The following is a 54,168-nucleotide window of genomic DNA, read 5'->3' on the forward strand; positions in this document are numbered from 1 at the left end:
CGGTGTCGTTCCGTTACCAGCGATACCAACGGCCACTGCCACCCTTCGGACGGGCGACGAAACCGATCAGCCACAGCACCAGAACGACGATGGCGACCCACCAGAGGATCTTCACCGCGAAACCGGCACCGAACAGGATCAGGGCGAGCAGAAGAACAAGAAGCAGGGGAACCATAGTTATCAACCTCCGAACCGCCTACTGCCCGACTACCCTCCGACCATGCGTTCGATCTTTAAGTGTTTCTTATCCGCGAGGGTGGGCAAGAGAAGCCGTCGCGTTCAGGGGTCGACGTACTGACGTACTCGATTTCGTCCTCATCCCGGCGGCACTTACGTAATCAAGCCGATCACGGCGGTGACGAGGTTTGCGATCGGGGCTCCGACGTCGCCGACGAAGTCGACCGCCTTCTGAAGCGAGTCGCCGAAGACCTGGAGCACATTCCTGCGCGGTGTGCCGGACAGTGCTTCGTCCTGGAAGGCGGTGAGGTCCCTGCTCACCTGTTCGGCCTCCTCGGAGGGCAGCTTGCTCGCTGTCAGTGCTACGGCTTCCGTGAGCTGCTTCAGCAAGGCTTTGGCTTCGTCGGGCAGGTTCGAGCCGTCGATCCGGTTGAAACTGTTCGTCACCACGTTTCCGCTGCCGATGACGCCGTGGATGTTTCCGCCTGCTCGTGTGTGGAACTCGTTCACGGTCCCGCCTTTCCCCGCCACCACGATCCGGTCCGCGATGTAGACCGGCTGCGACCCGCCGTCTGGGGTGGTGTTGCTGTCCAAAAGGGCCTGTCCGCGGGTGACGTTGTCGATTTGGGCCACGTCCCGCGCCCTGTTCGTGGTCAGCATGTGTGTCATGGTCCGCCATTCGTCCGCGGCCACGAGTTGCTCCGCCTCGTATGCGGCAGCCAGGATCGGATCCTGGTCGAATCCGTACTTCCGCGGGCTCGTCAGCAGGTCAAGTCCCCGATTGAGGAAACGCGACACCGCCTCGGTGTTCCTGCCGTCCTTCGCTTGTCTCATGAGAAAGCGGAGTACGAGTCGCACACACTCGTACTCGGTGTGGAGGCGGAGCAGATGGACCCGGAGCCGCCGCAGGGCGTCCCTGTCCGGATTCGGGCCCGTCCGTTCGATCAGCCAGACCCCGACCAGTGTTCCGCGGTAGCTCGCACGGCAGTGCGCCAGGCATACCCCGATGTCCTGCCGTAGGTCCACGACCTTGGCGTCCGGCGGCCGCTGCGCCTCCTTGGACGTGTAGTCGGCCAGTAGCAGCGGCCGGCCGGGGTGGAGCCAGGAACGGTCGGCGGAGGGCGTGGAGGTCGGGAGTCTGGTGGTCGCCCGCAGGATGTGCGCCGTGAGCGGCGCTCCAGCCTGTCCGAGATGGCAGTTGTTGCGACGGTCGCCATCGCCGCTGGACGTAACGGCGATGGGCAGGTCGAGCCAGTTGATCAGGAGTGCGACGAGGTCCTGGCCGGGAAATCTCGCCCGCCCCCGCCTGCCTGACCTGCCGCCCGCGACGGCCAGCTCGAACCGGATACCGACAAACCCGTCCGTGATCAGCCTCCTGTAGGCGCACGCGAAACCGGATGTGCGCTCGTCCCCGGACAGGAGGGGGAACTCCGAGAAACTCGGCGGGAAGCGGAACACGCTCGTGGCGTCGCAGAAGACACCCTCACCAAGCCAGGGGACCAATCCACCCTGCTTCCGGTGGCGCACCGGCCCGGTCGATCTGACGAATTCGCCCGACTGCGCCAGTGGCCAGCACGGAACATCGAGTCGGCGAGTCTCCCGGGCGAGGAGAGGACGCAGGTCGGCGATCGGGAATTGTGTTACCAGGAACACCCGCGATCACCTCGTGAAGGCCGCTGGGCTTCCCTCGTTGCCGAACGCGGAAGGAAGCCCGCCGACGGCGTCCTATCGGATTTGAACCGATAACCTCCGCGTCCACAGCACGGGGCTCTGTCTTTTGAGCTAAGGATACTTTCGGCCGGAGAGCGTAACCCTGCCGAGGTTGACAACCAGGGGAAGGGTTCCGATTTCTCCCATGAAACAACCGTAGCTCCCCGGCGGAGCCCCCGGCGACCTCACGGCCTTGTCAGTGCTTCCGGTCCCTCGCCCGTGCTCCCGCGCGAGCGAGGACCTCGAACGGTTCCCTGTCGCCTGGATGGCGGCGGTCGATCGGCGCAGGATGGGAGAGGGGCTCCCGCCTGCAGCTTTGCCCCGGAGGTGGCGCGATGAACCGCGCGGAGGTTGTGGTACGGCGCGTCGACGGGTTCCAGCAGCGCCACGCGATCGCGGGATTGCCGTTCGCCGTCATGCAGAAGTTCGGCAATGACCAGGCGGGAGGCAAGGCCACGTTGATCGCCTGGTACGGGATGTTCGCGCTCTTCCCGCTGCTGCTGCTGTTCTCGACGATCCTCGGTTTCGTGGCCGGCGGGCATCCAGCCCTGGAGCATCGGCTGGTGAACTCGGCGCTGGCCAACTTCCCTGTTCTCGGCAGCCAGTTGCGCAGTTCCGCGCACCCGCTGCGAGGCAGCGGCATGGCGCTGGCACTCGGTGTGCTCGGCGCGATCTACGGCACCCTGGGGCTCGGTCAGGCATCCCTGAACGCGATGAACACCATATGGAACGTTCCCTTCAAGCATTGGCCGGGGTACGTCAGCCGGCAGCTGCGGGGGTTCACGGTCCTGGCACTGCTGGGGTTGGCGATCTTGATGTCCACAACCCTGGCCGGCCTCGGCTCGGGGCTCGGGGTGCTGGCCGGCCCATGGACCTTGGCGGTGGCGGCGGTGGTCAACTTCGGGGTCTTCCTCGCCGCTTTCACCATGCTGACCGCGGCCACGGTGCGCGTACGCGACGTCCTGGTGGGCGCGGCGCTTGCCACCGCCTTCTGGCAGGCGCTACAGGCCGCCGGCACCTTCTACGTCCGTCATGCCATCGCCCATGCCACCGACGTGTACGGCTTCTTCGCGATCGTGATCGGGCTGCTGTCCTGGTTGTACATCGGGGCCAGGCTGACGTTGCTCGCGGCGGAGATCAACGTGGTCCTGCGCTACCGATTGTGGCCGCGCTCGATGACCCAGCCCCCGTTCACGGCCCAGGACAAAGCCGCGTTCGTGCTGCTGGCGAAGATGGAGGAACGCCGACCGGAGATGACGGTGGGCGTGTGGTTCAGCGCCGAGGCGGACCGGCAGCCGCTGACCGATCCGCCGCCATCGGACTCGGCGTACGCTCACGGCCCGACTCCCGTCGCTTCCGGCTCCGACGGGCCGCATGAGCACCGGTCCGCCGCCGACCTGGCACTGGCCCGCGAACTCTTGCGGAACGCGACGCGACGCCTGGCAGCCGACGCGTGCAGGTTGGCCACGGCTCCGGCGGCGGCACGTGAGAAAGGGATGGCGAGCCGGATCGCCGACCTGCGCAAGGCCGCACAAGCCGCCGCCCGCGCCGGCGTCCCCGCCGCGTTGATCACCGCGGACAGCGGGTTGGACGCCGCGACCATCCTGGAGTGGACCGCCGTACACCGACGGGGCGGCCACCCCCGGCCTTCGCCGGAAGCACCTCACTCCAAGACCCGATGACCCCCTCCCGGCGCGGCCGATCAGGCGTCTAAGGTCGCGCCCATGCCGAGGACCACGCCCCGCGCCCTGTCGATGTCGAGGCGCTCTTCCCGGATCTGGCCGCCTTCCGGGGCACGACGACCCGGCTCCACCCCCGGCCGGGCAGACCAGACCTGCCGGCAAGCTCGGTGGGCGGGCCCACGCTGTGGCCGGCGGACGAGCCCTGGCCGGTATGCGGGGAGGCTCATGCCCGTGGGCGGGGTCGGGGCCCGGCCGGCCTCCGCCGCTACCGGCAGGTTCTGGCCTCCGCATGGTCCCGCGAGCAGGCTCCCGGCCCTACGGACGAGGAACGGGACCTCTTGGTCGAGCTGCATCGGGAGCACCCTATCCCCGGGGCGTCCGAGACCGACCCGCTACCGCTGATCGGCCTCGCGCAGCCGTACCGGCGGGACCTGCCCGACCTGCCGGCGGGGCCGGGCGACCGCGACCTGCTCCAAATTTTCTGGTGTCCCTTCGACGCGCACGGCCCCGGCGGGTCCGACGGCTTCGTGCCCGAGCCCTGTGTGCTGCATCCGGAGCAGGTCGTCACTGCGCCACTCCCACGGCGGTCACCGTGGGCCGCTGGGGTGAGCTCAACGTATTCGCCTGTCCCGAGCTCGGCCATCCGCACCGTTGGAGCATCCAGTGGCTTGTCGCGCCGTTGGAAGACGAGGCGCGCGCCCAACGGCGCTGTCCACGAGCCCTTGCGGTGGCCGCTACGGCCGTTCGTACGGGGAGGGCACGGGAAAGTAGGCCTCCAGGAAGGCGGTCACCGCGCGGTGTTGGTCGCTGGGTGAGAGTTCGGAGCCGGCGTCGTCCGCCAGGCAGATGGCGTCGGCCGAGCGCGAGTGGAGCAGGTCCGGCAACTGCCGGATCTGCTCGGACCTGTCGGTGGCGATGAAGGCGTGCGACAGGTCGCCCTCGACGGCCCGGCCCTCGGCGAGGGCCAAGTGGGCCGCGAGGGTGACCGGGGCGACGTCGGCGGCGCTGCGGAACACCGAGCGGGCGACGGATTCGAGGAGGTCGGGCAGACGCGCCTCGACGGCGGCGTACAGACTTCGACTGAGCGGGTAGGGGGCGTGCGCCAGGATGTAGGGGTAGGTACGGCCCGCGGCGCGCTCGACGGCCTGTCGGGTGGCCTTCTGCGAGGCGGTGAAGACGTCGTCCTGGTCGTCGGTGTCCGGGTGCGCCGGGGGTACGGCCCGCTGGTCGTGGAAGACCTTCGGCAGTCCGGACGCGAGGAAGTAGTCCTGGGGCTGTTGCTCGCGCCCCAGGAAGATGTCGTCGTTGAAGTAGAGGAAGTGTTCGGCGAGTCCGGGAACGCGGTGGAGCCGGCTCTCGATGGCGTGGGAGTTGAACACCGGCAGCCCGGCCGGGTCGGCGAAGAGGTCCTGATGGTCCACAACGGTGATCTGTGGGTGCTCGGTGGCCAGCCAGTGCGGGACCTGGGCGTCGGTGACGATGAAGATGCGTCGGATCCAGGGGGCGTGGGCGGCGATGGAGCGGAGGCAGTGGCGGAGCTCGCCGCGATCACGGTACCGGTGCTCGGCCCGGTCGGTCGTGGCCGCGGCCGAGTCGGCGGCGGCCTCGTCGCGGCGGCGACGCCACTGCGGGTCGGAGGAGTCCACCCAAGTGATCACGGCGTCGATGGGGAAGGTGATGTCGTGGGGGAAGCAGCCCGCCAGCGCGTCGAGGACGGGGTAGCCGCGGTCCCCGATGCGGCGCGTGACGGAAGCCGTCATGGAGGGCACCCACCAGCCGTACGGTGTCGGGCGAAGTGAGGCGACCCCGCCCGCCCCGGACCCGGAGGGCTCCCAGAACTCGACGTCACAGCCGTGATCGGCCCCGTATCGGAGGGTTCTGCCGGAGGTGACCACCGGCTGGTGGACGCGCAGACCGGTGACTCTCGGGTGCTGCCCGTCGTCCGGCGTCGAGGTCGGTGGCCCCTGATCGACCTCGGCGTCCGCAACGGCGCCGAGCAGCGTCTCGGCAAGCACGTCTGCCGGCTCGCCCGCGAGCCCGAGCAACCGGACGTAGACGAGCTGTCCGGCGAACGCCCCGGCGAGTGCCCGCAGGGCGCGCGGGCGGTCCCCCGGAGAGATCGCCACACGATGGACCAGCCCGCCGTCCGGGACCAGACCGTAGGGGACGCGGGCTGCCTCCAGTGCCTCCGCGACCATCCGGAGGTTCGCCTCACGGGCGGCGGAGGGCAGGAGGTCATCGCGTACACGGGCGAGGCGTCCCCGGTCGCGGACCACTCCCGGCAGGCTCTCCAGCAGTTCCTCCTCACGGGTCCGGTGCCCCGCGGCTCCCTCTGCCGCGGGAATCCCCTCTGCCAGGGCCGGGGCCGGCTGGGTGGGAATCTTCAGCAGACGCAACGTCGGGGTGACCACTCTGCGGAGTCCGCCGGGGAGCGGGATGCGAACAGGGCGGTTCATGGGGACTTCCACCTCACGTGAAGGCTGTACAGCGGCCCGCCGAGTAGAGGGTGGCCGTCTGGCCGGGCATGGAGCGGGGTGACAGATGTGGTCCAACCTTCCACTACCGTTCACGTTCGGCACAAGGGTCTCGGGTGGCCGTGACGTCACACCGCGGAGCGCCGGCGACGACCGGCGGGCTAGGCCCCCGTACCGTCCCCCGCACCCGATCGCTGCCCCGGCAAAGGCCGGCGGGGGCAGGGGCCACCGGCCTTGGGACACTGCTCTGAAAATGGGTAAATCCCTGATGAAAGGATTCATCACCATTCGGGGGCTTCGGTCGGCGCCCGGGAGTCAGGAGGGGCTCCATTGGACCCGTGGTTGATCTGGTTGATCGCCGCTGCGGTACTGGCTGTGGCGGAGGTCTTCAGTTTGACCGCGGCACTGGGGCTGTTGGCGGGAGCCGCGGCCCTCACCGCCGCCTGCGCCGCGCTCGGGCTTGCCGTGCCCCTGCAGTTCGTCGTCTTCACGCTGGTCGCGACGCTGAGCCTGTGGTTCGTGCGTCCTCTCGCCGTGCGCCACCTCCAACCGCCCGGGGAGCGGTTCGGCGTGGAGGCACTGGTGGGCAGGGCGGCCTACGTCGTCTCGGAGGTGTCCGCACAGGGCGGCCGGGTCCGTATCGGCGGTGAGGAATGGACCGCCCGCGCGTACGACGAAACGCTGGTGATCGCGCCGGGAACGACCGTCGACGTCATGGAGATCAGCGGCAGCACCGCGCTCGTCTATCCCCGGGAGTGACCATGGAAACATCGGCGGCCCTCATCCTCGGCCTGCTCGCCGCGCTCCTCGCCGTCTTCACCGTCCTGCGGGCGGTGCGCATCGTGCCTCAGGCCCGTGCCCGCAACGTCGAACGGCTGGGCCGCTACCACCGCACGTTGACACCGGGCCTCAATGTCGTCATCCCGTACATCGATCGCGTCTATCCCGTGATCGACCTCCGGGAGCAGGTGGTTTCCTTCAGACCCCAGCCGGTCATCACCGAGGACAACCTGGTCGTCGAGATCGACACCGTCTTGTACTTCCAGGTCACCGACCCGCGAGCGGCCTCGTACGAGATCGCCAACTTCCTCCAGGCCGTCGAACAGCTCACGGTCACCACTTTGCGCAACGTCGTCGGTTCCATGGACCTGGAGAAGACGCTCACCTCGCGGGACACGATCAACAACCAGTTGCGCGGCGTCCTGGACGAGGCGACGGGCAAGTGGGGGCTGCGGGTCAACCGGGTGGAGATCAAAGCCATCGACCCACCGCAATCGATCAAGGACGCGATGCAGAAGCAGATGCGTGCGGAGCGGGACAAGCGGGCCGCGGTCCTGGCCGCCGAAGGACAGCGCCAGTCCCAGATACTCACGGCCGAAGGGGACAAGCAGTCCGCGGTGCTGCGGGCGGAAGGCGCGCGCACCGCCGAGATCCTGAGAGCGGAGGGCCAGTCCCGCGCCATCGACGAGGTCTTCCAGGCCGTCCACCGCAATGATCCCGACCCGAAGCTCCTGGCCTACCAGTACCTTCAGGTCCTCCCCCAACTCGCCCAGGGGCCGGGCAGCACCTTCTGGGTGATCCCCGGCGAGCTCACCTCCGCACTGGAGAACGTCTCCCGCGCCTTCAACCAGGTACTGCCGAAGTCGCCTGCCACCCGGGACGTCCCCGCGGCCGAGGACAGGACCACCCAAGCCGCCAGCGACGCGGCGCAGGCGGCGGCAGCCGCGGCCAAGGCGCTCGCCGACGCCGCCGAAGCCGACACCGCGCCGCAGCAGCCCTTGCAGTAGCAGGGGCTGCGGGGCCGGCCGCCGGAGGGTGGTGCGGCGCGTGGTTCAGTGGCGCGGCTCCGATGGCTCGCGCGTCCGATCCGGCTCGCGCCTCAGGACTCCCGTAGGCGGACGGCGAGGGCGGCGATGTCGTCGTCCAGGCGTCCCCTGCTGTAGTGCAACAGGTCGCGGTGAAGTGCCGTGAGCAGTTCCCGGGGCAGTGTCGCGGGCTGGCGACGCATCCAAGCCGTCAGCGGGAAGAACTCGCCGTCGCGGGCTCGGGCCTCGGCGATCCCGTCGGTATAGAGAAGCAGCAGGTCACCCGGGGCGAAGTCGAAGGTGTCGAGGTAGTAGCGATCACCGATCAGCTCGGCGAGGCTGAGCAGTGGCGACGGGGTACCGGGATCGAGGACGCGCAGGTTCCTGCGGTGCAGCAGCAGCGGCGGGGGGTGTCCGCAGTTGAGGATGTCGATACGTCCGCCCTCGTGCGGGATCTCGACGAGAAGGGCGGTGGCGAAGCGCTCCATCGGTCCCTCGGGGGGAAAGGCCGCGTTGTACCGGGTACTGCTGGCGTCCAGCCGGCGTGCGACGTCGATCAAGTCGGGCTCGCCGTAGGCCGCCTCCCGGAAGGCGTTCACGATCGCCGCGGCCGCCCCCACCGCGGGCAGACCTTTGCCGCGTACGTCACCGATGAGCAGCCTGACCCCGTACGGCGTGTCCACCACCTCGTAGAAGTCTCCGCCGATGCGGGCCTCCGCCGCGGCCGCCAGGTACAGCGACTCGATCTCGACGTTCCCGAGGCGGCGCGGCATGGGGCTCAGCACCACCTGCTGCGCCGCGTCGGCGACGAGCCTGACCTGGAAGAGGGTGCGCTCCCGCTGGAGCCGGACATGGCTTCCGTACGCGGCGGCCACCGTGACGGCGATGATCCCGGCGGCCGTCCACCAGGTTCCCAGGTCGGGGAAGACGAGGCTGAGGCCGATCATCAGGAAGAGGCAGACCGTCCCGAGCAGGACCGTGGGGAGCACGGGCCACATGGCGGCGGCGAGGGCGGGCGCTGCGGGCAGGAGGCGACTGAAGGCCAGTTCCGGCGGCGTGGAATATGCCAGGCTCGCGATGACGACGGTCAGGATGACCGGCGACAGCCGCACAAGTCTCCCCTGGCCGCGGCGCCGGCGGAGCAGGGGCCGCCCGGATTCGATCACACTTCAGAATATCGGCTTAATCAGGGCATAGCGCCCTGAAGGATCAAAGCCGCCCACCCACCCCGGAGCCACTTGCCGGGCGCCGGCCCAGCCTGCCGGGGCTGGCCCCTGTGCGGCAGCGTTACGACGGGGACCGCCGACCGGCCGACTCCGCGCCACGGCCGCGTTGTCGTTCCCGTAGGCGCCGTCCACCCGCGCCCCGGGCACGTTCGAGGGCGCCCAGCCGGCGCCGGCCGAGTCCGCGAACCCGAAGTGCACGCCGCGGCAGCCGACCGGCCGTCCAGCGGTGGCTGGGCGATGGCCCGCGCCTTCGCCGATCCCGGCCGCCCCGTCGAGGAGGGACGTACGCACCTGCCCGGGCCGTGGCGGGCGTCGGCGCCGGAGGGTGGACGCGGCCCGCACCGCCCGGGAGGCGGCCCTGACGGTTGACTCTCCACCCGCTGGAGACCGGAGAGTGGGTGTCATGAACGGCACGACGTCCCCGCACTCCATCGGCAGTCTGTCGACCCGTACCGGCGTGCCGGTACGAACGATCCGCTTCTACTCGGACAGCGGACTGCTGCCCCCGACACATCGCACTTCGGCCGGCTACCGCCGCTACGACGACGCGGCGCTGCTACGGCTCCGGACGATCTGTGTCCTGCGCGAGCTGGACGTCGATCTCGCCACCATCCGCCATGTCCTGGGCGGCGGCCTCTCCGTCGCCGAAGTGGCCGCCGCGCACGCCGACGCCACTGAAGTCCAGATCCGTGTACTGCGCCTGCGGCGAAGCGTCCTGCGCCACCTCGCCCGGCGCGGCTCCAGCCCAGAGGAGATCTCATTCATGCACCGCCTCACCAGCCTCACCACCGGCGAACGACACCGCCTGATCTCAGACTTCATCGAGGACCTCACCGCCCGGACGAGCTCCCCCGGCCCCGCGGCCGCCGCTTTGCGCACGGCCGTCCCCGAGCTGCCCGACGACCCGTCGGACGAGCAGCTCGCCGCATGGGTGGAGCTCGCCGAATTGATGGGCGACGACGGCTTCCGCGCGCGCATGGCGGAGGTGGCCCCCGCGCCCGCGGACGAAGACGTCTTGCCGGGCGTTCCCGCCGAGACGGCGGCCGAGCTCATCGCCTTCGCCGGGCAGGCGGCCGGTGCCGCGATGGAAGCGGGCGCCGACCCCGAGGGCGAGGACGCCTCGGTGGTCGCGGACGGCGTGGTGGCGCACTTCGCCACGGTGCTGGGCCGCCCGGCCGGCCCCGAACTAGGTGAGTGGATGGCAAGTCGCTTCGAAGCGGGGCACGACCCGCTGACCGAGCGGTACTTCCGGCTGGTCTGGACGGTCAACGACTGGCACGTCGTCCCCGGCCACCTGCCCTTCCAGCCGTGGTTGGTCAAAGCCCTGCGCCACCCCCGGCCGAACGACCAGGCTCGGCCGCCGCGAAATGACCGTTGAACCGGTCCGGGCCGGCGGCGGCCGGCGTCTTCCGGTACTTCACCGGTCGGCCGAGTACCCGATCCGCGCGGCAGGGCAGGTCGTCGTCCGGTCAGCGAGCGAACCTCGCGATGGCGGCCGGGGTGACGGGGGTGAAGAAGTTGACGAGGTTGCCGTCGGGGTCGCGGAACAGGAGTGCGCGGTTGCCCCAGGGCATCGTGGTGGGCTCATTGACGAAGTCCTCCACGAAGCCGGTCAGCTTCCGGTGCACCGCGTCCACGTCGTCGACGAGGAACTCGATGATGACGCTGCGGTTGTCGGCCGGGCGGGCAGAGCCGGGCGCGAACAGCGGAACGGTACGGGTGCCGGCGATCGCGAGGGTGGCCGAGGCGGTCCTCAGCTCGGCGAAATCCTCGGTGGGTCGGCTCGCCGGCACTCCGGTGGCGCGCTCATAGAAGTCGACGAGGCGGGCGACATCGCCCGTGATGATGCGGATCGAGACGAAGTCCATGGGTTCTCCCCTGGTAGATCGGTGCTTACGACCGCACGCTACGACCGATACCGGACACAATCCGCCCGGTATCCGCGCGAGACTTGCGACCATGCCCCGACCCATCGCCCGCGTGCTCACCCTGCTCGAACTCCTGCAATCCGGAGGCACCCGGACGGTCGGCGAGCTCGCCGACCGGCTCGATGTCGACGAGCGCACGGTGCGGCGGTACGCCGACCACCTCATCGATCTCGACGTGCCCGTCGAGTCCGTACGAGGCCGCTACGGCGGATACCGCCTCGCCCCCGGATACCGGATGCCTCCGCTCATGCTGAGCGACGACGAAGCGCTCGCCGTGCTGCTCGGCCTGATCGCGGGTCGGCGGGCCGGATTGACGACGGCCACCGGCACGGCGAGCGAGACGGCGGCGGCCAAGGTCAGGCGGGTGCTGCCCGAACGGCTCGGCCGCAGGCTCGACGCGGTGCTCGACTCGCTCGCCTTCACGGCCCCGCCCGGTGAGTCGATCGCCCCCGAAGCCGAGGTCCTGCTCGCGATCGCCGACGCGGTGCGCCACCACCGGCCGGTCTCGATCCGGTACACCGCCGCCGACGGCCGGCGCAGCGAACGCGCCCTGCACCCGTACGGGCTCGTCGCCCACTCGGGCAGGTGGTACGTGACGGGCGAGGATCCGGCGATCGGCGGGGAACGGACGTTCCGCCTGGATCGCATCACCGGTGCGAGGACCCTGACCGGCGTGTTCGAACCTGTTGCGGGACTCGACCCGGCGGAGCGGCTTTTGGCAAGCCTCGCCGGCGCCCCGTACCGCCACGAAGTGTCCCTGCGGGTCCAGGCGACGGCCGAGCAGATCCGGACCCGGCTTCCCGCAGGCATCGCGATCGTGTCGGAATCACCACCCGCAAGCGGCGCGGGCTCGGACGCGAAGCAGTGGTCCCGTGTCGAGTTGCGGGTGGAGCGGCTCGACTGGCTGCCTGCCGTGCTCGCCTCGCTGGACCGGCCGTTCGTGATCGAACGGCCGGATGAGCTCCGCGACCTCGTCGAGGCGCTCGCCGGCCGCCTCGCGGACTCTGCCCGACGCGAACCGCCGCACGCGTGACGAACCAGTACGCCGCCCGTCCCGGTCGGCCCCGAACAGCCGGATAGGGGCCGTCGGACTGTCGGCTCGATCCACAGGTCGTGGTGCTGGAGCCCGTGACGGGTTCCAGCACCACCTGCCGCCGTGGCTCGGCGTCAGGTGGTGCTGGAACGGTGCCTCTGGGACGGGCTTCGAGTCGGCGCGGCGTACGGGTCGTGCCGGCGCACGTACACTCGGGCCATGAACCGCACGCGACGCGTCACGGGAGAGTGCCTGCCGCAGGCTGCCCCTGTCACGCGTGCGGCCGGCGCGGGCCGGTCGGGCGTCAGCCGCCGGACCGCTGCCGACGGACAGGCCCCGACGGTCGGCCGCGGCGTCCTGCACGGCCACGGCTAGCGCACTCCCGCGCGGCCGCTCCTTCCCGCCACACCGCTTGCCGCGAGGTCTCGACGACCGACCCCGACCGGCCCCGGTCGCCGCGCGGGCGACACATCGCCTCCCACCCCACCACGCGGTTCCGACGTCCCGTCGGCGCTGCCGCCAGGCGAAGGCCGCACGCCGGGCCGTAGCCGTCTTCGAAGGGACCACTGTGAAGTTGAGCGGGTTGTTGACCGGCCACGAGCACCACGTCATCCAGGGCGACACGGAGTCTACGAGGATCACCGCGGGCACCACCTTCGACGTCGAGCGAGTGGTGCCGGGCTCGCTTTTCATCGCCGTACCCGGCCACCGGGGCGGCGGACCCGCCTCCATCGCCGCGGCGCTCGCGCGCGGGGCGGTGGGTGTGCTCGTCGACGCGGCGGGAAACGCCGCCGCGTCCGCCGCACGGGAGCTGCTGCCGGCGGTGTGCATCGTGCAGGTGCCCGACACCCGGAAGACGGCCGCCGTCGTATCCTCCCGCTACTTCGGCGAGCCGGGTCGGCACATGGACGTGGTGGCGGTGACCGGGACCAATGGGAAGACTTCCATCTCCTACATGGTCGAGTCGCTGCTGAGGATCTCCGAGGGCGCCTCGGTGGGCGTGATCGGTACGTCGGGCAGCCGCATCGGTGACGCGGTGATCCCCATGCCGCCCTCGGTGCTGACCACGCCGGAAGCGCCCGACCTCCAGTACCTCCTGGGCCACATGCGGGACCAGGGCACCGGCAGCGTGGTGCTGGAGGCCACCTCGATGGCCCTCCAGACTTACCGGATGGACGAAACGTTCGTCGACGTCGGCGTGTTCACCAACCTCACCCAGGACCACCTGGACGACCACGGCACGATGGCCCACTACACGGAGGCCAAACTGCGGCTGTTCCAAGGGCTCTGCCGGCACGCGGTGGTCAACGCGGACGACGCCGTGGGCGCCGACATCCGCACGATGATGCCAGACGCGGTGACGACGTACGGCCTCGACGAGGAGGCGGACTTCCGGGCCACGGACCTGATCGCCGACGCGTCGGGCACTCGGTTCACCCTCCGCCACGACGGTCGGGCGTACACGGCGGCGATCCCGGTCCCCGGCCGCTTCTCCGTGTCCAACGCGTTGGCGGCCGTCGCGGCGTGCCACGTATTGGGGCACGACCTGGAAGGACTGGTGGCCGCGCTCACCCACATGCCGCCGGTACCAGGGAGGTTCGAGCGGTTCGTGACACCCGCCGGCACCTCGGTGATCGTGGACTACGCGCACTCGACCGACTCCCTCGACAAGATCCTCACGGCCATCCGCGGCTTCGCCCGGGGCCGGGTCATCACCGTCTTCGGCTGCGGTGGGGACCGCGACACCACCAAGCGCGCCGAAATGGGGCGTATCGCCGGGACCCACTCCGACCTGTGCGTCCTGACCTCGGACAACCCCCGTACCGAGGACCCCGAGGCGATCCTCGACCAGATCGCTCCCGGCATCCAGGCCACCGGCACGCCGTACGAGCGTTGTGCCGACCGCCGCCGGGCCATCGCTCACGCGCTGTCCGCGGCTCAGCCCGAAGACATCGTCCTCATCGCCGGAAAGGGCAGCGAGCCGTACCAGATCGTGGGCGAGGACCTGCTGCCCTTCAGCGACATGGCGACCGTCCGCGACCTGGCGTCCCGCCTGCTCCCTTGACCACGCGAGGCCGCAACGGCCGGGGTGTGCGGCGTCTCGCGCGGGTCACGTCGCGATGGTGGCCAGGCCCGCGATGCCGATGAGGTAGATGAGCACCGCGGCGACGCTGTCGATACCCATGCGGGCGTACTGGCGGCGCGGGCGGAAGATCAGCCCTGCCATGTAGACCACGGTCAGGATGATCCCGAGCGCCGTGAGGTAGATGTCGGTGTGGTGCGCGGCCGGCAGGACCGGTTTGTCGGAGATGACGCCGGCGAGGAGGAACAGGACGGGCAGGAAGGCGTTGCCGCCGAAGATGTCGCTGATGGCGAGCTGGTAGTCGCCCAGTTTCGTCGAGGTCAGACCGGTGCTGATCTCGGGCAGGGAGGTGGCCGCCGCGAGCACGGTCGCGCCGAACAGTACGCCGCTCAGGCCTTGGCGGGCGAAGAACTCCTCACCGCTGCGTTCGATCACGACACCGGCCACCAGGGTGGCCAGCGCGGAGACGCCGAAGACCAGTGCGGCGCGGGCGGTGCTCACACCCTTGTCGCTGGCGGCCTTCTCCTTCTTGCCTTTGGAGTGGCCCCGCGGTTCGGGCTGGCTCTCGGGGGCGTCGCCGCCCTCGCGCCACGGCAATCCCCGGCCCGCCCGGTCGAGGAGGAACAGTCCGCCCACCCACAGGCCGGCGATGGCGACCGAGGCGGGGGCCAGCCGGGCGGCGTGCAGCTCCGCGGGGAGCTGGGTGCCCATCACCACGACGGCCAGGATGACCACCACCAGCGCCCCCTCGAGAACCAGCAACAGACTGGCCGCCAGCCGGGTCAGCGGCGCACGCGGGCGGACGCCGGCGGCGTCCAGGACGGCCAGGACCACGGTCTGGATGGCGATACCTCCCAGGATGTTGCCCACCGCCACATCGAGTTGGCCGGCCAACGCCGCACTCACGGTGATCGCGATCTCCGGGAGGTTCGTGGCGATCGCCAGGAGGATCAGACCCCCCAACGCGCTTCCCAGACCCAACCGTTCGGCAAGCACGTCGGTGGTGTCCGACAGCTTGATTCCCGCGAACCAGATGACGGCCGCGCTGGCCACGAACAACACCGACAACACCGGCGAACCCAAAGATCCCATACCGCCTGGACTACCCGCGCGTCCATGCCCTAACCAGCGGCCACGCCGGACGACAACGCCTCACACCAAAGGCCGGTGCCGTCGGCATGCCTGCACAGCGCCTACGGGGCATCGGGAGCGGCGGCTTCCAGGTCGGCGATCGTGCCCGACATGATCGTCCGCACGTGCTCGGTGATGTGTTCCGCGGGCCAGTCCCACCAGGCGACCGCCAGCAGTCGGGCGATGTCGCGGTCGTCGTAGCGGGTGCGGATCAGACGGGCCGGGTTGCCGCCGACGATGCCGTAGTCGGGGACGTCGGCGGTGACCACGGCCCCGGTGCCGATGATCGCGCCGTGACCGATCCGCACCCCGGGCATGACCGTCGCGCCGTGGCCGAACCAGACGTCATTGCCGACGACGGTGTCCCCGCGGTTCGGCAATCCCGTGAGCAGGGCGAAGTGTTCGGACCATGAGCCGCCCATGGTCGGGAAGGGGAAGGTCGAGGGGCCGTCCATGCGGTGGTTGGCGCCGTTCATGATGAACCGCACTCCGGTACCCAACGCGCAGAACCTGCCGATGACCAGCCGCTCGGGCCCGTAGTGGTAGAGGACGTTGCGCGTCTCGAACGCGGTCGGGTCGTCCGGGTCGTCGTAGTAGGAGTACTCCCCCACCTCGATCAGCGGGGACTTCACGAGCGGTTTGAGCAGCACCACCCGCGGTTGCCCGGGCATCGGGTGGAGCACCGTCGGATCCGCGGGTACGGGCATGGCTCGGGCTCCTCGTCGGTCGGGGTCGTTTCCGAACCATGATCGCCAAGCGGGGCCGTTCCGGGGAAGCCACACGGCGGGCGGGCGCCCCTCGGGCCGGTGTGACGCCGCGGCCCGTGCCCCCGGGCAGGCCGCGGCGTCCCGCCTGAGCTCGGCGGTCTCAGCTCACGCCGCCGGGAACCAGACCGTCCCGTTGCCGCCGTGCCGGGTGAGGGTGCTCTCGATGATGCTGCCGGGCTGGAAGTAGCGCGGGGGCTGCTGTAGGAAGCCCGAGAAGGAGTCCAGGGACGTGGCCTCACAGACGCCGTCGGTCTGGATGCAGAAGCGCTCGACGGGGACGCCGGGGAACTCCTGCGGTCCGGTACCGGGAGAATAGGCCACGAAGGGAATCACGGTCCCCTGGGGCACCAGGTGCCAGAATCCGGTGCCGGGCTGCATCGGGTCGGAGTAGAGCATGCCGTCGACCTGTGAGCGGGGCACAGCGGTGCCGTTGTCGGCGATCTTCCGGAGCAGCAGATCACCGACCCAGGCGCCCTGCGGGGAGCCCGCGATGGTCAAGTGCGCCGCGGGGTCGGCGCGGTAGGTGCTCTCCAGCGCGGCCAGGGCGTTCCGGTAACCCTGGTTCACGCCCTCGCCGAAACCGGGGGTGCCCCAGGGGGCCGGCTGGTCTACGGCTCGTGTGCGTCCTTCGGATCAGAGTGTTCGAGCCATCCCGGGTGAGGATGCGCCTACCCGGCCGCGCCCGCAGGTTCGTCATGCTGTTCTCGGCCGGACCGTCGGGCGGCTCCGTCATGGGCTTCGGCTGCGGTCTCGAGTTCACCGCGGAGGCCTTCCTGACCCGCGGGCACCTGACGGTGAACACCACGGTGAGCGGCGACGGTCGTCAACTCGCTGGTGTACGCGGTCACGTTCGGGTTGGCGGGCGGCCGGGTCGGGTCGGGTCGGTCGCGTTCGTAGCAGGCCCTGTCAGGCCGAGGCGTCCCAGGCCATCCGCAGGCCGTCCAGCCAGGCCGGCGGCAGTTCCGCGGCGTCCCACTCCTCCCGCAGGCCCTGCGGGGCGGCGACGAGCCGCTCCAGCACGGCGATGCCGGTGGCGGAGTGGACGAGCGAATAGCGGCCGTGGAGCGTGATGGCGCTGCCGGGCCCGTATTCCTCGAAGAGCCGCTCCAGGCGGGGCCGGTGCACCGAGGCGAACTCCGTCAGTCGCCCGGCGTATCCGGCCCGCTGCCGGGGACTCATCGTGCCGAGGACCGCGACGAGCACCTCGTCGGTCACCTCCGGATCAAGCTCCGAGTCCGCGGTGAACGACCGGTACAGCGGTGTCAGCGCCACTCGGGCCCGTTCCACCTCCATGCGTCCGGCGCGCGGGTGCTCCTCGGCCGGACCCTGCCGACCGTCCGCGCCCACGACCCGCACCAGGCTCCGCTCGGCCACATCGCCGAGTTCTTCCAGGAGGCTCTCGGCCCCGTCGAGCCAGCCCGACTCGTACGCCGCGCCCTTGTCTCCCGGTGCGCTCCGATCGCCGCCGCTCAGCTCCTTGTGGGCGAGGGCCAGCGCTCCCGCCTCCAGTAGCCCGATCAGTTGCCGCGCGTCGTCGGAAGGGACTCCCGCCCGCGCGAGGAGCCGCAGCAGCGTCGTCCTCGCATTGTCGACGCTCGCCTCGTCCGGCCACTGCCGTCCCTCGTCGGCCGTGCTCATCAGGTCCTCCCTCATCGCTCGGATGGTAGCGCGGTGGGTGCGACGGATCGTGCCCCGTACGGTCCAACGTCCAACGTCCGACGGCCGGCCCGCGCTCCCCGCCCTCCCCGAGCACGTCCGCCGTCCCGACGCGCGGCGCACCGAGCCCTCGCGGCCCCGGCCGGGGGCGTCAGGGCCGCCCGTGGCGGGTGGCGGCTGCCCCCGGCCGGGGGACCGCACGCCCGGCACCCGCGCGTCGTCCCGTGCGGTTGCGCGAGGCGATGGACGTGTTGAGGGCGGTGGCGAAGGCGCACCAGGCGGCGTAGGGCAAGAGCGCGGCGGCCGCGCGGGCGTCCGTGCGGGCGGTGCGGCGGAGCAACTCCGCGTTGCTGAGATCCAGCAGCAGGGTCCCGGCCAGGCCGGCCCGCGGGCTGCGGAGGCCGAAGAACATCCAGGTCCAGGCCGCGTTCACCGTGAGGTTCACCCCGAGGCTGACGGCCAGGCGGCGCCGCGCCGGCCCCCGGGCCCGGGTCAGGGCCCGGCCGCCGGCCCAGGCGATCGACGCGTACAGCGGCGTCCACACCGCGCCGAACGCCCGGGGCGGTGGCTGCCAGGACGGCTTGCGCAGCCCGCGGTACCAACGGCTCTCGGCGTCCACCGCCCGCGCTCCCAGGACGGCGGCCGCGGTGACCGCGGCCGCCGTGAACGCGTACGTCCTCTTCGGCGTACGCCGTGCGTCTTCCTCGTCGTCCATCAGCGGCTTCATGGTCATGCGTCTTCCCTCGGTCGGTGCGTGGAAGCGCCACGGGATTCGCTGCGGGCGGCGGCACGTGGCCGTGGACCTCCGAGAAGCGAACCCGCGGCGTGCCGGTGCCCACGGCAGGGGCCCTCGCCCGGCGGCCGACGCCGGGCGGGGCCAGGTCCGGACGGGGCACCTTGCCGGACGGGGTCCGGTGCTAGTCCGTCGCGCTCGGTACGGCCAGCGGGTCGCGTGGAGCCTTCTTCTTCTCGGCTTCGAGCCGTTCTCCGAGCTCGGTGAGCCGGTTGCGTCCCATCGCCTTGCGGACGTCGGGGAACCAGTCCTGCTCCTCCTCCTCGACGTGGTGACGGACGTTCTCCATCAGGACGGTCATCTTGGCTTTGAAGCGCTCGTCCGAGGCGTCCATGCCCTTGAGCTCGGAGAGCATCCACACGACGGCATGGTGCTCCTCGATGCTTTCGAGAATGTGATCGGTGGTGTCGGGGGCGGCTTCGCGGGCGGCCGGATAGAAGATCCGCTCTTCGATCCAGGCGTGCACGGTCAGTTCCTCGATCACCTCGTCGACGATCCGGCGCCGCTCGGTCAGATCGTCGTCGCCCGTCTTCTCGAACCGCTTGAACAGCTTCTCGACCGTCTTGTGGTCGTCGCGCAAAAGCACGATCGCGTCCATGTCCGTCTCCTCCCGCTGTGGTCCGCGTGCACCGTCGGCGTTCCGGGCACGGGCACCACCATCACCCGGCGCGTGACCTGGGCCGCGCCGTTGCGTGCGGAACGCACGGGAGACCGCCCGCCCGGACCAGCCGCACCCGGACGGGGCGCACCGGCGCAGGCGCCGGTTCCGCGCGGACGGCGTTCACCACCCGATCGGCATGACGCGCGGCCCGCGCACCAGCATCTCGGTCTTCCACGTGAGGTCGCCGACGACCTTGAGCCCGGGGAAGCGCAGGAGGAGCGCGCCCAGGGCCTCCTGGAGTTCCATGCGGGCCAGCTGGGCCCCGAGGCAGTGGTGGACGCCGTGCCCGAACCCGAGGTGCTGGTTGGAGGGGCGTCGGATGTCGAGGACCCCTGGGGCGGTGAAGCGCAGCGCGTCGCGGTTGGCCGCGCCGGTCGCGACCAGCACCGGGTCTCCGGCCTTGACGAGGGTGCCGCCGACCTCGATGTCCTCGGTGGCGTACCGGGCCTGGCCGGCGCCACTGCCCAGCGGCACGAACCGCAGCAGCTCCTCCACCGCGCCCGCGATCAGGGCGGGGTTCCGGCGCAGCAGCGCGAGCTGGTCCGGGTGGTCGAGCAGGGTGAGGACGAAGTTGGGGATCTGGGACGCGGTGGTTTCGTGCCCGGCGACGAGGACCGCCACGCACAGGTCGATGAGCTCCAGCTCCGAGAGCCGGTCACCGTCGCCGTCCCGAGCTTCGATGAGCGCCGTCATCAGGTCGTCCTGCGGGGCCTGGCGGTGGAGGTCGATGAGCCCCGCCATGTAGGCGCGCAGTTCCTCGCGGTTGGCGTGGAACTCCTCGGCCGTCAGCGAGCCGGTCGAGAGCGCGGCGTCGCTCCACACCCGAAAGCGCGGGCGGTCCGCGACCGGTACGCCCAGCATGCGGCAGATCACGGCGACGGGGATGGGCAGTGCGTAACGGTCGACGAGGTCGACCGGGGGCCCTGCCGCCTCCAGCTCGTCGAGCAGCTCGGCGGCGTACGCGCGCACTTGTGGGCGGAGCCTCTCGACCTGCCTGACGGTGAACGCCTTGGCCACCAGGGTCCGCAGCCGGGTGTGGTCGGGCGGGTCCATGCCCAGGATGCCGCTGTCGGCGCGGCCCTCGGACTGTCGGGGCTCGTCACGGGTGTTGCCCGCGGCGCGGCTGAAGCGCGCGTCGCCCAGCACGAGGCGGGCGTCGGCGTAGCGGGTGACCAGCCAGGCCGGCTCGCCGTACGGCATCCGCACGCGTAACAGGCCGGGACGGTCGCGTACGCGCTCGTACTCCTCGGCGAGCCGAAGTCCCTCGGCGGTGTTGAAGGGGTAGCTGAGGGTGGGGGTGTCGGTGTTCGTCACTTCGGCCTCCCGGGCGCGGGTTGTAAGCAGCTGCTTACAACCTAGGACGGGCTTTCCGACCGGTCAACGACGCTTTGTGGCCGTTATCCTGACGGGCCCTCGGAGAGGACCATCAGCGTGGACGAATCCCCCCGGCCGCAGCCCGCGGAGCGCTCCCGCAACGCCGCGGCCACCCGCCTCAGGCTGCTCGAAGCGGCCGGTGACCTGTTCGCCGAACAGGGCTACGAAAGGACCACGGTCCGGGCGATAGCCGAGCGGGCCGGGGCCAACCAGGCCCTGTTGTTCCGCTACTTCGGCTCCAAGCACGGGCTGCTGACGGAGGTCGTCGCACGTGGGGACCTGGAGCAACTGCACGCGACCGCGCCGGAGGACCTGTTCGAGACGGCGCTGCGCTCCCTGCTCACGCGCAGCGCCGCCGGGACCGACCGCTCCTTGGAGGTGTACCTGCGATCCGTCGGGAGGGGAGACGAGGCGACGGGGACCCTGCGGGAGCTGGGCGACTCGTACCAGAAGGTGTTGGCCGGCCTGGCCCCCTCCGACGACGGGGCCTTGCGCGCGGATCTCGCCATGGCCTGGCTGCTGGGGATCGGGCTCATGCGGACGGTCGTGGCCCGCGAACCCCTCGCGGGCGCCGACCCGGATGCGGTCTGCCGGCTGGTCCTCGCCTCCCTCGACCGCTTGTGGACCGCGCCGGCGGACGGACCGCACCCAGCCGAGGCCGGTGACGCGGGTGGCGAGGGGGGCCGGTGACGCGGGCGCTGCGGGGACCGGCGCCGAGGCCGCGCGCCCGGGCGAGCCCGGGACGGACTGAGCGGCGGTCACTCCGCCGTGCTCCACGTCCGCGAGCCCGGGTACGTGGCACACGACACGCCCCGGGTTCGCGACCTCGTCCGCCTCAGACGCCGACCGCCTCCTCCATCTCCTCCTCCGCTGCCCTCTCCCTCTCCTTCTCGTCCTTCTCGTCCTGCTCGTCCTTCTCGGCCCCGCGCGGGTGGGTCGGCCGCGGAAGGGCAACGGCCCCCTGAGCGGCCCGGCGGCGTTCGAAGAGCCCGGCCGCGGCCGTGAGAACCAGGCCGAGGAACAGCCAGAGCAGAAGGGTGCCCACTTGGCGGGAGAGGCCGTCGCTGCCGAAGTAGACCAGGCCGCGCAGGCCGTCGACGTACCCGGCACCGTTCCAGAAGGCGTGCAGGGAACCGAAGAAGCCGTTCTGCAACTCGGGGCGGAACAGGCCCCCGGAACTGGTGAAGTTGAGCATCACGAAGAGCACCATCATGGTGAGCGTCGTCCAGCGCTTCAGGAAGGTGTGCAGTCCGACTCCGACGAAGAGGATGCCCGCAGAGTAAAGCCAGCTCAGGCCCCAGACTCCGGCCAGGCCGTGGTGGGCGAGGTGGAAGACCGGCCCGGCCAGTAGCGCGCCGATCGCGCTGACGACGCCGGACACGCCGACGGCGAGCAGGGCGCGACCGCGCATGCGCAGTGCGGCGCCCGCGCCCCCGAGGACCGCCACCGAGGCGTAGGAGCCGATACTGACCGCGACGAGCAGGAAGAACAGGCCCTGACCGGTCGGGTCGTCGTCGACGGTGCGGACGACATCGGTCACCTTGAGCGGCACGCCCTGTCGGGCGGCGACCGGAGTGAAGATCTTCTCGGCCACGGTGGCGCTCGTGTCGGAGGCGGCGGTGGCGACGATCAGCTCGGGCGCGGTGTCGCTCGGCAGGTAGGCGGCTGCGATACGGCGGTCCTTGAGCTCGTCCACCGCGTCGGCGCGGCGGGCGAGCATGCGTACGTCGAGGGCGTCGCCGGCGTCGTTCTTGACCGTCTGCGCGAAGACCATGGCGCGGGGCCCCTCGCCGACGATGGCGACGGGCAGGTGGTGGGGCTCCGGCTGGACGAAGGCACCCATGTAGGCGAGACCCATGCCGAGACACATCAGCAGGGGGGTCAGGAGATGGGTGAGCACGTGGCGGAGCACCGGGTCCGCGGCGTGGTGGTGTACGGATGTGCGGCCGGACATACGACAGGACCTCCGGTTTAGGCTCGGGCTGCGGGGCAGTCGGCCGAAAAATAGTTGGCTTATACAACTTCTCTTCCAGTTGTACTATACAACTAGACGCGAAAGGAGTCGGAGTGACCACGGACACATCGGACACCCCCCGACCTGACGATGAGCGCCGGACGGCGGCCGTCGAGACGATCCAGCGCGAGATGACCGCCTTCGCCCGACGGGCGAGATCCGCGGCCGCCCGGATGCACCCGGAGCTCTCCCTGGTGTCGTTCACCCTGCTCAGCCACCTGGAGGAACGGAAGGGCTGCCGGGCCTCCGACCTTGCCGGCCACTACGCACTGGACAAGTCGACGGTCAGCCGCCAGATCGCGGCACTGGAGCGGGCGGGACTGGTCGTACGGGGCGCCGACCAGGACGACCACCGGGTGCACGTATTGGAGCTCACCCCCGAGGGGGCCGCCATCCTGGCCAAGACGACCATGGAGCGGAGGGCGATGTTCGACGAGCGACTCGCGGACTGGGACCCCGTCGACCTGGACCGCTTCGCCGCCTACCTGCTGCGCTACAACCGGGAGCCGGCCCCTCCGCACGACGTGACACCCGGGGCCGGAGAGGACTGAACCCGCCCCGCACACGCGCCGGGAATACACCCGAGCGAATAGTTGCTATATACAACGGAACTTCGGCGCCGCCGTGCGCCGCGCGACCCCCAGGAGACCCACATGTCGGACCAGCCCTCGGAAAAGCCCGCCCAAGTCGTCGCACGGCTGCGCGCCACCTTCGACACCGGCCGCACCAAGCCCCTGTCCTGGCGCACCAGCCGGCTCGAAGCCCTGCGCGAACTGCTGACCGAGCGGGGAGACGAACTGGCCGCCGCGCTCCACGCCGACCTCGGCAAGAGCCCGCAGGAGGCCTACCGTACGGAGATCGACTTCACCGTGCGCGAGATCGACCACACGCTGGAGCACCTGGCCGACTGGTTGCGGCCGCAGCCGGCCCCGGTGCCCGAGCGGCTGAGCCCCGCCGTGGCCCACACCGTGCAGGACCCGCTCGGCGTGGTCCTCGTGATCGCCCCGTGGAACTACCCGGTCCAGCTGCTGCTCTCCCCGATCGTCGGCGCGCTGGCCGCGGGCAACTGCGTCGTGGCCAAGCCCAGTGAGCTGGCGCCCGCCACCTCGCGCGCGGTCGCCGCGCTCCTGCCGCGATACCTGGACCGCGACGAGGTGGCCGTGGTGGAGGGCGCGGTCGCCGAGACCACCGAGCTGCTCGCGCAGCGGTTCGACCACATCTTCTACACGGGCAACGGCACGGTCGGCCGGGTCGTGATGCGCGCGGCGGCCGAGAATCTCACACCGGTCACCCTCGAACTCGGCGGCAAGTCCCCCGCCTTCGTGGACCGCGGCACGGACCTGGGCGTCGTGGCGGCCCGGTTGGCAGCCACGAAGTTCATGAACGCGGGCCAGACGTGCGTCGCGCCCGACTACGTGCTGACCGACCCCGGGACCGCCAGGGAACTGGAGAGGGAACTGGCCGAGGTCCTGCGGACGATGTACGGCGACGACCCGGCGACGTCCCCGGACTACGGCCGGATCGTCAACGAACGGCACTTCGACCGGCTGACCGGCCTGCTCGACTCCGGTCGCACCGTCGTCGGCGGAACCCACGACCGCGCCGACCGCTACATCGCCCCGACCGTCCTCGCCGAGGTGGCGCCGGACTCCCCCGTCATGCGCGAGGAGATCTTCGGCCCGATCCTGCCCGTGGTCGAGGTGGCCGGACTGGAGGAGGCCATCGCCTTCATCCGCGACCGCGACAAGCCCCTGGCGCTGTACGCCTTCACCGAATCCGACACCACGCGCGAGCGCCTCACGCGGGAAACCTCCTCGGGCGGCCTGGCGTTCGGACTGCCCGTGGCCCACCTCACCGTGTCGGACCTGCCCTTCGGGGGCGTGGGCGAGAGCGGCATGGGCAGCTACCACGGCCGCTACTCCCTGGAGACCTTCAGCCACCGCAAGGCCGTGCTGGACAAGCCCCTGAACTGACGGTGGGGCGGTTGGCGGCCCGATCCCCCACCGGCGTCCGGCGCCGGTGGGGCATCGGATCAGTGCGGCAGCGGAACCGGTCGGGCCGGATGGACGGGCCCAGCCGGGGCACCAGCGGGGCATGGCTGTCCTTCGAAAACTCGCCCGTCCCCTGCTGGCCGCCCCGTTCGTCACCGGCGGACTGCACACCCTGCGCCACCCCGAGGCCGCCGCGGAATCCGCCCAACCCGTCGTCCGGGCGGTCGGGAAACGCATCCCGGCGCTGTCCGGCGACCCGCTGAAGCTGGTGCGCGTCAACAGTGCGATCCAGGCCGGGGCCGGCCTGCTGTTCGCCACGGGGCGCGCCCCGCGCCTGGCCGCGCTCACGCTCGCCGCGACTTTGGTACCGACCACCCTCACCGGAAACGCCTTCTGGACGGTGGAGGACCCGCAGGAGCGGGCACGGCAGCGCTCCCGCTTCCTCACCGACCTGTCCGCCCTGGGCGGCCTGCTCATCGCCGCCGCCGACACCCACGGCAAGCCCTCGCTCGCCTACCGGTCCCGGCACGTACTCGACCACCGGCACCCGGTACGGGCCGTACACCGCCCCGTCGAGGCGGCCGCGGCGAGCACCGCCGCACGGGTCAAGGCCGTGGCGCGCGGTTCGCGCTGAGCGCGGCGGCGGACGACCTGCCGGCTCCGGCGCGGGGACGGGACACCTCCCCGGTCGGAGCCGGCCCTGACCACCCGGGTCAGCCGACTTGGCGGCGCACCAGTTCGTAAAAGGGCCCGTCCGTGTCGGCGAGCAGTTCCGCGGGCGTGCCCTCTTGGGCGATTCGCCCCCGCGACATCACTACCACCCGGTCGGCGTCCATGATCGTGGACAGCCGGTGGGCGATCACGACGCGGGTGCACCGCTCGGCGCGCGTCGACTCGATGACCACCCTCTGGGCCGCGTTGTCGAGTGCGCTGGTGGCTTCGTCCAGGAAGAGGATGCGCGGCTTGCGGACGAGGGCCTGGGCGATCATCAGCCTTTGGCGCTGGCCGCCGGAGACCGTGCCGCCACCGTCCGAGAGCACGGTGTGCATGCCCATCGGCATGGCTTTGATGTCCTCGGCGAGGCCCGCCCGCGCGGCGGCATCCCACGCCTCCTCCAGTGAACAGGGCTCGGCGCCGCCGATGCACTCCAGGATCGAGCCGGACAGCGGCTGCGCGTTCTGGAGCACGACGCCGCACTGGCGGCGCACCGCCGCCCGGTCGAGTGCGGCCAGGTCCTGGCCGTCGTAGAGCACGCTGCCCGAGGTGGGCGCGTCGAAGCCGATGAGCAGGCGCAGCAGGGTCGATTTGCCGCAGCCGCTGGCCCCGACGATCGCCACGAACTCCCCGGGGCGGACCCGCAGCGACACGTCGTCGAGGACGACCGGGCCGTCCTCGGCGTACCGGTAGGACACGTTCCGCACCTCGACGGCGCCGCCGAGCGGGCCCGGCCGGATGCCGGAGCCGCTCACCTCGGGGCTCGCGTCGAGGATCGGTTTGACCTCCTCGAACATCGGCTGCACGGCGGCGGCCGACAGGAGTGCGCCGGTCAGTTGCGTCACGGCGGACAGCATCATCGTCACGGCGGTACTGAAGGTGAGGAACCCGCTCGCGGACATGCTCCCCCGGGCCGGCCCGGCCAGCAGCATGAACATCACCAGCGAACACACCGGCAGGCACACCGCGTTGAGCACGGTGACGGCGTTCTTGATCCGGCCGATGCGCTGCTGCAACTCGCGGGTCCGGGCGAACTCGCGTGCCCAGGCGGCGTAGGCGAAACTCTCGGCGGCGGCGACGCGCAGCTTGGGCAGACCGCGAAGGGTCTGGAACGCCTGGTTGCTCAGCTTGTTGCCGAGTTTCACCAGCCGCCGCTGGTAGCGCAGTTGCCACAGGCCCAGCCCCAGGAAGACCGCGGCGATGACGAGGAGCATGGCGACGGCCGCCAACGCCAGCGGCACGCTGTAGACGAGCAGCAGGACGAGGTTCATCGCGGCGACCGCGACCGCTTGTACGGACACCGCGCCGATCCCGGAGATCGCACGGCGGATGGAGCTGATCCCCATGGCGGCACCGGCCAGTTCGCCGGTGGAACGGCCCGCGAAGAAGGTCACCGGCAGCCGCAGCAGCCGATCCCACACGGCGGGCTGCAAGGTGGCTTCGATGCGGCCCTCGATCCGCAGGACACTGGTGTTCTGCAGCAGCATGAACGCGGCCGACACGACGCTCGTCGCGATGAGCGCCAGGGCGCTCTGCACGATGAGGCCACTCTCGGCTCGGGGGACGTACGCGCCCAGCACCCGGCCGGTGGCCAGCGGGACCAGCGCCCCCAGCCCCACCGCGACGAGGCCGCCCAGCATGAGGGCGCGCAGGTCCTTGCCCGTACCGCGGAGGCTGAAGCGGACCAGCGCGAGCAGGCTCGGCTTGCCGTCGGGCAGCGGGCGGCACAGCATCACCGCGCCCGGTTCCAAGTCGGCGGCGAGGTCCTTGCCGACACGTTCGCGGCGGCCGGTGGCGGGGTCGACGGCCGTGTATCCGCCGCGTCGCCACAGCAGCGCGACCGGTGCCTGGTCCTTCGCGCGGCGGCCCACCAGGGGTCCGCTGTCCTCCCGCCACCAGCGACCGGCGAGTTTGACCGGTCGGGTCCGGATGCGGGAGGCGAGCGCGATGCGTTCGAGGGGGTCGGCGCCGCCGTCGGCCGCGCCATCGGCCGTTCCCGAGGAGGCGGGGGCGGTCGCGCCCGGTTCGGACAGGGTGACACCGGCGTCGCGGGCGACCAGGCGGCACACGGCGGCAGTCGCGTCGTCGCTCGCGGGGCGGCGCGGGCTGGTGCTCTTGCCGGCGCGGCCGATGGAGGCCAGCAGGGCCCGGTCCGCCTGGGTGCGGGCGGCCTCGCCGGCCTCGATGCCGGCGGCCGTCCGGTCCTCGTGGGCCCGTTCCAGCTGCTCGATCCACCGGTCCAGGGCGTGCAGCAGCCGGTACTGCTGATCGACCATGCCCTGCCACATCGCCCCGTCGACGAGGAGCGTGCCGGCCATGCCGTGGCCCTCGTAGGCCGCCCCGTATTGCACGCTGCCCGGCGTGATCTGCATCCACAGCACGTCGTCGTCGCGGCCCGGGCCGGTGCCGGGTCGGCTCTCCAGCGGTGCCTGGTAGAGCGCGCGCAGTCCGCGGCCGACCCCGAGCGCGAAGGCCTCTTCGAGGGGGCTCAGTGCCCCGCCGGCGAAGCCGGGGGCGCCCTGGTCGGTGTACCACCCCCATGAACCGTCCTGGGGGCTTCCCGTGCCCGCGTGCTCGGGGCGGAAAAGTTCGCGCAGCTCGATGCGGCGCAGCCGGCAGCCCTGGAGGGGCCGGCCGACCAGGGTGTGCGCGCAGCCGTCGGCGGGGCCCAGAAGCAGGGCGCCCTCCTCCAGCCTGCCCAGGAAGTGCCAGTTGCCCTCCAACGCGGCGTCGACGGCGAACAGGTCGAGCGCGCCGTCCTCGACGAGCCACAGCACGAGCGGGCCCTCCAGGGACATGCTGCGCAGACCCGTGCAGTCGACCGGGGAGCCGACGGCGCCGAGGGCGGTCACGACGGGGTCGGGTACGGCCTGGGTCGGTGTCTGCCACATGGCGGTCATCTCAGTGCTCCTTGACCAGTGCGGCGTAGGCGCCCTGCCGGGCGAGCAGGTCCTCGTGCCGTCCGCGTTCCACGACGGTTCCGCGGTCGAGTACGACGATCTCGTCGCTGTCGCGGACCGTGCTCAGCCGGTGCGCGATGATCACGCAGGCGCAGCCTCGGCGGCGCAGGCTGTCCATGACCGTCCGCTCGGTCGTCGCGTCCAGGGCGCTGGTCACTTCGTCGAGGACCAGGACGCTGGGCCGGCGCACCAGGGCGCGGGCGATCTCCAGGCGCTGGCGTTGGCCGCCGGAGAAGTTCCGGCCGTCCTGCTCGACTCGGCTGTGGATGCCGCCGGGGCGGCACGCGACGTCGTCGTACACGGCGGCGTCTTGAAGAGCGGTGATCACCGCCTCGTCGGAGAGGGAGGGGTCCCACAGGGCGACGTTGTCGCGGACGGTGCCCTCGAAGAGGAAGACGTCCTGGCCGACGAAGGACACGGAGGCGGCGAGCGCTCCGCGCGGGATGTCCTCCAGCCGCATCCCGTCGATGCGGATGGCGCCTTCCCAGACGGTGTGGAGGCCGGACATCAGCCGCGAGACGGTGGACTTGCCGCTGCCGGAGCCGCCGACGAGGGCGACCTGCCGGCCGGGTCCGACCGTGAGGGAGAAGTCCTTCAGCAGCGGGGCGTCCAGCGGGTTGTAGCCGAAGGTGACGTGCTCCAACTCCACGTGGCCCTTGAGCCGTCGGGTGGCGGCGGGGGGTTCGCGCCGCGAGTACAGCGGGTCGACGGGGAAGTTCTCGACGTCCTTGAGGCGGGCCACGTCGGCCGCGAAGTCCTGGATCCGCCCGGCGACACCGCCCAGGCGGGTGATCGGCGCGGTGAAGCTGGTCACCAACGCCTGGAAGGCGACGAGCAGGCCGACCGAAAGGTGGCCTTCGACCGCCCGCAGGCCGCCGATCATCAGGATCAGGGCGCTGTTGAGCGCCGCCAGCGTGGGTGCGACGATCGCCAGCCACGCGCTGGGCACGCCGAGCCGCTGCTGCACGTCGAGCGTGACGGCGTGCCGGCCCGCCCAGCGGCGGAAGAAGCCGTTCTCGCCGCCGGTGGCCTTCATCGTCTCGATGAGCTGGAGGCCGCTGTAGGAGGTGTTGGTGAGCCGGGCGCTCTCCGCGCGCAGTTTCTGGGTGTCGGTGGCCCGCAGTCGCATCGTGATCCGCAGGGCCACCACGTTGAGCAGCGCCATGAGGATGCCGACGAGGGTGAGCCCGGGATCGTAGGTCCACAGCAGCACGGCGTAGAGGACGACCACGACGGCGTCGACTCCGGCGGCGGTCAGGTCCCGTGCGAGGGTCTCGGCGACGGCGTCGTTGGACTGGAGGCGTTGGACGAGGTCGGCGGGGTTGCGCTGGGAGAAGAACGTGACCGGCAGCCTCAGCAGGTGCCGCAGGAAGCGGGCGCTGCCGAGGGTCGAGGAGATGATGCGTCCGCGCAGCAGATTGGCCTGCTGGAGCCAGGTGAGCACCGCCGTGAGGAGGAGGGCCACCGCCATCGAGGCGAACAGCGCGCCGAGCAGGGAGGCCTGTTGCCCGATCAGGAACATGTCGATGTACGTGCGGCTCAGCGCGGGCACCGTCGCGCCGACGGCCACCAGCAGGAGGCTCGCGAGCACGGCGGCGAGCATGGAGGCGGAGGTACCGCGCAGCCGGGCGGGCAGGGCGCCGAGGACGCCGGGCTTGCGGCCTGAGCGGCGGAATCCCGGGCCGGGCTCGAAGGTGAGGACGACGCCGGTGAAACTGGTGTCGAACTCGTCCATCGGCACGAACCGGCGGCCCTTGGCCGGGTCGTTGACGTACACGCCCCGGCGGCCGAAGCGGCGGCCCATGCCGTCGTAGACGACGTAGTGGTTGAACTCCCAGAAGAGGATGGCCGCGGGCCGCACGCCGGCGAGTGCGGCGAGGTCCATCTGCATGCCCTTGGCCTGGAGACCGTAACCTCGGGCCGCCCGCAGGAGGTTGGCGGCGCGGGAGCCGTCGCGGGAGACCCCGCACGCGATGCGCAGCTCTTCCAGGGGGACGAAGCGGCCGTGGTGGCCGAGGACCATGGCCAGTGCGGCGGCCCCGCACTCCACCGCCTCCATCTGGAGCACTGTGGGGGTCCGGACCACCCGTGGGGTGCGCCCCTTGGGGGCGGGCGCGGGCCTGCGCCGGGAGGAGCGGTGTCCGGGGGTGGGGGTGGTCGCCGGGGCGGGGGCGGTCACGGGAACAGCCAATCGACGGGGCGCTGCACGGAGAGGTGGACGGCGCCGGTGACCGATGTGGTGGAGTCGAGGGTGTACGGGGGGCCGTCGGTGGAGGACCACCGGTAGCCGGACCTGGTCCGCGTGGTGCGGTCGAGCTCTACGAGGACCGAGACGGGGTTGCCCTGTCGGGTGAACTGCGCTGCGAGCCCGGTGTCGCCGAGGAATCCGCCGATCCGCGCCGGGGTCTGCGGCGTGCGACCGACCTCCTTGACGCGCCCGCGCAGTACGCCGTACCGCTGCTGCGGCACGGACTGGACGGTGAGGTCGACGGTGGCGCCGACGGGGATGGCCGCCCCGCTCGCGGCGGGTACGTACAGCACCGCGACCAGCGGGTCGTCGGGGCCCTTCACCCGCTCCACCGTCGCCACGTCCGCGCCGGCCGTGACCACCGCTCCGACGCGCGCGAGGAGCGCGGTGACCCGCCCACCGGCGACCGCGCGTACGGTGCGTTCGCCCTGCTCGGTACCGACCTGGAGCAACGGGGCTCCGGCGGCAAGCAGTTGGCCCTCCTTGGCGTGGACGGCGGTGACCTGTCCGGCGAAGGGGGTCTGCAAGAGGTAACTGCCGTCGGCGTGGGTGAGGATGCCGGGTGCGCCCAGCTTGGAGGACACCGATCCGGTGAAGGCCCAGAAGGCGGCAGCCGCCATGACGACGACCGTGACGGCCAGGACGAGCCGGCCCTGCGGACGCGCGAACCGCACGGGGAGATCGAGCTCCTCGGGCGATTGCAGCTTGGAGAGCGCCTTTTGACGGAACTGCACGGACTGGGACTCTTCCTTCGACTGCCTTCGGCACACGGGGTGAACCCCGGAACGGGCGCGTTCCGGGGTTCACTGGTCGAGCGGGACCGCTCAGAGACCGGCGACACCCGCGCGGACGCCGACGATGCCCTCGACCTGGCCGGGCAGGGCCAGCGCGCCGTGGACGGTCTGCAGGGAGGTCACGGTGCCGAGGACGTGCTGGACGTCGCCGGTCACGCCGCCGAGGAGGCCGCCGCCGAGGGCGATACCGCCGGAGATGGCGTCCAGCTCGTCGTCGGCGATCTCGCGGGTCTCGATGTCGTTACGCATGGGAGCGCACCCTTCATTCGTAAGAGAGTGTTTTTCACGGGGGGTGTGGGCAGGCCGCGACAGGGCGGTCCGACCACCTGCGCGAGGGCCTCGGCCGGCATGGGACGCCGTTTCCGAAACCGCTGCGGTGCGCCGATGTAAGCACGCCAACGGGTGACCGGGCGAACCGTGTTGACGCCGTCAGACGGGTAGGGCAACCGGTGAGTAGGGAAGGATTTTCGAATCACCCCGAAGATCACCACACGCTCCTCACAAGATCGAGTAACACATCTGCGCCACGTGCGAACTTCGAGGGAAATAAGGGGCATTGCCGGAGAAATCACCCTGCCGATATCCGACATGTCGCCCGGCTGCACAAAGGGAGTCATCCACTCCACTCTCACCGTGTGAAGATTTTCGACAGCTACCCACAGCGCCCGGCCCGCCACTGAGCGCTATGGCCGCGCCGGCGGCGCGCACCTCCCGAGCCCCGCCCCGCCGCCGGGCCGGCGGGCCCGGACGCCGGGGCCGCCGCAAACGGCGTGCCCTCCCACCTGCCCGCGGTTACCCTGCTTCGTCGGAACAGGTCACGGAGGACCCCCATCATGAGCAGCACCACGTCGTCGTTTCCCGAGCGGATCGAGCTTTCGGCAGAAGGCCTCATCCTGCGCGACTGGACGGAGGCGGACCTGGCCGCGATGCCGGACCTCTTCGACCACCCAGACATCGCGTACTGGACACCGATCGTCTCTCCCTTCGACGAGGCGGCCGCCCGCGCGCGCCTGGACCGGGACCGGAAGCTCCGGGCGGAAGGCACGACGATCCTCCTCGCCATCACCGTCGACGGCGGGGCCCCGCTCGGCGAGGTGATGCTGCGGCGCGCCCCCGAGGGAACCGAGATCGGCTACGCGGTCGGACCGGCGCACCGCGGCCGAGGGCTGGCGTCGCGGGCCGTGCGGGTCATGGCCGCCTACGCCTTCGAGCAACTGGGCGCGGAGCAGGTGATCCTGGAATTGGAGGCGGAGAACGCCGCCAGCGTCGCCGTGGCCACCAAGGCGGGCTTTCGACTGCTCGACGTACCGCTGATCACCGGTGAGGAGAAGGGGCGGCCCTACAGCCTGCAGACGTGGGGCCTCACCCGCTCCTGAGACCTCCCGCCGTCGGCGCCGTACCGCCCGCGGCCTTCGCCGCCCGCCCCGCTCCCGCGCCGTTGTCCTACCCGTTCCGTACGCTGGCAGCATGCGCACGCGCCCCACTTTGAGCTGGACGCCCACCGAGGACCTGCCGCCGGGCACCACGGAGCCGCAGCCGGTCGCCGATGCGCTGCGGTCCGGCGGTGTGCTGGTGCTCAGCGGGGCGGGCATCTCCACGGAGTCGGGCATCCCCGACTACCGGGGCGAGGGCGGGAGCCTGAGTCGGCATACGCCGATGACGTACCAGGAATTCACCGCCAGTGCCCATGCCCGGCGCAGGTTCTGGGCCCGCAGTCACCTCGGCTGGCGCACGTTCGGCCGCGCCCGGCCGAACGCCGGACACCGGGCCGTGGCGGCCTTCGGCCGGCACGGTCTGCTCTCGGGCGTGATCACCCAGAACGTCGACGGTCTGCACCAGGCCGCCGGGAGCGAGGGCGTGGTGGAACTCCACGGGAGCCTGGGGCGCGTCGTCTGTCTGTCCTGCGGCGCCTTCACCTCGCGTCGGGACGTCGCCCGGCGGCTGGAGGAGGCCAACGCGGGCTTCGAGCCGGTGGCTGCGGGACTGAACCCGGACGGCGACGCCGACCTCACGGACGAACAGGTCGGGGACTTCTCCGTGGTGCCCTGCTCCAGGTGCGGGGGCGTCCTCAAACCGGACGTGGTGTTCTTCGGCGAGTCCGTTCCGCCGCCGCGGGTCGAGCACTGCCGCGACCTGGTGGACGCCGCCGAGTCGCTGTTGGTCCTGGGCTCCTCGCTGACGGTGATGTCGGGGCTGCGATTCGTCCGCCAGGCGGCCCGGGCCGGGAAGCCCGTACTGATCGTCAACCGGGACCCGACCCGGGGCGACCGGCACGCCGTCACCCGGGTCGCGCTCCCCCTGGGGACGGCTCTCGCCGAGGTGGCCGGCCGGCTGGGCGTCCCGGTGGACGGGCACGGGGCGGGGCCGACGCCCCGGCCTTGAGGAGGACCCCAAGGCCGGCGGCCTCAGCCAGGCGCGGGACTCCGCGGCGCGGTGCGGGCCCGCTTGCGTCCCGGTCGCGTCAGGGCGCCATCTCGTACGCCCCGGCCAGCGCCTCCACGCGCGCCCAGACGCGCGCCGAGCGGTCCGCGTCGACCACCGGGCGGCGAACCGCCCCGAGCGCCCAACTCTGCTGCTCCGCCGTGGCGGAGTCCTTGCCGTACAGCTCCACCGCGTGTGCGGAGAAGTCGCGCACGAGGACTGCGAAGAGTTCGTCGAGCACGTCCTCGTCCAGACCCGACAGGCGCGCCTGCTCCAGGATCAGCTGGCCGTGCACGACCAGGGCGAAAAGCTGTCCCACGGCCAGAAGGAGGTCGAGGTCACGGCTCTGCTCCTCGTCGGGGGCGGCGGTCCGCACGAACTCGCACAGGGCGTCGGCCTGCTCGCGGAACCGGCCGACGTTGGGCAGGGCCGCGTACGCGTCGAAGGCCGGGCGCCAGTCGTGGAACCGTACGGAGCCCAGACCCCGGGCAGGCCCCTGGCGGAAGAGGAACGCGTCGTCGGCCGCGTCGAGGCGGGTCGGCACGGGCGCGTACTCGGCGGGCTCCAGCAGGTGGTTGCGCATGAACTTCAGGATCAGCGCGAGGTTCACGTGGACCGTGCCCTCCAGCTTCGGCAGGCTGCGGATCTCCACGGCCGCCTGGGCGAAGTAGGTGTCCTTCTCGAAGCCCTTGGCGGCGATGACGTCCCACATCAGGTCGATGACCTTCTCGCCCTCCGTGGTCACCTTCATCTTGGTCATCGGGTTGAACAGCAGGTAGCGGCGGTCGTCGGGACCGGCGGAGCGGAAGTAGTCCACGGCGCGGTCGCTGAACAGCTTCATCCCGACGAGGCGGACGTATGCGTCGGCCAGTTCGCGGCGCACGTGCGGGAAGGCGGTGACGGGGCGGCCGTAGAGGATGCGGTTGTTCGCGTGGGTGACGGCCTCGTACATCGCGTGCTCGCAGATGCCGATCGAGGCGGTGCAGAGGTTGAACTTGCCGACGTTGACGGTGTTGAGGGCGGCGTCGAAGGCGGCGCGGCCGGTGTGCAGGACGTCCTCGGCGCGGACCGGGTAGTCGTCGAGGCGGAACTCGCTGACGTACTTGGACGAGTCGACGACGTTCTTCACCAGGTGGTACGCCGGGTGGCGGCTGTCGGCGGCGAAGAAGACGTACCCGTCGGGGCCCTCGACGTCGGTGCGGCGGCCGAAGACGGACACGAGACCGGCGGCGTTTCCGTTGCCGATGTAGTACTTGGACCCGCGGGCCCGGAAGCCGCCGTCGCCGTCGGGCTCCAGCAGCATGTCGGTGGAGTAGATGTCCGCGCCGTGGGTCTTCTCGGACAGACCGAACGCGAAGACCTCACCCTCGTCGAGGAGCCGCGCCGCGCGGGAACGGGCGGCGGCGTTGTCGCTCTGCCAGACCGGACCGAGGCCGAGGATGGTGACCTGCCAGGCGTACCAGTAGTCGAGGCCGTAGAACCCGAAGATCTCGTTCAGGGCGGCTATCCGCGCGGTGTCCCAGCGCTTGTCCGGCCGGTCGTCAGCGGCCTCGGGCGTCGGGGTCAGGAAGCTCGCGAAGAGGCCCTCCTTCGCGGAGAACGCGAGGAAGTCCGCGAGCCAGGCACGGGAGCGGTAGTCCTCGATCAGCTTGCGCTTGCCGCGGGCCTCGAACCAGTCGACGGTGGCCCGCAGCAGCCTGCGGGTCTCGGGGTCGAAGTGGGCGGGGTCGTAGGTGTGCGGGTTGAACAGCAGGGTGTCGGTCATGAGGGTTCGCCTTCCGGGCCCGGGTGCGGTCCGGGCCCTGTCGATGGATGGGGGCGTCGAGGAACGGGGGCCGGAATGGGGGCGGGGTGGGGGGGGCGGGATCGGTGGCGGCGCGGCCGTGGCACGGTCGGCGCGGCCGGTCGGCGTATCAGGAGATCCGGTGGAGCGTGGCGAGGACGTCCTCTAGCCAGGCGAGCATCATCCGCTCGTAGGCGATGCCGCCGCGCAACACGACGTGTTGCAGCTCCTGACCGGCGTCCGGCGTGGTGGGCGCCGCGGGGCCGGTGAAGTCGCGCAGCTCCCCCGCGAGGTAGTGCGTGAGGCGGTCGGCGTGCGCCTGGTGGTGTCGCTCGACCTCGCGGATCAGCGCGGCCGGGTCGTCGAAGGCCGCGCCACGGATCTTGACGGCGATCTCGTGACGGACGCTGTCGGGCTGGACGGGGTCGCGCAGCCAGGCGGAGAGCGCGGCGCGGCCGGCCTGGGTGACGGAGTGTTCGTTCTTGTCCGGCCTTGCCTGCTGGGGAACCGCGCGGACCTCGGTCCAGCCGTCGATCTCCATCCGCTTGAGCACGCGGTAGATCTGCTGGTGGGTCGCGGTCCAGAAGTAACCGATGGACCGGTCGAACCGCCGGGCCAGCTCATAGCCGGAGCCCGGCTGCTCCAGCAGGGAGACGAGGATCGCGTGCTCAAGCGCCATACTCGAATCTTGATATGCAACTCGTTGCATAGACAAGCGTCACCGCCCCGATGAGACGCGCCTCACCCCTGGCGACGGCCGCCCGTCATGCGCACGGGATTCCCGCCCCCTCGCTCGTGGCCTATCCGCTCAGTCCCACGACTCCCCAGCCCTGCCCGGCCGCTTCGGACAGGACGCGGTCCCAGTCGTCCAGCAGGTCGGTGAACTCGTCGAAGTCGCGGATCCATCCGTGCGGGGTGGCCGCGTACTCCTGGAAGGCCTGACGCAGCCCGCCCAGCCGTGGCCGTATCCGCTCCGACATCGCGGCCAGTTCCTTCACGCTGTCCGGCGAGCGCGCCAGCAGCACTCCTCGGGTGACGGCGGGGTCGTCGCAGAAGACGCCCGGATCGACGTGCTCCGCCTCGCCGTCCATTCCTCCCCATACGAGCCCCAGCAGCAAGGCGTCCAACTCGGCGCGTAGCGACGGATCGGCGTGGTCGCGTACGGACTCCCAGCGCTCCCCCGCCCAGAAGTGGGCCTTGAACGAGCCGAGGGTGTTTCGGAACTCGTAGACGGAGAACGAAGCGCGGTGAGGTCCTCGTGGCCGATGCCACTCGCCTTCGCCCTTCGGCGCGTCGTCATCCCACAGCCCGGTCTCGTCGGCGTACCAGGCGTCCCTCAACCTCGACAGCCTCCCCCTCTCGGGGACTTCGCCCAGCCAGGACCAGTCCGCGATCAGCACAGTCATGTCCAGTCCCATGCCGCCGAGCGTACCGACCCCCCGTGCGGCAGGCCTGATCGGGCACGGCGCGGTCCGGACGACTTCGTCACTCTCCGGCCTGAAGACCGCTCCAGCCGTGTTCCAGCAGGTCGAAGACGCGCGCGAGGGCCTCGCGGGGGTCGGCCGGCAGGTCATCGCGTGAGCGCACCGCGCGGGGGGCTTCGAGCGCGAAGTGGGCCAGGGCGGTGCAGGCGGGATCGTCCGCGGCGAGGCCGCTCTCCTCGGCGATGACCCGGGCGAGCGCGGCGGTGTGGCGCATCCACATGGTCTGGGCGTAGTCGCGCAGGGCCGGGGTGGCGTTGACCAGGTCGGTGAAGGCGGTGAACCGGGCGTCGTCGCCGCTGTGGGCCAGCCGGGTGCGCAGAGCGTGTTGCCGCAGGGCCGCGGGGATGGACTGCCCTTTCGGCCGTTCGCGGACGGCGGCGAGGAGAGCCGCCTCCCGGTCGGTGTCCTCGTCGAACACGAGCGCTTCCTTGACGGGGAAGTGCTTGAAAAGCGTGGTGGTGGAGACGTCGGCCGCGTCGGCGATCTCGCGGATGCCGACGTTGTCGTATCCGCGCTCCACGAACAGGCGCAGGGCCGCGTCGGCGAGGGCCTGACGGGTGGCGGCCTTCTTCCGCTCGCGGCGGCCCATCGCGGGTGCCGGAGCGGTCGGGGCGTCGGTCGTGGTGTCGGGCATGACCACACCCTACCGTTTGGTTGCCCAGATCCAAAAGTTGACTCGTTGCACTTATTTACTGGTTGTGCTTTTCTGAGACGGCGGCCCCGAGGTCGCCCATGAACCGCTCCACGACACGGACGGAAGCCCACCGTGAACGCCACCCCCGCACCCCGCATCGCCATCATCGGAGCCGGCCCCGGCGGCCTGACCTGCGCGCGCATCCTCCAACGCCACGGCATCGGCGTCACCGTCCACGACCGCGACGCCGGCCGGCCGTTGGTCGGCGCTCCGACCGTCCGCAGGGTGTGGCCCCAGCGCACGGTGCTCGGTTCGAGGGAGTCGAGGATGTGGTCGTCCCCGTCGCGCTGGGCGAACAGGCCTCGGTCACCGTCGGCGGCCCGACGCCCGCGACCAGGGCGGCACCCTAGACCTCCACGCCGACAACGGGCAGGTCGCCCTGCGCGAAGCCGGTCTGCTGGACGAGTTCTTCCGACTGGCCCGGTGTCATGGAGGGTGAGGCCATTGGCGGTGATCCAGTCGGCCGGGACGCGCTGGACGATGTAGACGCGCCCGCTGTACCGGGGAGTGGTGGGGGAGAGGGCGCGCCGGACCCTCGACCAGGCGAGGTGGTGGAAGCGGACGGTGCCCGTCGGGTCCATCTGGCGCATCTCCTGCCCCTCTGGACATCCGCGCCCTCCTCGCGGACCGCTACCGCGACTGGTCGCCCCTCTTGCGCAGGCTGATCACGGACAACGACGGGCTTTACGTCGACCGCCCGATATACGCCCTCCCCGTGCCGCACACCTGGGAGCACGACCCGACGGTGACGCTGGTCGGCGACGCCGCCCACCTCATGCCGCCGCTGGGCGTCGGCGTGAACCTGGCCATGCTGGACGCCTGCGAACTCGCCCTCGCCATCGCCCGACACGACACCGCGGGCGATGCCGTACGCGCCTACGAGGAGACGATGCTGCCGCGCTCGGTGGCGATGGCACGGCTGCTCGACGGTGGAGCCGAGGAGCTGCTGTCCACCGAGATGCCCGACTTCGCCCACGAAGCCGCCCATTGACGAACTCCCGCGACACGCTGCGTCATTGCAGTACCTAGGCGTCTTAGGTTATACCTAGGACTCCTAGGAAATGTCGATCGGCAGGAGGGGACATGGCGCGGGCCGGACTGACGGCGGAGCGGGTGACGATCACCGGCGCCGAGTTGGCGGACGAGGTGGGGTTCGAGCGGGTGACGATGTCCCAGGTGGCCCGGCGGCTGGGGGTGAAGGACGCGAGCCTCTACACCCACGTGCGCAATCTGGAGGATCTGCGCGGGCGGATCGCGCTGCTCGCGGCGGACGAGAAGACCGCGCTCATCGCGGAGGCGACCGCCGGTCGGGCGGGCAAGGACGCTCTGGCCGCGTACGCCAACGCCTGGCGGGAGTACGCCCACCGGCACCCGGGCCGCTACGCCGCGACACAGAGCGCCATCCGCATCGACCCCGAACTGGTCTCGGCAGCCCCGGGGCCACGGCGCGCGGTCGAACTGACCTACGGCATGCTGCGGGGCTATCGACTCCCTGAGCCCGATCTGACCGACGCCGTCCGGTTGCTGCGCAGCACGTTCCACGGGTTCGTCGCCCTGGAGGCGACGGGCGGGTTCGGGCACGAGCGTGCGCCGCAGCAGTCCTGGGTCCGCGCCCTCGACGCCCTGCACACCCTGCTGGAGCACTGGCCCGCGTCACGAGATGGAGACCCCGCATGACCGACCCCGTCACCGGCAGGCTGCGCGTACCCGGCGCGACCCTGCACTACGAAGTGCGCGGCCGAGGCCCGATCCTGCTGCTGATCCCCGGAGGTACGGGCGACGCAGCCTCACTGGCCGGCGTCGCGGAGGACTTGGCCGTCGAGTACACGGTCGCGACCTACGACCCGCGCGGCATGTCCCGCAGTGCGTTGGACGACCCCGGCGCCGAGCAGCGGGTGGCCGAGCATGCCGATGACGCGTTCCGCTTGCTGGAACTCCTTTCCCCCGGGGAGCCCGCCCGGGTGTTCGGCTCCAGCTCGGGCGCCATCACCGCGCTGCACCTGCTGACGACACATCCCGAACGCGTGGGACGCGTCGTCGCGCACGAGCCGCCTTTGGTCGAGGTCCTCCCGGACGCCGCCGAACACCGCGCGCTCATCGCGCGCGTACAGGAGACGCTCCGCACCCGAGGGCTCATGCCGGCGATGGCCGTGTTCGCCGCAGGCCTGACGAAGGAGGGGAACACGGAGGCCACGGAACCGGGCAACGGGGTCGAGCTGCCGCCCCAGGCACCGGAACGGGTCGAGCGGATGATGGCCAACCTGCCCTACTTCATGGGCCGTATCGTGCCCGGTTTCATGTCGTACAGCCCGGACATCCGGCGGATGGAGGCTCTGGCGGACCGACTCGTACTCGCCGGGGGCCAGGAGTCGCGCGGTGAGTTGCCCTACCGTCCGGCCGCCCTCATGGCCGAGCGCAGCGGCACCGAACTCCTGCACTTCCCCGGCGGACACACCGGCCTGACCACCCACCCCGCCGAGTTCTGCGAGCTCCTCCGCAGCACTCTCCGCTCGTAGCCACACGGCCGGCCACGCCCCGACGCCTGCCGCAGGGCCGAGGCCGTGCCCGGTCGGCGGTGCGCCTGGTCGATGCGGCCCTCCACGTGGTGCGAGCGCGGACGACAACAGGGCGGTGGCCCGCCCCTTCCCCGACGTCGGGGAAGGGGCGGGCCACCGCCCTGGATGTCATCACTACACGGTCGCCGAGCGGCTACCAGCGATACCAGCGGCCACTGCCCCCCTTCGGACGGGCGACGAAGCCGATCAGCCAGAGCACCAGCACCGCGATGGCGACCCACCAGAGGATCTTCACCGCGAAACCGGCACCGAACAGGATCAGAGCGAGCAGAAGAACAAGAAGCAGGGGAACCATAGTTATCAACCTCCGAACCGCCTACTGCCCGACTACCCTCCGACCATGCACGCGATCTTTATCGGTTTCTTATCCCGGCAGGCGGGCAGGAGAGCGCGCTTGGCGCCCGCACATGTCTTGGGGCGCCGCCGGGACCTCGTGGGGTGAGGGCGCGTCAGCAGCGCTCGCCCGGGCAGACGAGGTCCATGTCCGGAGAACACGCACGTCCCACGAACGCACTGTTCCGTTCCGTCGCCGGCCCCGGGGCGGCCCCACACGGGGCACGCCACGGGCGGCGCGCAGGGTTCGCCAGGCGCCTGCGCGGCAGGCTCCGCGCGTACCGCGACATCGCTTTCCTCTCCACCCACATCCCCGGTGACGGCGCCGAGGCGGGGCCCGGGGAGGAGTGCCTGCTCCTGGTCCACGGCCGCAAGGTCGTCGGTCAGATCCACTACCGGATCTGCGCCGCCTGCGCGGAAGGCGTCGTCACCGGCCTCGACCTGGACGGGCACCTCCATTCCACCGGGATCGGTACCCGGGCCCTGTCGCACCTCCGCTCCCGGTACCCGGGAACCACTTGGCGCAGCACCCTCACCCTGCGCACCACACGCGACCTGTTTCGACGCATGCGCATCCCCGCCGCTTCGGCCGATGTCGTGTGCGCGCACGCTCGGGCCGGGCGGGACGCGTTGCAGCCGACGAGCTGACCGTCGGCCCGCGCGCGTCATCCGGGACGGGCGGGTTACGCCTACGACCCCTGGGCATCGTCGCCGCGTGCGGGAAGTCGATCCGTCCTTCCGCCGGGAAGCCGTGGCGGTGTCCGTGCGGGTCCCAGCGCCAAGCGTTGCTGCTGAGCGAGGCCGCCAGCGCTTCCGACCGCGCCACTCTACGTTCCGGCCGCCCGAGTGGCCGGTCAGCGGGGTGGCTCGTCCCCCGGGGCGAGGACGGTTCGGCAATCGCGCCAGGCTTCGGCGCTCAGCAGGTCCCGGAGTCGGGTGAACAGGCCGAGCAGGTCGCTGCCCCACCTGGCGCGGAACGCGGCGTCGAAGTGGGCGATGTCCAGTTCGTTGGCGGCCGACAGTTCGGCGAAGTCCCGGCGCGGTTGGGGCCCCGGGTCGACGGCTCGGCCGGTGAACCGGTCGTGGAAGACGGCATCAGGCCGTCCGAGGAGGGGGTAGGTGGCCTTCCGGTCGCATGAGGCGTACAGATACACGATCGCCTCCGCCTCGTCACCGATGACCGCCGCCAGGTCCTCGCGGCGGTCCGGAGGCAGCAGAGGGGTGGGAAAGCCGTCCGTGCCGTAGAACGCGTGGCACAAGCCCGCGAGTCGGAGGACCGGGCGGGCGTTCCACGCGGCGAGTCGCGCCTGTACCCGGTGGAGGTGGGCGAGGAGAGTGCCCCCGGGGTGGGCGATGTCCTCGGCGCCGAACTCGCGCAGCAGGGCGAGGGCCTGTTCGACCGCAGGGGGCCGAGCGGGAACGGTGGGCACGGGGTCGGTGTCCTTTCTGCGGCGCGGCGCGGCGGACGGGAGTCAGGACGGTTCGGACGGCGCGGACGCCTCCCACGCGAATCCGTCCGGGTCGGTGAAGGACCCGGCGGTGCTGCCGAGGACGATGCGGTGCGAGCCGGTGCCGTCGGCCGGGACGCCCACATCCTTCGCCAGGCCGGAGCGCTTGTACAGCGCGAGCTTGACGGGACCCTCGCCGCCGGCGAATTCGGTGTACTTGCCGCCGAAGCTCTTGGCCACGGTCAGCCCCCGGTCGACGTAGAACTGCTTGCCGGCCTTCATGTCCCCGACGCCGAGCAGGAGCACGACCTCGTCGATCTCGCGCGTGGCCGGGCCGGTGTCCTTCCTCGCCGAGGTCGCGACCTTCCAGATCGTCCCGTCCGGCGCCTGGACGACGCCGCCGTAGCCCCACAGCGACTTGGCGGCGGGCTTGAGCACCCTGGCGCCGGCGTTCACGGCGGCGTCGAGGAAGCTGTCGACGGTGGCCCGACGGGACACCGTGAGCGCCAGCGTGAAGCCGCGGAACCCGGTCGAGGGGGCTTGGGAGGCCCGCACGCCCACGTAGGCGTCCACCCCGAAGGCCGTGTGGAAGCGGTGGGCGGCCTCGGGGTCGGCCACTTCGAGGGTGACGGACGAGAGGAAGGCGGTGGATGCGGTGGATTCGGTGGTTGTCATGACCCTCACGCTAGGGGCCGCTCGACCGCCGGCGCTTCTCGAATCCTGATCGGTCTGGTCACCTGCTTCGCCACGCACGCCGGCATCCCCTCCACCGTGACCGCGGCCCCCGTCTCGGAGCCGGCCGGGTCCGAGACATCCGTGCCGTCGGCCGCCGCAGCGGCCATGCGGCGGCGGAAAACCCCTGGTGGCATCCCGACCAACTCGGTGAAGCGGGTCGTGAACGTGCCCAATGACGCGCAGCCGACCGCGAAACAGACGTCGGTGACACTGAGGTCGCCACGTCGCAGCAGCGCGGTCGCGCGCTCGATGCGGCGCGTCATCAGGTACGAGTACGGCGACTCCCCGTAGGCGGTCCGGAACTGCCGGCTGAGGTGCCCGGCGGACATGTGCACACCGCGGGCGAGCGCCTCCACGTTCAGCGGCTGCGCGTACTCCCTGTCGATCCGGTCCCGGACGCGGCGCAGCCGCGCGAGATCGGTCAGGCGCTGCGCATCGACGCGTGCGCGCCGCCACTCGGGCTTGCACATGCGGTCCCTCCCCTTCCTTTCTTGTTCCGGCCTGTCCGTCGACGCCCGCGAGCCCCCGGGGCAGGGGCCGGGGCAGGCACTCCGGGCGCCCGCGGGGGTCTCAGCGGACTTCCTGGATGCGGATCAGGTTCCCGGCGGGGTCGCGGAAGGCGCAGTCGCGGACACCGTACGGCTGCTCGGTCGGCTCCTGGACGACCTCGGTGTCGCCGGCCTGCACCTTCTCGAAGGTGGCGTCGAGGTCGGTGGTGGCCAGCAGGATCCAGCCGTACGTGCCCTTGGCCATCATCTCGGTGATGGTGCGGGACTCGTCCTCGGTGATTCCCGGGTCCGCGGCCGGCGGCGCGAGGAGGAGGGAGGTGTCGGGTTGACCGGCAGGGCCGACCGTGACCCAGCGCATCCGGCCCTGCCCGACATCGCTTCGGACTTCGAACCCGAGAACGTCCCGGTAGAAGGCGATCGCCGCGTCCGGGTCGTCGTGCGGCAGGGTGGTCGTGTGAATGGTGAGGTCCATGACGAGAGGTTAGAACCGTTGCCGCGTAAGGCGCTTGTCGATTCCTGATCGAGCCGTCCGCCGCACACGCCCCTCCCGCGCCGGCATCGATATGGCATACGCGGCGCATTTTGATGCACCATGACGTATGTGCGGTGCTTGATCGTCGCTTCGCCTCGCAGGTAAGGAGTGCCAGGTGGCCGTCGTGATCCTCCAGCACACACCAGGGGTAGCCCCCCACGCCTTCGTCGTCGCCACCGAAGCCGCCGGGCTGGACCTCCGCGTCCACCGGGTGTGGGCGGGCGACCTTCCGGGCGACCTCACCGGGGTCGACGCGCTGGTGGTGACGGGCGACCCGGACGACCCGCGTGCGGACGAAGGCGCCACCGCTCGCCACGCCGAACTCACACTGCTGCGCGCCGCGCTGGACGCGGAAGTGCCCGTGCTCGGCGTCTGCCAGGGCGCCCGGCGGCTGGCCACCGCGGCGGGTGGGGCCGCCCCTTTCCCGGTGGACCCGCGGCTCGGCTGGGCGCCGTTGAAGGTCACTTCGGCCGCCGCCTCCGATCCCCTGTTCGCCCGCCTGCCCGGCCGGCCGTACGTGCCTCGGCGGAACCGCGACCGGCTGGAACTCCCGCAGGGCGCCGTCGTCCTGGCCTCGGACGACCGCCACGCCGTGCAGGCGTTCCGTATCGGCGCCGGCGCCTGGGGGCTGCGGTTCCCCCTGGAAGTCGACTGCGCGGCAGCGGACGAGGAGACGGCCACGGGACCGACCGCGCCGGAACCGTGGTGGGGCCGGGTGCCGGCCCGGTTCGTGGCCCTCGCGGCGGCTCGCGCCGGGACCACGGCCGTCCGCGCCTTCTTCACCCAGCGGGCCGGGGCTTGGGGCGCGGGAGGCCCCACCAGACTCCGGTCTACGAGTCCGCCGTCGCCCGGATGGGGTTGAGGCGCGGGCAGACCGCCTTGGATCCGGGCTGCGGTACCGGTCGCGCGATGCCCGCCCTGCGCGCGCCGTCGGCGGCGAAGGCCGCGTCCTCGGTGTCGACGTCACCCACGCCATCCTCACCGCGGCCGCCCGTATCGGCCGTGGCGAGTCGGGGCGGTTCCTCCTGGCGGACTGCACCCGCCTCCCCCTCGCCACGGCGTCGGTGCACGGCGTCTTCGCCGCGGGACTCCTCGACCACCTGCCCCGCCCGCGCGCCGCGTTGCGCGAGTGGGCACGGGTAGCCGCGGCGGACGCCGCCCTCCTCCCCTTCCACCCGGCGGCCCGCGCCGAGCGGGCCGCCCGCCACGGCCGCCCCCTCGGCCCGGACGACCTGCTCGCCGAACCGAACCTCCGGCCGATGCCGGACGCGACGGGTTGGCGGCTGACGGTCTACGACGACGCCGAACACCGCTTCCTCGCCCGCGCCGTCCTCTCGGGATGACATTCCCGCGCTCGGCCGGCACGGGGACGCCGGGACCGTGCGGTCCCTTGCGCCCCTGATCCGCGCCCGGCCGGGCGAAGGCGGCCACCGACGGGCCGTCGCGGGACTCGACGGGCCGGCCCGCATCGGCAGCGACACGGCGTTGACGCGTCTGCCGAGGACCGTTCGTACGTCGACGCCGGGGATCAGGTGGTCCGCCGTCACCGACTCGGCCACGGTCGACCCGCCGCACTTGACGGCTGCCGAATTGTGGGCGTGGCCGGCGTCGTTCGCCGCCCGCGCGAGCCCGCGGCCCTTTCCCGCCTGGGCAAGCGGGTGCCCGCCGTCAGCGAGGAGGAGGCCGCGGGGGCCCGACTCATCCGCTTCGAGGAGGTCAAGGTGGCCGTCGGCAAGCTGCTCGGGATACAGAAACGCGGCCGGGAGCGGGGGCGAAGCACAGGACGCGGGCGTGGAACGGTGGTTCTCGCGCCGCCGGTCGGTGACCCGGACCCGACCTTCGTCTCCGAGGTGCCGGCCGACTTGGCGGAAGCTGACGTCATGAGCCGGCCGCCGCCGGTCGCGTGCGCGCGATGCGGGCTCACCGGCCGAGCCGGTGAGCCCGCGGAACGGCCGGGGAGCGGCTCGCGAGTACCGCGACACCGCTCCCCGGCCGTTCGGACGTCCGTACCGGTCAGATGCGGCCGCCGGTGAGCCGTGAGAGCGGGCCCCGACGGCGCAGGCCCGAGCGGCGGCCCAGGGTGTAGGCGGTGGTCACGGCCGCGGCGCCGGCGGTGGCGGCCCCGGCCGCGATGGCCTTTCGGGCCCGGATCGCGGTCCAGACCCAACCGGCCCGGCCGACACTGCCGCGCACCGCCTGGGCGGCGGCCGCGGTCTTCTGGGCCAGTGGTGCGGGCAGGGCGGTGAAGGTGCTCGTGGTACCGCTCGCCGCGTCGGAGGCCGCCTTCGCGCCCTCGCGCGCCGCACCGGCGGCCCGCGAGCGGGCCTTGGTTCCGTTGGAGGAACTCGCGGACGTGGAACTGCTGTTGGTGGACTTTTCCGATTCGGTCATGTCCAGCGTGTGACCGGATCGCCGTACGATAAACCCCTCCGTACGGGTAAATCAGCGGCGGTCACAGGAGCTTCCCCAAGGGACCGAGGTCGATGTTGAGGTCCTCGGGCCGCAGTCCGAAACGACTGCGGAGGAGTTCCATCCGGTCTTCGAGGAGCATCAGCGTCAGGCCGAGGCGCTCCTCCTGGTCCTCCGAGAGACCGCCGGTCTCGACCCGGCGCAGCGCTTGGCGCTCCATCAGCTGTCTCAGCAGCTCGATGACGGTCAGCACGAGGCGGGCCAGGTCGCGTTCGACGGTGTCGGGGTCGAGGTCCACCCGCTGCGGGCGGCTCATGGCGTTCCTTCCGTCCATGGTGAGGGGACGTTGTCGTTCACCGAGCTGATCAGGGCTTTGAGGTCGATGCGTACGAGGTCGACATCGGCGATGCGCAGGGTGATGTCACCGGCGAGGACCACACCGCCCGCCAACAGGCGGTCGAGGAGATCGACGAGGGCGATGTCCTGGTCCCCGATCATGTGGACTCGGCGGATGGGGCGGGTGCGGTCGTATGGGTGAAGGAGTAGGGCACCCAGGGGCCGGTGACCTCCACCCGGACGCCCGGGGGCAGGTCGTCGGCCGCCGGGACGCGGTCGAGGAATGCCTGGCGGTGGGCGGTGGGCACGAGGTAGGCGGCGTTGAGGACGTTCTGTCCTGGAGCCTGGGAGAGTTGCTGCTGCTGGGGCGGGTGGAGCACCGCCCCGGACGCCTCGCCGGTGAGCCGTTGATGGAGGGCCTCCGCCGCCCGCCGGGCCTCGCCGGTGCGGTCGGCCTCGGCGCGCCGGTGGGCCAGGCGGCGGCGCAGGTAGTCGCGGCCGGAGGGGGCCGGAGCGGCGCCCGGGCCCGACTCGGCGGGCGGGGTGTCGGGCGAGGCGGGCTGCGCGGCGGGCTGGGCGTAGAGCTTGACGCCCCACTCCTCCGCGTCCGTCACACGTTCCAGCGCCTCGCCGAGGACCTCGTAGGCGTCGGCCAGCATCCGCCGCACCCCGGAGCGGCCCCGGCACAGGGTCGCCAATCGGAGGGGCACCGTGGTGGTCCGGTGGCCGACGTGGGCGACCACGTCGTGGTGGGCCCGCGCCACGTCGGCCAGCCAGTCCAGGTCTTCCAGGTGCGCGCGCAACGGCTCCTCGTCGAAGTCGACCGCCTCCACCGGTTCCACGACTGCCGCGAGCCCCCGGTACTCGACCAGTCCAAGGCCGCGGCCCAGACGGGCCCGGGCGTCGAGTGCCAGGGGCGGGGACGGCGGCGGCGCGCTCCGCAGGACGGTGTAGACGTAGAGAAGTTCGTCCGTCACGGGAGTTCCTCCTGGCGCGCTTCCAGTTCCGCGACGCGCCGGCGCAGTTCCTCGTTCTCCTTGCCCAGTTCGCGGTGTCGGGCCTTGGAGGAGAGGGCGGGGTCCTGTTCCCACCAGTCGATCCCCATCTCCTTGGCCCGCTCGACGGACGCGACCACCAGGCGGAGCTTGATGGTGAGCAGTTCGATGTCGAGGAGGTTGATGCGGATGTCACCGGCGATGACCACGCCCTTGTCGAGGACGCGTTCGAGGATGTCGGCGAGGTTGGCGCCGGAGTTGTCGTCGTAGGACCGGGGCAGGCCGGAGGGCATGCTCATGCGCGTCGTCGGTTTTCCCGGCGGCCGCGCGGCTGGGCGGCTTCCGGCTCGTCCTCGGGCTCGGGCGCCTCTTCCGTTTCCTCATCCGGTTCCTCATCCGGTTCCGGTTCCGCCTGGTCGTCGTCGGCGGAGGCGTCGGCCTCGTCCTCGTCCTCGTACGCCTCGTCCTCGTAACCGTCGTCCTCGTAGGCGCCCTGCTCTTCCCCTTCCTCGACCTCCTCCTCGTCCTCGCCGTCGTAGACGTCGTCGTACGCGACCTCGTCGGCCTCCTCGCGCTCCTCCTCGTCGTCCCGGTGCGGCTCCACGAGTTCGCCGTCGCGGATCTCGCCGCGCCAACCGTCGGGCGCGGCGCCCTTGACGGTGAGGTAGCGGGCGTAGTTCTTCAGGTCCAGGCGTACCCGCCGACCCTGGGCGCGCCAGAGATTGGCGGTCTTCTCCATGAGGCCCTGCGGGTGGTATTCGACGACCAGCAGGACGCGGGTGAGGTCGACCGCCAGCTCGTGGAAGGTGACCACGCCGCGCGTGGTGCCCTTGGAGCCTTCGGAGGTCCAGGCGATGCGCTCGTCGGGCACCTGCTCGGTGATGTGCGCCGTCCAACTGCGTTTCGACCAGAAGATCTTGGCATTCCACTTGCTGGTGGTCTCGTCGGCGGCCTCGGCACTGGTGACCGCTCGCGTGAAGTCCGGGAACTCCCGATACCGCGTCCACTGGTTGTAGGCGTCCTTGACGGGTACGCCCACGTCCACCGATTCGAGGATGACGGTGGGACGGCCACCGCCGGGCTTGCCGCCTCGCCTGCCCAGCCGGTCGCGCACCGCCTCCGTCGTCTTGTCCTTGGCCTGCTTCGCCCCGGCTTCGATGACCGCCCGGAGGGGGCCGCGCCCCTTGCCCATCCTGCGGGCGCCGTCCAGGGCCATGGCCTTGAGTCCGGGACTGCTGCCGTCGGCCAGGGCGTTCAGGTGTGCGGTGGAGCGGCCCATGGCCCGGCCGGCGCCCGCCAGCAGGCGTTCGGCCTGGGCCATGAGGTAGGCCTCCAGCTCCTGTTTGGCCCGGTCGGCGGCGGGGCTGTCCTTGAGCCGTGCCAGTGCGGTCTCAGGCATCGCGGTCACCGCCCCGGCTGCCGCGGCCGGCGGACCGCTTCGCGGCGGTACGTCGGGCCGCCGGCTTGTCCGTATCGGCGTCGCTGTCGGTGCTCTTGCGCTTCGTCCCACCCGGGCTCTTGGCGGTGGACGCCGCGGTACGGCGGCTGCCGGTGCGGCCGGCAGTCTGCTTGCGCGCCGACCGCTTGCGCGCCGGACGCTCGTCGGCGCCGTCCTCGTCGCCCTCGTCATCCTGCGTCTCGTCGGACCGGTCGGCCTGGTCCGCCTCGTCGGCGGCGCGGCCATCGTCGGCCTCGTCGGTGTCGCGGTCCTTGTCGTCCCGACCGGTCAGGCCCGCGAGGCGGTCCTGTACGTCCAGCGTGCGGTCGTGGAGCCGGTCGGCGACCGCTTCCAACCGGCGGTCGACCAAGGCGCTCGCCGCCGCCGAGCCCACCCCGCGCAAGTCCGTGCGCAGTTGCTCGCGTATCTCCTTGAGCTGGGGGCTGTCGCCCAGGCGGCTGCCGATGAACGACGCGACCGAAGCTCCGTCGGGGGCGAGTTTCCGGCCGAGTACCAGGGTCGTCAGACCGAAGGCCAGCTTGGCCTTCTTGGTCCGGCCCAGCACATAGCCGGCGCTCACTGCCAGTCCCATTGCCATGCGGTTGTTCATTGCGGTCGCATCCTGTTCTCCAGTCGGGCCAGGAGCTCGTCCTCCCGGCGGTCGAATTCGGACTCGTCCATACCGCCTGCCTCGAAGGCCTCCACGAGCCGGGCGAGTTCGCGCTGGACCACGGCGGGGTCGTAGTACTGCCGCTCCGCTTCCGCGACGACCTGGCGCAGGACCCAGCCGGTCCCGCGCAGCGGCGCGGCGGGGAGCAGCAGCACTTCCTTGAGCAGGCCCACGGCCCTCAGCCCGCTTCGGCGAAGCTGTACGGGGGCAGCGGTCCGGTCGCCTGTACCTGGAGGTGTTCGTGCTGCTCGTGCAGGCCGCGGACGGCCGCGAGGAAGTCCTCCCGACGCTCGCGGTCCACGAGGAACGAGAAGTTGGCGAGCCAACCGGTGCCCTCGGGGCCGCGGCGCACTCCTTCGGCCAGTGGGGCGAGGGTCTGCTCGATCAGTGCGGCGTCGGTTCGCTCCCGCTCCGAGACGGCCCGGGCGACGAGTTCGCCGAAGGCCAGCTTCTCCTCGTGGGTGCCGCCGCCTGCCGCCCGGTTGGCCTGGTGGCGGGCACGGAGTTCGGGATCGGCGGCCAGTACGGCGTACAGGACGGCTTCCTCGTGGTGATTGGCCTTGACGTTGTACTCGTCACGCCCGGCCAGGAGGCCCAGGCGCTCCAGGTAGGCGTCGTGGTGCTCGCTGAGGACCGCGCCCACGGCCTCGTCGTCGGGCGAGACGCCGCCGAAGCGCATCGGCAGGACGGGCCCACTCACCTGGGCCTGGATCACGACCCGCTGGTGGGCGAGGAGGTCGCGCCGCTTCGCCTTCAGTTCCGCGGGGGCGTCGCTGACCAGGGCGACCAGTTCTCCGGCCCGTACGGTTCGGACCGGCAGGGGCGGCTCGCCTATCCCCTCGATGCTGTCGGGCAGCTTCTGCGAGGCCCGCGTGATGCCATAGACGTAGGTGCTCATTCCTTCTCCTCCCGACGGGTGGTGGTGCGCCGGCGCGGCCGGCTCTCGCTCTTCTCCTCGGAACCCTCGTCACGGGCCTGGCTGAAGGCGTCGGAGATGGTCTGCGCGGCGCCGCTCAGGGCGCCCTTGGTCTTGCCCCGCGCCCCTGACTCGGTCATCTCGCCGACGAGGTCGGGCAGGCCCGGGCTCTTGCGGGGACCCGCTTCGAGGTCGAGTCGGTTACAGGCTTCGGCGAAGCGCAGGTAGGTGTCCACGCTGGCCACGACCACGCGTATGTCGATCTTGAGGATCTCGATGCCGACCAGGGACACGCGGACGAACGCGTCGATGACGAGGCCGCGGTCCAGGATGAGTTCGAGTACGTCGTACAGGCCGCTGGAGCCGCCGCCACCGGAGGCGGCGGGCGCGGGCTGGGCAGGAACGACAGTCATGTTTCCGGTTCCCTTCTCTAGGGTGGGGCCGGGTGTGCCGCCGGGTCAGCGACGGTCCGCACGACCCCTTTCGTAGCGGCGGGTACGCCGGTAGCCGATGAGTTCGCCGTCGCCGTCGACTTCCACGTCGTACGAGGCGAGCAGCGTCATGGTGTCCGGAACGCGGGGCAGTTCGACGATCTCCACCTTCAGCTTCCAGGTGCCGTCTTCGACGCGCTCACAGGAGCTCACCGCCTCGGCGGGCAGGCCGAGCAGCTGGGACAGCTGCTGCATCGCCGAAAGAATCACCGCTGCCGGGCGCGGGGGCTTCCCCCCGTCCGCCTTCTTCTCTGTGTCGTTGTCAGATGTGTTGGCCATGACTTCCTCCCTGCCGCGTATGACCGACTGCGCCGGCCTCAAACCGGGTGCGATCCAAGGTGAATTGGAATGTCGGATTTCGTCGTTTTGGGATATCGCCTGTCAGGAACCGTTGCCCGCCGCCGGACGAGAAGCCCCTCGTCCGGACGACGAAAACGGCTCCACCCTCGGGAAGGGGGAGCCGTTTCGCGCAGAAGTGCGTGGGGCGCTCACGCGTGGCTGTGGTGGCGCCGGTTGCCCGTGACGAGGCGGTAGACGGCGAGCAGGATGACGGATCCGATGATGGCGGCGATCCAGGTGGAGAGATCGAAGAAGCCGTCGATGGAGTCGACGCCGAAGATGACCTTGCCGAGCCAGCCGCCGAGCAGGCCGCCCGCGATTCCGATCAGCATGGTGATGATGATGCCGCCCGGGTCCTTGCCCGGCATCAGCGCCTTGGCGATGAGACCCGCGAACAGGCCTATGAAAATCCACGCCAGAATGCCCATGATGCGTCTCCTGCCTTGATGGATAAAGCCGTTGTCAACGACCCGTCTGCACCGCGGGGACGGTTTCAAACGCCCCGACATCCTGATCGTTTCCGTTCGGCACGACAGGCGCGGGGGAGGATCAAGGGGACGTTTCCGGGCAGTGGAGTCGCCGGCGGCCCGCGCCGCGCAGGGCTTCGCCGCCCCGGTCGGGCCCTGAGGCCCAGTGAAGGAGAACCCGATGTCTGTGCAGGACCTGCGTCACCGGCTGGAATCGCTGCGCGAGCGACTCGACGAGCAGCCGGCCCTCGCGCCGAGGGAGCGCGAGGAGATCCGGGCGCTGATCGACAAGATCGAGGACCGGCTCCGGACCGGCGACACCACGTCGCATTCCGGCCTGACCCACGGCGTGAGCCTGTCGGCGGAACGCTTCGAAGCCGACCATCCCGGGGTCGCCGGGGCACTGCGCGGCATCGGTGTGGCTCTGGCCAACATCGGCATTTGAGCGCCGGGCTTCGGTCACCCCTCGGCGGTCAGCGGGAACAGCCGGCCATACCCGTCGATCCCCTCGGCCAGCGTCCCGGCGGCCCGGAGCGCGGCCCACAGCAGTACCTGGTTGGCCGCCAGTACCGGCCGGTCCATGGTCCGTTCCATGCTCTCCACCGCCCCGACGGCGCGGAACCCGTTTCCGCCGACGACCACCGCCTCGGCGTCCGACGGCACCTGCCTGACGACCCGGTCGTGCAGTTCGGCCGGCCGGATCAGCCGCTGTCCGCTGGGGAGCGGGCACGGAGCGGCGTACACCACGCCGAAGCCCGCCGCTTCGTAGTAGGCCCGACCGAGGTCGTTCAGTTCGGCGCTGAACCACGGCGGGTCGATCAGGGCGATGCGCTCCACTCCCAGGGCCCGCAGCGCCTGCGTGACGGCGGAGCAGGTGCCGACCACCGGCAGGCCGTGCGCCCGCCCGGACAGCCGCTCCAGCATCGCCGCCTCGGCGTCGGCTCCCGTGACGTAGGCCGAACTGGTGAACGCGAACGCGAGCACGTCGACGGGCGCGGCGGCCAGCAGTTCCGCCGCGTCGTCGACATGGGGAGGCTCCGCGAAGGCCCGTACGGGAGCGAGCGGGATCATCGGGTCCATGGCGCCGCCCGGCCGCATCGCGCCGAAGGGGACCCTGGCCGTATGAAGGCCGACGTCGTCGGGCGCCATGGCCCGCAGCTCGGATTCGGGCCCCACATCGGCATGCGGGGTGAGCACTCCGATGCGCACCCGTGTGTCCCAGCCATCGGGTCGGTACACCCGTTCGTCCTCCGCGTCGAAGCATCCTGGTCCGGTCGGCCCCCAGTCTCTCCCCGGCACCCGCCGATTTCGTGGAAGCGCCGCGCCGCCGGGCGTGTGGCCCCGGGGCGCTCGCCATGACGGTGTCTCCCGGCCGCATCGCGGCTCAGTGGACGGACAGCCCGCCGTCTACGAAGATCGATTGGCCGGTGACGTAGCCGGAGGCGCGGCCGGCCAGGAACACCGCCGCCCCGGCGAAGTCCTCGGCCAGACCGTTGCGGCCGACCATCGTGCGCGCGGCCAGCGCCGCCACCTTCTCCGGATCGGAGGACAAGCGCGCGTTGAGCGGGGTCATCACGAAGCCGGGCACCAGCGTGTTGCAGGTGACGCCGTACGGCGACCACGCCTCGGCCTGAGAGCGGGCCAGCGATTCCAGCGCGCCCTTGGAGACCCCGTAGGCGCCGCTCTGGACGAACGCCCGGTGCGCCTGTTGGGAGGTGACGTGGATGATCCGCCCGAAGCCCCGTTCGGCCATTCCGGGCCCGAACCGCCGGCCCAAAAGGTAGGGAGCCTCCAGGTTCACCGCCATCGTGGCGTCCCACACCTCCTCGCCCAGCTCGTCCATCGGCGGTCGCAGGTTGATTCCGGCGCTGTTGACGAGGATGTCGGGCTCACCGAACACCTCGGCCGCCTGCTCCGCCGCCGCCCGCACCCCGTCGCGGGTGCTCAGGTCGGCGCTCACCCAGGCCGCCCGGCAGCCCTCCGCGGCCAGCTCGTCTACCGTCGCGGCCAGTTCCGACTCCCTGCGCGCCACGACCACCACGCTCGCCCCCGCTCGGGCGAGAGCACCGGCGATGGCCCGGCCGATCCCGGAACTGCCGCCCGTCACGACGGCGACCCGGCCTTCCAGCGAGAAGAGTTCGCAGAGGTAGTTCTGTGAGGTCATGCGCCTACCCTAGACGGCCCCTCCTCGGCGTGGTGTGGGGGTGAAGTGGCGTCCGCGGCGCACACGTTCGGGGGAATCGCCTGGTCGAACCGGTCGGGGCCGTGCAGGATGATGACGACATGACCTTTGCCCGAAGAAGAGCCGAGTTGTTCGACGGTGTGCAGTACGACCGCCGGTTCAGCGGTCCCTCGACCGGTGACGAGAAGA

59 protein-coding genes and 3 pseudogenes (1 of these 62 only partly in view) are annotated in these 54,168 nt (G+C 71.3%); 22 read left to right on the top strand and 40 right to left on the bottom strand.

Annotated elements, in window-relative coordinates:
- Positions 1-13: 13 nt before the first annotated feature.
- Both E6R62_RS22850 and E6R62_RS22855 read right to left on the bottom strand, forming a co-directional pair.
- Positions 14-175, bottom strand: coding sequence for a hydrophobic protein (locus E6R62_RS22850; protein WP_136215384.1), 162 nt, complete (start codon positions 173-175; stop codon positions 14-16).
- Between the two features lie 155 nt (positions 176-330).
- Positions 331-1,680, bottom strand: coding sequence for a hypothetical protein (locus E6R62_RS22855; protein ID WP_136215385.1), 1,350 nt, complete (start codon positions 1,678-1,680; stop codon positions 331-333).
- A gap of 542 nt (positions 1,681-2,222) precedes the next feature.
- Between E6R62_RS22855 and E6R62_RS22865 the strand changes: the two genes are divergently transcribed.
- Positions 2,223-3,569, top strand: a complete 1,347-nt coding sequence (locus E6R62_RS22865; RefSeq protein WP_136215386.1) for a YihY/virulence factor BrkB family protein — start codon at positions 2,223-2,225, stop codon at positions 3,567-3,569.
- 734 nt (positions 3,570-4,303) lie between these two features.
- Here the strand turns inward: E6R62_RS22865 and E6R62_RS22875 are convergent.
- Entirely contained in the window at positions 4,304-6,025 is a 1,722-nt protein-coding gene (locus E6R62_RS22875; protein ID WP_136215387.1) for a stealth family protein, read from the bottom strand.
- 348 nt (positions 6,026-6,373) lie between these two features.
- Between E6R62_RS22875 and E6R62_RS22880 the strand changes: the two genes are divergently transcribed.
- Both E6R62_RS22880 and E6R62_RS22885 read left to right on the top strand, forming a co-directional pair.
- On the top strand, positions 6,374-6,802 hold the full coding sequence (locus E6R62_RS22880) for an NfeD family protein (RefSeq protein ID WP_136215388.1): 429 nt from the start codon (positions 6,374-6,376) through the stop codon (positions 6,800-6,802).
- A gap of 2 nt (positions 6,803-6,804) precedes the next feature.
- Positions 6,805-7,830: an SPFH domain-containing protein gene (locus E6R62_RS22885; protein WP_168714148.1), complete on the top strand. Its 1,026-nt coding sequence runs from the start codon at positions 6,805-6,807 to the stop codon at positions 7,828-7,830.
- Between the two features lie 92 nt (positions 7,831-7,922).
- Here the strand turns inward: E6R62_RS22885 and E6R62_RS22890 are convergent, their stop codons facing one another.
- Positions 7,923-8,960, bottom strand: a complete 1,038-nt coding sequence (locus E6R62_RS22890) for a PP2C family protein-serine/threonine phosphatase (RefSeq protein WP_136215390.1) — start codon at positions 8,958-8,960, stop codon at positions 7,923-7,925.
- Between the two features lie 517 nt (positions 8,961-9,477).
- Here E6R62_RS22890 and E6R62_RS22895 point away from each other — a divergent pair.
- Positions 9,478-10,452, top strand: a complete 975-nt coding sequence (locus E6R62_RS22895) for a MerR family transcriptional regulator (RefSeq protein WP_136215391.1) — start codon at positions 9,478-9,480, stop codon at positions 10,450-10,452.
- 91 nt (positions 10,453-10,543) lie between these two features.
- Here the strand turns inward: E6R62_RS22895 and E6R62_RS22900 are convergent, their stop codons facing one another.
- A complete protein-coding gene (locus E6R62_RS22900) occupies positions 10,544-10,942 on the bottom strand; it encodes a VOC family protein (RefSeq protein ID WP_136215392.1) in 399 nt (132 codons plus the stop codon).
- Positions 10,943-11,033: 91 nt separating this feature from the next.
- Between E6R62_RS22900 and E6R62_RS22905 the strand changes: the two genes are divergently transcribed.
- From E6R62_RS22905 to E6R62_RS22910, 3 genes are all read left to right on the top strand, one after another.
- A complete protein-coding gene (locus tag E6R62_RS22905; protein ID WP_136215393.1) occupies positions 11,034-12,035 on the top strand; it encodes a YafY family protein in 1,002 nt (333 codons plus the stop codon).
- 219 nt (positions 12,036-12,254) lie between these two features.
- A complete protein-coding gene (locus E6R62_RS39705; RefSeq protein WP_168714149.1) occupies positions 12,255-12,410 on the top strand; it encodes a hypothetical protein in 156 nt (51 codons plus the stop codon).
- 193 nt (positions 12,411-12,603) lie between these two features.
- Positions 12,604-14,100, top strand: coding sequence for a UDP-N-acetylmuramoyl-L-alanyl-D-glutamate--2,6-diaminopimelate ligase (locus E6R62_RS22910; protein ID WP_136215394.1), 1,497 nt, complete (start codon positions 12,604-12,606; stop codon positions 14,098-14,100).
- Between the two features lie 45 nt (positions 14,101-14,145).
- Here the strand turns inward: E6R62_RS22910 and E6R62_RS22915 are convergent, their stop codons facing one another.
- The 7 genes and pseudogenes from E6R62_RS22915 to E6R62_RS22945 all read right to left on the bottom strand — a co-directional run bounded on the left by E6R62_RS22915 (position 14,146) and on the right by E6R62_RS22945 (position 20,440).
- A complete protein-coding gene (locus E6R62_RS22915) occupies positions 14,146-15,210 on the bottom strand; it encodes a sodium:calcium antiporter (protein WP_136215395.1) in 1,065 nt (354 codons plus the stop codon).
- A 101-nt stretch (positions 15,211-15,311) separates the two neighbouring features.
- A complete protein-coding gene (locus tag E6R62_RS22920; protein ID WP_136215396.1) occupies positions 15,312-15,956 on the bottom strand; it encodes a CatB-related O-acetyltransferase in 645 nt (214 codons plus the stop codon).
- A 165-nt stretch (positions 15,957-16,121) separates the two neighbouring features.
- Positions 16,122-16,601: pseudogene (locus E6R62_RS22925) on the bottom strand (PE-PPE domain-containing protein); the annotation flags it as partial.
- A 321-nt stretch (positions 16,602-16,922) separates the two neighbouring features.
- The gene (locus E6R62_RS22930) at positions 16,923-17,669 is read right to left on the bottom strand and encodes a hypothetical protein (protein ID WP_240801826.1); all 747 of its coding nucleotides are present in this window, start codon (positions 17,667-17,669) and stop codon (positions 16,923-16,925) included.
- A 154-nt stretch (positions 17,670-17,823) separates the two neighbouring features.
- Positions 17,824-18,405, bottom strand: coding sequence for a TspO/MBR family protein (locus E6R62_RS22935; protein ID WP_240801827.1), 582 nt, complete (start codon positions 18,403-18,405; stop codon positions 17,824-17,826).
- Between the two features lie 184 nt (positions 18,406-18,589).
- The gene (locus tag E6R62_RS22940) at positions 18,590-19,063 is read right to left on the bottom strand and encodes a hemerythrin domain-containing protein (protein WP_136215398.1); all 474 of its coding nucleotides are present in this window, start codon (positions 19,061-19,063) and stop codon (positions 18,590-18,592) included.
- A gap of 183 nt (positions 19,064-19,246) precedes the next feature.
- Positions 19,247-20,440, bottom strand: coding sequence for a cytochrome P450 (locus E6R62_RS22945; RefSeq protein ID WP_136215399.1), 1,194 nt, complete (start codon positions 20,438-20,440; stop codon positions 19,247-19,249).
- Between the two features lie 117 nt (positions 20,441-20,557).
- On the opposite strand from E6R62_RS22945, the gene E6R62_RS22950 reads away from it, so the two are divergent.
- Entirely contained in the window at positions 20,558-21,190 is a 633-nt protein-coding gene (locus E6R62_RS22950; RefSeq protein ID WP_136215400.1) for a TetR/AcrR family transcriptional regulator, read from the top strand.
- 145 nt (positions 21,191-21,335) lie between these two features.
- Here E6R62_RS22950 and E6R62_RS22955 read toward each other — a convergent pair whose 3' ends face one another.
- Complete coding sequence (locus tag E6R62_RS22955) at positions 21,336-22,454, bottom strand: hypothetical protein (RefSeq protein ID WP_136215401.1); 1,119 nt, start codon at positions 22,452-22,454, stop codon at positions 21,336-21,338.
- A 191-nt stretch (positions 22,455-22,645) separates the two neighbouring features.
- Here E6R62_RS22955 and E6R62_RS22960 point away from each other — a divergent pair, with 191 nt between their 5' ends.
- The 3 genes from E6R62_RS22960 (at position 22,646) to E6R62_RS22970 (ending at position 25,139) form a co-directional block, all read left to right on the top strand.
- Positions 22,646-23,065, top strand: a complete 420-nt coding sequence (locus tag E6R62_RS22960) for a MarR family winged helix-turn-helix transcriptional regulator (protein WP_240801840.1) — start codon at positions 22,646-22,648, stop codon at positions 23,063-23,065.
- A gap of 102 nt (positions 23,066-23,167) precedes the next feature.
- Positions 23,168-24,487, top strand: coding sequence for an aldehyde dehydrogenase family protein (locus E6R62_RS22965; RefSeq protein ID WP_136215403.1), 1,320 nt, complete (start codon positions 23,168-23,170; stop codon positions 24,485-24,487).
- A gap of 121 nt (positions 24,488-24,608) precedes the next feature.
- The gene (locus E6R62_RS22970; RefSeq protein WP_136215404.1) at positions 24,609-25,139 is read left to right on the top strand and encodes a DoxX family membrane protein; all 531 of its coding nucleotides are present in this window, start codon (positions 24,609-24,611) and stop codon (positions 25,137-25,139) included.
- Positions 25,140-25,218: 79 nt separating this feature from the next.
- Here the strand turns inward: E6R62_RS22970 and E6R62_RS22975 are convergent, their stop codons facing one another.
- The 4 genes from E6R62_RS22975 to E6R62_RS22990 form a co-directional block, all read right to left on the bottom strand.
- Positions 25,219-28,119, bottom strand: a complete 2,901-nt coding sequence (locus E6R62_RS22975) for an NHLP bacteriocin export ABC transporter permease/ATPase subunit (protein WP_136215405.1) — start codon at positions 28,117-28,119, stop codon at positions 25,219-25,221.
- Position 28,120: 1 nt separating this feature from the next.
- Positions 28,121-30,265 (bottom strand): NHLP family bacteriocin export ABC transporter peptidase/permease/ATPase subunit, encoded by a 2,145-nt coding sequence (locus tag E6R62_RS22980; protein ID WP_276615647.1) that lies wholly within the window; start codon positions 30,263-30,265, stop codon positions 28,121-28,123.
- An 89-nt stretch (positions 30,266-30,354) separates the two neighbouring features.
- Positions 30,355-31,161, bottom strand: coding sequence for an HlyD family efflux transporter periplasmic adaptor subunit (locus E6R62_RS22985; RefSeq protein ID WP_136215407.1), 807 nt, complete (start codon positions 31,159-31,161; stop codon positions 30,355-30,357).
- A gap of 90 nt (positions 31,162-31,251) precedes the next feature.
- Entirely contained in the window at positions 31,252-31,470 is a 219-nt protein-coding gene (locus E6R62_RS22990) for a hypothetical protein (RefSeq protein WP_136215408.1), read from the bottom strand.
- Between the two features lie 584 nt (positions 31,471-32,054).
- On the opposite strand from E6R62_RS22990, the gene E6R62_RS22995 reads away from it, so the two are divergent.
- The gene (locus E6R62_RS22995; RefSeq protein ID WP_206308815.1) at positions 32,055-32,597 is read left to right on the top strand and encodes a GNAT family N-acetyltransferase; all 543 of its coding nucleotides are present in this window, start codon (positions 32,055-32,057) and stop codon (positions 32,595-32,597) included.
- Between the two features lie 91 nt (positions 32,598-32,688).
- A complete protein-coding gene (locus E6R62_RS23000; RefSeq protein ID WP_136215409.1) occupies positions 32,689-33,603 on the top strand; it encodes an NAD-dependent protein deacetylase in 915 nt (304 codons plus the stop codon).
- Positions 33,604-33,682: 79 nt separating this feature from the next.
- Here the strand turns inward: E6R62_RS23000 and E6R62_RS23005 are convergent, their stop codons facing one another.
- The 4 genes from E6R62_RS23005 to E6R62_RS23020 all read right to left on the bottom strand — a co-directional run bounded on the left by E6R62_RS23005 (position 33,683) and on the right by E6R62_RS23020 (position 37,543).
- Positions 33,683-35,407, bottom strand: a complete 1,725-nt coding sequence (locus E6R62_RS23005; protein WP_136215410.1) for an acyl-CoA dehydrogenase family protein — start codon at positions 35,405-35,407, stop codon at positions 33,683-33,685.
- 148 nt (positions 35,408-35,555) lie between these two features.
- Positions 35,556-36,104 (bottom strand): PadR family transcriptional regulator, encoded by a 549-nt coding sequence (locus E6R62_RS23010; protein WP_136215411.1) that lies wholly within the window; start codon positions 36,102-36,104, stop codon positions 35,556-35,558.
- Positions 36,105-36,225: 121 nt separating this feature from the next.
- Positions 36,226-36,843, bottom strand: a complete 618-nt coding sequence (locus tag E6R62_RS23015; protein ID WP_136215412.1) for a hypothetical protein — start codon at positions 36,841-36,843, stop codon at positions 36,226-36,228.
- Between the two features lie 67 nt (positions 36,844-36,910).
- Positions 36,911-37,543, bottom strand: coding sequence for a TetR/AcrR family transcriptional regulator (locus E6R62_RS23020; RefSeq protein WP_136215413.1), 633 nt, complete (start codon positions 37,541-37,543; stop codon positions 36,911-36,913).
- A 165-nt stretch (positions 37,544-37,708) separates the two neighbouring features.
- Here E6R62_RS23020 and E6R62_RS41010 point away from each other — a divergent pair.
- From E6R62_RS41010 to E6R62_RS23040, 4 genes and pseudogenes are all read left to right on the top strand, one after another.
- Positions 37,709-38,027 (top strand): annotated as a pseudogene (locus E6R62_RS41010) (hypothetical protein); the annotation flags it as partial.
- Between the two features lie 183 nt (positions 38,028-38,210).
- Positions 38,211-38,594: pseudogene (locus E6R62_RS23030) on the top strand (FAD-dependent oxidoreductase); the annotation flags it as partial.
- A gap of 92 nt (positions 38,595-38,686) precedes the next feature.
- Positions 38,687-39,280, top strand: a complete 594-nt coding sequence (locus tag E6R62_RS23035) for a TetR/AcrR family transcriptional regulator (RefSeq protein ID WP_136215414.1) — start codon at positions 38,687-38,689, stop codon at positions 39,278-39,280.
- On the top strand, positions 39,277-40,119 hold the full coding sequence (locus E6R62_RS23040) for an alpha/beta fold hydrolase (protein WP_136215415.1): 843 nt from the start codon (positions 39,277-39,279) through the stop codon (positions 40,117-40,119). Before E6R62_RS23035 ends, E6R62_RS23040 begins: the two co-directional genes overlap by 4 nt.
- A gap of 193 nt (positions 40,120-40,312) precedes the next feature.
- Here E6R62_RS23040 and E6R62_RS23045 read toward each other — a convergent pair whose 3' ends face one another.
- Entirely contained in the window at positions 40,313-40,474 is a 162-nt protein-coding gene (locus E6R62_RS23045; protein ID WP_037792689.1) for a hypothetical protein, read from the bottom strand.
- Between the two features lie 185 nt (positions 40,475-40,659).
- On the opposite strand from E6R62_RS23045, the gene E6R62_RS41015 reads away from it, so the two are divergent.
- On the top strand, positions 40,660-41,160 hold the full coding sequence (locus tag E6R62_RS41015) for a hypothetical protein (RefSeq protein ID WP_240801828.1): 501 nt from the start codon (positions 40,660-40,662) through the stop codon (positions 41,158-41,160).
- A gap of 206 nt (positions 41,161-41,366) precedes the next feature.
- Here the strand turns inward: E6R62_RS41015 and E6R62_RS23055 are convergent, their stop codons facing one another.
- The 4 genes from E6R62_RS23055 to E6R62_RS23070 all read right to left on the bottom strand — a co-directional run bounded on the left by E6R62_RS23055 (position 41,367) and on the right by E6R62_RS23070 (position 43,676).
- On the bottom strand, positions 41,367-41,942 hold the full coding sequence (locus tag E6R62_RS23055; protein ID WP_136215416.1) for a DUF6817 domain-containing protein: 576 nt from the start codon (positions 41,940-41,942) through the stop codon (positions 41,367-41,369).
- A gap of 42 nt (positions 41,943-41,984) precedes the next feature.
- Positions 41,985-42,635, bottom strand: coding sequence for a glyoxalase (locus E6R62_RS23060; RefSeq protein WP_136215417.1), 651 nt, complete (start codon positions 42,633-42,635; stop codon positions 41,985-41,987).
- 5 nt (positions 42,636-42,640) lie between these two features.
- Entirely contained in the window at positions 42,641-43,165 is a 525-nt protein-coding gene (locus tag E6R62_RS23065; protein ID WP_136215418.1) for a helix-turn-helix transcriptional regulator, read from the bottom strand.
- Between the two features lie 100 nt (positions 43,166-43,265).
- Positions 43,266-43,676, bottom strand: a complete 411-nt coding sequence (locus E6R62_RS23070; protein WP_136215419.1) for a VOC family protein — start codon at positions 43,674-43,676, stop codon at positions 43,266-43,268.
- Positions 43,677-43,851: 175 nt separating this feature from the next.
- Here E6R62_RS23070 and E6R62_RS41020 point away from each other — a divergent pair, with 175 nt between their 5' ends.
- The gene (locus E6R62_RS41020; protein ID WP_240801829.1) at positions 43,852-44,598 is read left to right on the top strand and encodes a type 1 glutamine amidotransferase; all 747 of its coding nucleotides are present in this window, start codon (positions 43,852-43,854) and stop codon (positions 44,596-44,598) included.
- Positions 44,599-44,710: 112 nt separating this feature from the next.
- Complete coding sequence (locus E6R62_RS41025; RefSeq protein WP_240801842.1) at positions 44,711-45,079, top strand: methyltransferase domain-containing protein; 369 nt, start codon at positions 44,711-44,713, stop codon at positions 45,077-45,079.
- 670 nt (positions 45,080-45,749) lie between these two features.
- Here the strand turns inward: E6R62_RS41025 and E6R62_RS23080 are convergent.
- From E6R62_RS23080 to E6R62_RS23135, 12 genes are all read right to left on the bottom strand, one after another.
- Positions 45,750-46,127, bottom strand: coding sequence for a hypothetical protein (locus E6R62_RS23080; protein WP_136215420.1), 378 nt, complete (start codon positions 46,125-46,127; stop codon positions 45,750-45,752).
- Between the two features lie 61 nt (positions 46,128-46,188).
- The gene (locus tag E6R62_RS23085; protein ID WP_136215421.1) at positions 46,189-46,461 is read right to left on the bottom strand and encodes a gas vesicle protein K; all 273 of its coding nucleotides are present in this window, start codon (positions 46,459-46,461) and stop codon (positions 46,189-46,191) included.
- A complete protein-coding gene (locus E6R62_RS23090) occupies positions 46,458-46,643 on the bottom strand; it encodes a gas vesicle protein (RefSeq protein WP_136215422.1) in 186 nt (61 codons plus the stop codon). The genes E6R62_RS23085 and E6R62_RS23090 overlap by 4 nt, the downstream gene beginning before the upstream one ends.
- Complete coding sequence (locus E6R62_RS23095; protein WP_136215423.1) at positions 46,640-47,458, bottom strand: GvpL/GvpF family gas vesicle protein; 819 nt, start codon at positions 47,456-47,458, stop codon at positions 46,640-46,642. Before E6R62_RS23095 ends, E6R62_RS23090 begins: the two co-directional genes overlap by 4 nt.
- Positions 47,455-47,775 carry a gas vesicle protein gene (locus E6R62_RS23100; protein ID WP_136215424.1) on the bottom strand — a complete coding sequence of 107 codons (321 nt, stop codon included), beginning with the start codon at positions 47,773-47,775 and terminating at the stop codon, positions 47,455-47,457. The genes E6R62_RS23095 and E6R62_RS23100 overlap by 4 nt, the downstream gene beginning before the upstream one ends.
- A complete protein-coding gene (locus tag E6R62_RS23105; protein ID WP_136215425.1) occupies positions 47,772-48,875 on the bottom strand; it encodes an SRPBCC family protein in 1,104 nt (367 codons plus the stop codon). The genes E6R62_RS23100 and E6R62_RS23105 overlap by 4 nt, the downstream gene beginning before the upstream one ends.
- The gene (locus E6R62_RS23110; protein ID WP_136215426.1) at positions 48,868-49,512 is read right to left on the bottom strand and encodes a DNA primase; all 645 of its coding nucleotides are present in this window, start codon (positions 49,510-49,512) and stop codon (positions 48,868-48,870) included. Before E6R62_RS23110 ends, E6R62_RS23105 begins: the two co-directional genes overlap by 8 nt.
- Positions 49,513-49,520: 8 nt before the next feature.
- Positions 49,521-49,757, bottom strand: a complete 237-nt coding sequence (locus tag E6R62_RS23115; protein WP_136215427.1) for a gas vesicle protein GvpG — start codon at positions 49,755-49,757, stop codon at positions 49,521-49,523.
- 5 nt (positions 49,758-49,762) lie between these two features.
- Positions 49,763-50,482, bottom strand: coding sequence for a GvpL/GvpF family gas vesicle protein (locus tag E6R62_RS23120; RefSeq protein WP_136215428.1), 720 nt, complete (start codon positions 50,480-50,482; stop codon positions 49,763-49,765).
- Positions 50,479-50,913: a gas vesicle structural protein GvpA gene (locus tag E6R62_RS23125; RefSeq protein WP_136215429.1), complete on the bottom strand. Its 435-nt coding sequence runs from the start codon at positions 50,911-50,913 to the stop codon at positions 50,479-50,481. Before E6R62_RS23125 ends, E6R62_RS23120 begins: the two co-directional genes overlap by 4 nt.
- Positions 50,914-50,958: 45 nt before the next feature.
- Positions 50,959-51,270 (bottom strand): gas vesicle protein GvpO, encoded by a 312-nt coding sequence (gene gvpO / locus E6R62_RS23130; RefSeq protein WP_136215430.1) that lies wholly within the window; start codon positions 51,268-51,270, stop codon positions 50,959-50,961.
- Positions 51,271-51,479: 209 nt separating this feature from the next.
- Positions 51,480-51,758: a GlsB/YeaQ/YmgE family stress response membrane protein gene (locus E6R62_RS23135; RefSeq protein ID WP_136215431.1), complete on the bottom strand. Its 279-nt coding sequence runs from the start codon at positions 51,756-51,758 to the stop codon at positions 51,480-51,482.
- A gap of 220 nt (positions 51,759-51,978) precedes the next feature.
- Between E6R62_RS23135 and E6R62_RS23140 the strand changes: the two genes are divergently transcribed.
- Positions 51,979-52,242, top strand: a complete 264-nt coding sequence (locus tag E6R62_RS23140) for a DUF4404 family protein (RefSeq protein WP_136215432.1) — start codon at positions 51,979-51,981, stop codon at positions 52,240-52,242.
- A 14-nt stretch (positions 52,243-52,256) separates the two neighbouring features.
- Here the strand turns inward: E6R62_RS23140 and E6R62_RS23145 are convergent, their stop codons facing one another.
- The gene (locus tag E6R62_RS23145) at positions 52,257-53,036 is read right to left on the bottom strand and encodes a maleate cis-trans isomerase (RefSeq protein WP_136215433.1); all 780 of its coding nucleotides are present in this window, start codon (positions 53,034-53,036) and stop codon (positions 52,257-52,259) included.
- Positions 53,037-53,181: 145 nt separating this feature from the next.
- The gene (locus tag E6R62_RS23150) at positions 53,182-53,961 is read right to left on the bottom strand and encodes an SDR family NAD(P)-dependent oxidoreductase (protein WP_136215434.1); all 780 of its coding nucleotides are present in this window, start codon (positions 53,959-53,961) and stop codon (positions 53,182-53,184) included.
- 119 nt (positions 53,962-54,080) lie between these two features.
- Here E6R62_RS23150 and E6R62_RS23155 point away from each other — a divergent pair, with 119 nt between their 5' ends.
- Positions 54,081-54,168: the 5' end (the start) of a DinB family protein gene (locus E6R62_RS23155; protein WP_136215435.1), read on the top strand. 464 nt of this gene lie beyond the right edge of the window; 88 of the gene's 552 nt are visible here — the first part of the coding sequence; its start codon is at positions 54,081-54,083; its stop codon lies beyond the right edge, outside the window.

The organism is Streptomyces sp. A1136, from assembly GCF_004795055.1.
Taxonomy (GTDB): domain Bacteria; phylum Actinomycetota; class Actinomycetes; order Streptomycetales; family Streptomycetaceae; genus Streptomyces.

Bases quoted from the DNA above. Each gene is read 5' to 3' on its own strand.
- E6R62_RS23010 (WP_136215411.1), bottom strand. From the start codon at position 36,104: ATGGCGCTTGAGCACGCGATCCTCGTCTCCCTGCTGGAGCAGCCGGGC.
- E6R62_RS23035 (WP_136215414.1), top strand. From the start codon at position 38,687: ATGGCGCGGGCCGGACTGACGGCGGAGCGGGTGACGATCACCGGCGCC.
- E6R62_RS23135 (WP_136215431.1), bottom strand. From the start codon at position 51,758: ATGGGCATTCTGGCGTGGATTTTCATAGGCCTGTTCGCGGGTCTCATC.
- E6R62_RS23060 (WP_136215417.1), bottom strand. From the start codon at position 42,635: ATGACAACCACCGAATCCACCGCATCCACCGCCTTCCTCTCGTCCGTC.
- E6R62_RS23065 (WP_136215418.1), bottom strand. From the start codon at position 43,165: ATGTGCAAGCCCGAGTGGCGGCGCGCACGCGTCGATGCGCAGCGCCTG.
- E6R62_RS23005 (WP_136215410.1), bottom strand. From the start codon at position 35,407: ATGACCGACACCCTGCTGTTCAACCCGCACACCTACGACCCCGCCCAC.
- E6R62_RS41015 (WP_240801828.1), top strand. From the start codon at position 40,660: ATGTCCGGAGAACACGCACGTCCCACGAACGCACTGTTCCGTTCCGTC.
- E6R62_RS22900 (WP_136215392.1), bottom strand. From the start codon at position 10,942: ATGGACTTCGTCTCGATCCGCATCATCACGGGCGATGTCGCCCGCCTC.
- gvpO (WP_136215430.1), bottom strand. From the start codon at position 51,270: ATGGCCAACACATCTGACAACGACACAGAGAAGAAGGCGGACGGGGGG.
- E6R62_RS22975 (WP_136215405.1), bottom strand. From the start codon at position 28,119: ATGACCGCCATGTGGCAGACACCGACCCAGGCCGTACCCGACCCCGTC.
- E6R62_RS22850 (WP_136215384.1), bottom strand. From the start codon at position 175: ATGGTTCCCCTGCTTCTTGTTCTTCTGCTCGCCCTGATCCTGTTCGGT.
- E6R62_RS22970 (WP_136215404.1), top strand. From the start codon at position 24,609: ATGGCTGTCCTTCGAAAACTCGCCCGTCCCCTGCTGGCCGCCCCGTTC.
- E6R62_RS22990 (WP_136215408.1), bottom strand. From the start codon at position 31,470: ATGCGTAACGACATCGAGACCCGCGAGATCGCCGACGACGAGCTGGAC.
- E6R62_RS23120 (WP_136215428.1), bottom strand. From the start codon at position 50,482: ATGAGCACCTACGTCTATGGCATCACGCGGGCCTCGCAGAAGCTGCCC.
- E6R62_RS22955 (WP_136215401.1), bottom strand. From the start codon at position 22,454: ATGTCCGGCCGCACATCCGTACACCACCACGCCGCGGACCCGGTGCTC.
- E6R62_RS22905 (WP_136215393.1), top strand. From the start codon at position 11,034: ATGCCCCGACCCATCGCCCGCGTGCTCACCCTGCTCGAACTCCTGCAA.
- E6R62_RS22935 (WP_240801827.1), bottom strand. From the start codon at position 18,405: ATGACCATGAAGCCGCTGATGGACGACGAGGAAGACGCACGGCGTACG.
- E6R62_RS23040 (WP_136215415.1), top strand. From the start codon at position 39,277: ATGACCGACCCCGTCACCGGCAGGCTGCGCGTACCCGGCGCGACCCTG.
- E6R62_RS23070 (WP_136215419.1), bottom strand. From the start codon at position 43,676: ATGGACCTCACCATTCACACGACCACCCTGCCGCACGACGACCCGGAC.
- E6R62_RS23110 (WP_136215426.1), bottom strand. From the start codon at position 49,512: ATGGCAATGGGACTGGCAGTGAGCGCCGGCTATGTGCTGGGCCGGACC.
- E6R62_RS22865 (WP_136215386.1), top strand. From the start codon at position 2,223: ATGAACCGCGCGGAGGTTGTGGTACGGCGCGTCGACGGGTTCCAGCAG.
- E6R62_RS22995 (WP_206308815.1), top strand. From the start codon at position 32,055: ATGAGCAGCACCACGTCGTCGTTTCCCGAGCGGATCGAGCTTTCGGCA.
- E6R62_RS22875 (WP_136215387.1), bottom strand. From the start codon at position 6,025: ATGAACCGCCCTGTTCGCATCCCGCTCCCCGGCGGACTCCGCAGAGTG.
- E6R62_RS23020 (WP_136215413.1), bottom strand. From the start codon at position 37,543: ATGCCCGACACCACGACCGACGCCCCGACCGCTCCGGCACCCGCGATG.
- E6R62_RS22930 (WP_240801826.1), bottom strand. From the start codon at position 17,669: ATGAGGGAGGACCTGATGAGCACGGCCGACGAGGGACGGCAGTGGCCG.
- E6R62_RS23140 (WP_136215432.1), top strand. From the start codon at position 51,979: ATGTCTGTGCAGGACCTGCGTCACCGGCTGGAATCGCTGCGCGAGCGA.
- E6R62_RS39705 (WP_168714149.1), top strand. From the start codon at position 12,255: ATGAACCGCACGCGACGCGTCACGGGAGAGTGCCTGCCGCAGGCTGCC.
- E6R62_RS22915 (WP_136215395.1), bottom strand. From the start codon at position 15,210: ATGGGATCTTTGGGTTCGCCGGTGTTGTCGGTGTTGTTCGTGGCCAGC.
- E6R62_RS22895 (WP_136215391.1), top strand. From the start codon at position 9,478: ATGAACGGCACGACGTCCCCGCACTCCATCGGCAGTCTGTCGACCCGT.
- E6R62_RS23045 (WP_037792689.1), bottom strand. From the start codon at position 40,474: ATGGTTCCCCTGCTTCTTGTTCTTCTGCTCGCTCTGATCCTGTTCGGT.
- E6R62_RS22885 (WP_168714148.1), top strand. From the start codon at position 6,805: ATGGAAACATCGGCGGCCCTCATCCTCGGCCTGCTCGCCGCGCTCCTC.
- E6R62_RS23105 (WP_136215425.1), bottom strand. From the start codon at position 48,875: ATGCCTGAGACCGCACTGGCACGGCTCAAGGACAGCCCCGCCGCCGAC.
- E6R62_RS22940 (WP_136215398.1), bottom strand. From the start codon at position 19,063: ATGGACGCGATCGTGCTTTTGCGCGACGACCACAAGACGGTCGAGAAG.
- E6R62_RS23100 (WP_136215424.1), bottom strand. From the start codon at position 47,775: ATGAGCATGCCCTCCGGCCTGCCCCGGTCCTACGACGACAACTCCGGC.
- E6R62_RS22965 (WP_136215403.1), top strand. From the start codon at position 23,168: ATGTCGGACCAGCCCTCGGAAAAGCCCGCCCAAGTCGTCGCACGGCTG.
- E6R62_RS22920 (WP_136215396.1), bottom strand. From the start codon at position 15,956: ATGCCCGTACCCGCGGATCCGACGGTGCTCCACCCGATGCCCGGGCAA.
- E6R62_RS23150 (WP_136215434.1), bottom strand. From the start codon at position 53,961: ATGACCTCACAGAACTACCTCTGCGAACTCTTCTCGCTGGAAGGCCGG.
- E6R62_RS23085 (WP_136215421.1), bottom strand. From the start codon at position 46,461: ATGAGCCGCCCGCAGCGGGTGGACCTCGACCCCGACACCGTCGAACGC.
- E6R62_RS23015 (WP_136215412.1), bottom strand. From the start codon at position 36,843: ATGGGACTGGACATGACTGTGCTGATCGCGGACTGGTCCTGGCTGGGC.
- E6R62_RS23080 (WP_136215420.1), bottom strand. From the start codon at position 46,127: ATGACCGAATCGGAAAAGTCCACCAACAGCAGTTCCACGTCCGCGAGT.
- E6R62_RS22960 (WP_240801840.1), top strand. From the start codon at position 22,646: ATGACCGCCTTCGCCCGACGGGCGAGATCCGCGGCCGCCCGGATGCAC.
- E6R62_RS23090 (WP_136215422.1), bottom strand. From the start codon at position 46,643: ATGATCGGGGACCAGGACATCGCCCTCGTCGATCTCCTCGACCGCCTG.
- E6R62_RS23000 (WP_136215409.1), top strand. From the start codon at position 32,689: ATGCGCACGCGCCCCACTTTGAGCTGGACGCCCACCGAGGACCTGCCG.
- E6R62_RS23125 (WP_136215429.1), bottom strand. From the start codon at position 50,913: ATGACTGTCGTTCCTGCCCAGCCCGCGCCCGCCGCCTCCGGTGGCGGC.